Genomic DNA, 57,671 nt, shown 5'->3' with positions numbered 1-57,671 from the left:
TGCTCTTGTTCATCAAAAAAATGTTTAAAGGCCACATCTCCGCTATGTATTTCTTCATCAAAATAGTTATCTTTAACTTGATACTGGCCGTCTGTTTTCTTCGTGATACATTTTATAATAGGATGGAAATCGCTTAAAACCAACAAACCATCAGCTTTTAGCATCGAAAAAAGCAAGGACATTAAGCGGTTAAGATCGTGGAAGTAATGTAAAATGCCCCCTTCAAGATAAAGCATATCAAAGAAGCCATCATATTTGATTTGATCAATATCGTATAGGTCTGTGACAATATACTCGATAGATGTCTTTGAGTACGCTGCCAGTTCTAATGCATACTGTTTATTTTCCTCTGATATATCAAATACAGTTACTTCCGCACCTAATAAAGCTAAAGGTACTGCTTTTCTGCCATTTGAACCACAAAGGTTGGCAATCTTTTTTCCAGAAATGTCATCAAAATATGACTTGTGTTTCTTTAACTGTTCTATTGGATTTTCTCTGATCCGAACAGCCAAATCCTCTGGTTTTCCATAACGCCTATTCCAAAATTCATACGCCCGATGTTCCCAGGCTTTCTTGTTTTGATCACTTGCACTACTGATGCTCATCTTTCATCACCTTAAAATATTCTTTTTTATTTTGATAGAATCCTAACTTCCTTTAGCAGATTTTAATCGGAAGAGCGGTTGTTAACCCATTCTTGTATTTTGTGAAAAAGTTTGGGTTGGGAATCAGCAGTTATTTTCTTTGGCTTGAAACCACCGAGTTCTACCACTTCTATGTGTACCTCTCCCTCTATCTGTATTACGCAATAATCTTCAAAAGGTGTGGCTAAGATTTTTACATTTTGACCAGGGTATAGTTCTTGAATAGCATCAAGGTCTTGTGGTGACAGTTCCCAATCTTTTTGGACTTGTGGCTGTTCAACCTCGTCTTTGTCGTTTGACATAGCATGAGCACTGGAGCTGTTCTGAGAAAGTTGTAGGTAAATTTTTTGCAGCAAGGCAATGACTTCAGAGAAACCTATGAAAAGCATACCTGTGACAAAGCTGGAAAACAGGGCGGTTAAACTCATCCTCCCATTAGATTCTCCGGGACCCTCAATCGTTGCAAGGATAAAGCCGCCTATCATAACTGCGAACCCTATGATGCGGAGCACTTTGGCAACTGAATTTTGTATTTCCACTTTTTCTCCTCCATTTCTAGCACTGAAATCCCTATACATTTAGTGATGTTTTTCCAAATCATATAATTTATTAATTATTTAAGTTATTTCCCTTTTATTCTTTTAACTAATATTTTCAAAAAAGTGAGTCCGGTCGCCAATATCCCCAGGGTGTAAAAATTAATGAAAATCGTATTCGTAAACTGATTTAACCAGGGATAACGATATATTTTTGAAGAAGGTTCTTTAGGAGAACCACCTAAATGGTCTACTAGATCAGCAGCGAATTTATACTCTAAAATACAAAAAACGATAGAAAGAGCAAGTGCCCCGAAACCAAACAATAACGTTGAGCTGGATTTTAATTTAAGAATGCCTAAACCTTTCCACAAACTTATTGCAAAAAAGATAAAGATTATAAGTGCTGGCCCGACAAATAAAAGCCCTAAATTGCCATTCCCAGATATCACATGAGGTTTAAATGTAAATAAATCCACCAGGTAAATAAACACAACACTTGGGCCGAACCACCATACCATTGATTTAACCCTTGATTTCATACGAATCTCCTTAGCTTCCCTTGTATTGGTCTCTTTACACCCCATCACTTTACTGTAAAAAATCGTTTAATCTCACTAAATTTTCTTCCAGGAACAGAGCGTTTTTCTCGATTCCTCGACGCTTGCACCAACCGATGCTATTAAAGGCATCTGTGAATTGATAAAAAGGCAGGATAATGTCTAAGTCAATCAATGGCCTGATGCTGTTATATCCTTCTTTATACGAATGATAGAAGGCAGGATTAAAACTTAAAAAATCACGATACAGCTTTGTGAAATCACCTTCTGTAGAACCAAATCGGACACTCTCAAAATCAATCACTCCTGACACTTTATTACCGTCAACGATGATATTGGCAGGTCGGAAATCCATATGCACAAAGCTTGGTCCATCCGGAGACGGCAGCAGATGCTTCATATTCTCAAATTTTTCAATCGATTGTCGGTATAATTGTGGATCCAAGACACCTTTTACATCCTCAGCAAAACTGTAAAATTGCTTTTCAACAAAATCAGACCAGTTCATAAATTCATTTTTTATCCCAGTTAACACCTTATCAGCAGGCGGTTGAATGGTATGCATCTCAGCTTGAAGGACTCCCACTTGAAACGCTACTGTTGGCGATGACTCCAATGTCAAAGAGCTTCCTTTCAGTTCAGATAATAAAAAAGCACCAGGGCACTCTTCATCACCTGACCAATAATCCAAAAGTTCAGGAATGGCCACTTTTCCTTTTAATATTTCATACGCTTCTAGCTCCCGCTTAAATTTCAGTTTTGTATAAGGAATTTTAACGAAAACATTTTCACCTTTTGACAAAGTACATCTATAGACTGTTGAACTATGAGAATCTTCAACCTCATTCATCGATTGTTTCCGAATTCCAAATTGCTGAATGACTCGATCTAACATTAAGCATCCCTCCTGATTTATTACCTTTTTAAAATCCACCGATTATCGAAGAAAAAGCCACCTTGATGGCAGCTGAAAATTTGCAGATTATTGATTAACGGCACTAGGAGATTTATGAGAAATATCTCCTTCCAAAACGATCTTATATTCATCTTCATTCATTTCAACAATTGATAGGCTCGTATCATGAATAAAAGGCGGATCCCATAATTTTTCAATAGGTGAATCTTTAAAAATAGTAAATAAAGTTTTGATCATGACAGAATGAGTAACGATCAGAATGTTACCTGTTAAGTGGTCGTTTTTAATTCTTTCTAAGATCTTTAACGCTCTTTCTCTAACATCACTGTAGGTTTCACCGCCAACTGGAAACAAAAAGTTCTGGCGCATTCCAAAAATGTTCGATCTCTGCAGGGTTTGTTTCTTTAATTGAATCCATCGTTTGACCTTCCCAAATTCCCAGGTTCATTTCCCTCAGGTTATCATCGAAAATAACAGGTATGTTTCGATCGCCTTTTACCAGTTCAGTAGTAGTTTTTGTTCTCCCGCTAGGACTCGAGTATACCGCTTCAAATTCAATAACCTTTAAGCTTTCTCCTAAAGACTCTGCATTTTTCTTGCCATTGTCCGTCAGGCTTGAAGCCATCCCTGCATTCTTTTTTCCGTATTCCAGCTTGTTTCTCCGTGCCTCGTAATGTATAGTTTTATCATAAAAAGACTCCTAGTATATTCTCTCTTCTTTAATTCTTTTATTTTTCCAAAAAATCCCTCTTTTAAGATAGATAACTATAAATGATCAAAAAAATGACGTGTAAACTGAACAGTTTTGCCACGCCTTCTGATATATTGATTTTCTCTTTTCACCTAAAGTATTTTTATGCTTTTTGTATCCCAATAGTGTCATGTCCATCGATTTCCGGAACTTATCAATGAAATAGCTTGTGCTGTTAAAACTACTTGACAGGCAACATCTGAGACGGTGGAATTTGGTTCCCACCTCAATATTCTTGTATTTTTGATTCGATTTAAGTATTAATTCAGAGCTTTTCTGCTTATCATATAAACTATCATATACTATCCTTATAATTAAAGGTGGAGAACCAACTATGAATAGACGAAAGGGAATATTTCTTGTCATAACCGGAGCGGTGTTTTGGGGGATTGGTGGTACAGTTGCTAAAAAGCTTTTTCAGGATTTTCTGATCGATGTAAACTGGCTGGTAACGACCCGGTTGCTTATAGCTGGTTTTTTACTTTTAACAGTTCAATTTTTCAGAGGTGATCGTTCCCAAATACTTGGTGTTTGGAAAAATCGAAGCACAGCTGTCCCTTTGATGATCTTCGGCTTACTCGGTATGCTGGCGGTTCAATACACATATATGGCCTCAATAAAACATGGAAACGCTGCTGTAGCAACGCTCTTGCAGTATCTAGCACCGATAATGATCATCGTATACTTAATTTTTCGCAAACAGGCAGCCCTAACCCGCAGAGATTTGATGACTGTTTCCCTGGCTTTAATAGGTAGTTTCTTCTTATTGACTAACGGCTCAGTTTCTCAATTATCAGTGCCGACACCTGCCATTGTTTGGGGTGTGTTATCTGGCGCAGCTTTAGCGTTTTATACTCTATATGCCATTCCATTACTAAAGCAGTTTGATTCACTTGTCATTGTGGGTTGGGCGATGATCATTGGTGGGTTTGCATTAAGCTTGATCCATCCACCGTGGCAAATGAACTTTGAGACATTGAATTTAGAAGCTTATTTATATTTAGTCTTTGTCATCATCTTCGGTACGATGATTGCATTTTGGTTCTATATTGAAAGCCTGCAAAGTCTTCAGGCAAAGGAATCAAGTCTCTTAGGCAGCATTGAGCCACTAGCCGCTGTACTAACCACGGTCTTTTGGCTAAAAGAACCCTTTGGTTTTTTCCAATGGGTTGGTACAGCTTGCATCATCGGAATGATTCTTTTGTTGGCTTTGAAAAAAGAGTCTAGTCCCGAAGCCAGCCAGCACCCTATAAAGGAAGAACCGCTCAGAGTCAGCTAAAGGCATTGCAAATATTGCAATGCCTTTTACCCTATAATCATGAATATATTCCTTAAGGAATTTTTAAAAATGTGTTGCATAAAAAATAAACGGAAGAATTCCGCTTAAATTAGAAACAAGCCTTTTTTCCGTCAAAATAAGGGGAATTTTTCCGCTTATTGACTCAAAATAGTTGGATTTTTTCAGTTTTATATCAGTTAAACGGAAATTCTCCGCTTATTTCTGCTTCATAAGCGTCATTTTTTACAATAGCCGGAAATTCTCCGCTTATGCATTCTTATACCCACTCGAATATCTGATCATCCGTTCGCCTCTCAAACTGAACAGTTTATAGACTAATCCTGAACCGGTCTTTCAAAGATGATCTCATAAGAAGTAGGTTTTCCGTGGCCATTGTACTGTAAAGGCAACACCTGTACCAATCTCCAGCCCTCAGCTGCATACTCACTAATGGTTTCCCGGTGTGTTGGGGAAGAGAAAAATCCTCCGAGTGAAGTTTCTACAAATTGATATTCGTACATTCATGACACCTCCAAGTCTAGTAAGTATAATTACGATTCATTTCTAAAAACGTTTCACGCTTCTTATCTTAAATATCCACTTTGCTGTAAAATTCATTTTTAAGAATGCTCATTCTTAACCGGTCGACAAATTCACCGTTTCTTAATCGGTCTTCTCTCAGGATTCCTTCTTCTATGTAACCCATTTTCTTATAAGACTTAATGGCTTTCTCATTATCGATCTCCACTCTTAGCCATATCTTATTTAACTTTAATTCTTTAAATCCCCAATGTAGCATTTCATTCATCGCAGATAAGCCATACCCCTTGCCCCAGTAACTTTTATCGCCTACCGCAATACCTAACTCTGCATGCTTGTTTAACCTATCGATATTCTTTAAATCAATCCAGCCTATGTGTTTACCGTCTTCGGTCAAGATTGCTTTTTGCTCATATCCATTTGTTTTGGCAATACACATTTTTATCCACGTTTGTGTCTCTTCCTTGCTGAAGGGAGGGTATTTCTCTGGCATATTCAAATGTTTCGTCACATCTTTATCCAGGCACCAGTTATACCGATCCTCTGCATCCTGTAAAATTAACTCCCTCAAAACTACCTGTGGCAATAAAGCTGTTTCCATTCTACTTCCCCCTATACAACTAGCCATAAAATAAACTCTATGACTCTATTATAAATGTATGCTGGAACTTTAAGCTAAAAATACCAATTATTCCATTAATTTTATCTTCCTAAAAAATCCGCGAAAAAAGAGAGTGCCTTTTACGACACTCTATCAAAAAGATATTAATACCTGTTGTCTGCTCCTGCAGGGACGACCCCATTATAATCCGTAAAGTATCCAGCGAGAGGATAATACGGTATGTTATACCAGTCATCTGGGTTCACTTTCTCAACTTCAGCGGTTACATATCCATGGACCAATGACTTCAATGCCAGGTAATTCTGCTTTGTCAGGTACCCATTTGACTTTTGGCCAAGGCTGCCATCAGAAGAATTCCCTTTTGTTTCGAAAAATACTGCAGGATGGCTATGGCCTTCAGGATTCAAGTTATTGTAGTTTAGCCCCATCATCATCGCTGAAACAACACCGCCCCTGATATCGATATCATAGCCGATTCCTGCTTCTCGATTCACAGCAACCTGGTAACGGTCAATATGGGTGTATCCGTAATCTTTCAACTCATCATAAACATACGCCATCATTTGCTTGGTGATCTCGTTATAGCCGGTACCAGGCAATGTTGGCCCGTCTGGAGCAAGTGAGATTCCAAGGGAGAATGACGTGGATTCGTTCGTGCCATAAACTTGTTTAAACCCCTGATGGTGAAGGTCTATCGCAAAATCAGGGTTCACGTCTGCCCAGTAGGCATAAACCACTCTGGATTCCACTGCTTCAAAACCAGCTGCCGTCCAATCACGGTTAAGATCAATCAATTTACCGCTATTCGCAAGTTGGGTTTGACGCAGGTTCATTTCTGCTCCATCCGGATTGTACATGGGGATGAAATAAAGTGTAGACTCTTCCAGAACCCTCTCAACATCCTTCTCTCCGCTCTGTGCGTAAGTCTTTAAAAGCTGGAGTGCTGCTTCGGTAACCAGTTTCTCATTACCGTGGATTTGGGCTTGGATCCAAATTTTCTGGGGGCCTGTCCCAACTTTTGCGACATAAATGCTTCGACCTTGTTCTGACTTCCCATACTGGTCGAGTGTAAATACATCAACCTTTCCTTTGCTTGTTCTCTCGAGGTCTTCAAGGATTTTGACAACTTCCTGGTAAGACAGGGTGCTGTTAATGTTCGTATTGCCGTTCGTGGATGGTCCCCCAGGCTGAAGTGCTGCATATGATGCAGAGCTGAATGCAACCATAAGGATCATAATAGCCGATGTAATTTTTATTAACCTCTTAAACGATTTCATTTATGTACCCCTTCCGAAAAGTCGTCGCCCCCTTCATATCTCCCCTCCTTTTTACACCTTTCGGGACGCTAAATAAATGATAGTTTAAGTTAGAACTATATTAATAGTGTAAAAAGAATGAATATTTAGACAACAAAAGACAAACTTCTATTTGGACTTTAGACCTACTAATCACTTAAAGATCAGGGTTAACCGGGTGGCATGACATTCTTCGCTTACATACATAACAGTATTAATTTTTGCAGGACGCACAGAGGATCCAAAAGAACATCGTGCGGATAAACCGCTCGGGTAGGAATTTATCGTCACATTAAATAGAATATTGGGCGGATAAAACGTCTGGGATGGAAATTATCGTCACGGTAAATTGAATATTGTGCGGTTAATACGCCTGAGAAGGAATTTATCGTCACATTAAATTGAATATTGTTCGGATCATGTGCCTCAGATGGAAATTATCGTCACATTAAATTGAATATTGTACGGTTAAAACTTCTGAGATAGAAATTATCGTCACATTAAATAGAATATTGTGCGGATAAAAAGCCTGAGAAGGAATTTATCGTCACATTAAATTGAATATTGTGCGGATAAAAAGCCTGAGAAGGAATTTATCGTCACATTAAATTGAATATTGTGCGGTTAATATGCCTGAGAAGGAATTTATCGTCACATTAAATTGAATATTGTGCGGATAAAAAGCCTGAGAAGAAGTTTATCGTCACATTAAATAGAATATTGTGCGGATAAAAAGCCTGAGAAGGAATTTATCGTCACATTAAATTGAATATTGTGCGGATCATACGTCTGGGATGGAATTTATCGTCACATTAAATTGAATATTGTGCGGATAAAAAGCCTGAGAAGAAGTTTATCGTCACATTAAATAGAATATTGGGCGGATCATACGCCTGAGATGGAATTTATCGTCACATTAAATAGAATATTGGGCGGATAAAAAGCCTGAGATGGAATTTATCGTCACATTAAAAACATAATGTGAGAAAAAAGCCGATCATATGCAGGTTTTTATCCACCACTGGCATATAGTCGGCTTTTTTTAAGTATAGGTTATTTACATAAGTTAAGAAAGCTGATCATCCATTGGTTTTAATCAAGTCACATTACAGTGTCTTAGTCATGATGAAGTCTAATTGTTCTTCATCCCCCATGTAAAAAGAGTGCTCTCCAGTTTGGATAAACCCCAACTTTTTGTAAAAAGCGATGGCATTTTCATTCTTTTCCCATACACCGAGCCAGATTCTCTTTTTACCGCTGTCCATAGCAATTTCGATAGCCATATTAAAAAGATACTGGCCAATCCCAAGCTTCTGAAATTTATTTTTCACGTAAATTCTTTCAATTTCAATAGAGTTATTACCCATTTCTTCAGTTTGAGCATCATTGGTATTAACCTTCAAATATCCAGCCACTTCATCATGGTAATATACGAAAAAGAATTGTGATGAAGGATTGGATAGCTCGCCTTCCAGTTGTTCTAAGTTAAACGCGGTCTCCAAATAGGCACTCATATTCTCAGGAGAATTATGTGCCTTAAAGGTTTCGTTAAATGTTTCGATACTTATTTCTTGAAGCGTTTCTAAATCTGCAAGAGTACAGTTTTGTAGTGTTATTGTCATTTTTTTCCCCTCTATACAATGCTATAACCCAATTAATAAAAATTATTTTCCGGAATTTTACCAACCAGAAGAATATCTCTCCATATGCTGTCTATATAACTTCCAGCCTTCCTGTTCTTTTTTAAATATTTCAATTGCCAATGCTCTTGCTACTTTCTCACCAGATAAATAGAAATCGATTATGGTTGAATAAATAATTTCATTTTCCGACCGAAAATTGCGAGTTAAATCTGTATATTGCCATTGAGGATTTTGCCCTTTATATGACTCAAAGGTTTCAATATTTGATCTTTTATAAGAGTCCCCATTATAAACCTCGTAATCCCGGTCATTGTAATATCCAAAATACCCAATAAACTCACTTGAAATCCATTTGTTCACTTCATTCCATCACTGGTGTTTAAAACAGAACGATACTCCTCAACTGCTTTGATCGCTTCGTTTAGCATGAATTCACCTCCATATAAAGAAACCTCTTGTTTATTTATTCCATTTGAAACCTACGGATTCCTTTTTACCAGACAATCGAAAATTTAGAACACACAATTAAATTGAGGCTCAAAACTTAATCATTCTTTTGCCCTAACTTGTAGAGGTGCCTTTTTTACTAAACTTTTCAGTACAGCTAGTTATAAAGATTTAAAATTGAGAAAATTCGGCAAATTATTTGCTATCAATCTCTCTTTTCCCCTACCATGAGGATGATTCCAAAATTAAACAGGAGGGATTCACATGCAAAGTTTCTTACGTACTGGGCTATTTGCTCTGCTAAGTGTTCTGTTGCTCGCCGGTACCATGCCTGCAGCGGGACTGGCTAAAAAACCGCAATTCAGCTACGACCAGTACAGCCAGGTTGATATTGGCAAAGATGGTATGGTTGCAACAGCCCATCCACTTGCATCTGAGATTGGTGCTGAAGTTCTTCGCAAGGGAGGAAATGCGGTTGATGCTGCTGTTGCCATCCAGTTTGCACTGACAGTAGTAGAGCCCATGATGTCCGGAATCGGCGGCGGCGGTTTCATGATGGTTTATGACGGAAAAACAAAGGAAACCAAGATTGTGAACAGTCGCGAGCGTGCTCCTGAAGGCGCGACACCAGATATGTTCCTGGATCAGAACGGAAATCCAATTCCATTCTCCACTCGATCAACTGGCGGTACAGCAGTGGGAGTGCCGGGTACGCTGAAGGGGCTCGAAACAGCGCTTGAAATGTGGGGAACTCGCCCGCTGCAACAGCTGATTGGACCGGCCGTTAAGCTCGCTGACAAGGGATTCCCGATTGATTCGGTCCTGGCAGATGCGATTGCGGATAATCAGGACAAGTTATCAAGATCTGCAGCAAGTGAGGTCTTCCTCCCTGGCGGAGAGCCACTTCAAGAGGGAGATGTTCTTGTTCAGGACGATTTGGCTAAAACCTTTAAGCTGATTCGCTCGCAAGGTTCGGACGCATTTTATAAAGGAGAAATCGCCGATGCGGTTGCAGACGTTGTCCAGGAATTTGGAGGTTCAATGACTTCAGAGGACCTGGAAAAATATGATGTAACAGTGGATGAGCCAGTGTGGGGAGACTATCAAGGCTACGAAATTGCCAGCATGCCACCACCAAGCTCAGGCGGTGTCTTCCTGCTGCAAATGCTGAAAATCCTTGATGATTTCAATCTGTCACAATATGATGTTAGATCAGCAGAAAAATATCATCTTCTGGCCGAAGCCATGCACCTTGCCTACGCGGACCGAGCAGCATACGCTGGTGACCCTGAATTTGTCAATGTGCCTGTGAATGGACTTCTACACCCGGATTATATCAAGGAGCGCCAGGAACTGATCAGTCTGGATTCAGTCAATCAAAATTCAACAGCCGGCGACCCTTGGAAGTACGAAGATTCCGAAGCCAACTATGCAAAAGCAAGCCAGCCAAATGATCGGAAATATGGAGAAACAACACATTTTTCGGTTACAGACAGATGGGGAAATGTCGTCTCCTACACAACAACCATTGAACAGGTTTTTGGAACAGGCATCATGGTGCCTGGTTATGGATTCATGCTGAACAATGAATTGACCGACTTCGACGCAGTCCCAGGCGGCGCGAATGAAGTCCAGCCAAACAAACGCCCACTGAGCAGCATGACACCGACTATCGTTTTTGATAACGAAGGTGAACCAGTCTTAACCGTAGGCTCCCCTGGAGGCCCGACCATCATAACATCAGTACTGCAAACCATTATCCATGCAATTGAGTACGATATGGAACTCAAAGATGCAGTCGAAGAGCCAAGAATCTATACCAACAATCTTAATTCCTATCGTTATGAAGAAGGCATTAGCGCTGATACGATTAGCCAACTGAACACGATGGGCCATAAATTTGGTCCTAGTCCAACAACGATTGGGAATGTACAAAGCATTCTCATCGATCGTGAAAATGGTATTTTTAAAGGAGTTGCTGACTCAAGCAGAAACGGAGCAGCAATCGGAGTCAACCTGAAAGGCAAACGAAAATAAACCAAAAGAAGGTGGGAGAGTTCCCTTACAGATTCTCTAACCTGTCAAAAGCTTAATCTATGCAAGGGAAATAGACCATTGAATATAGTAGTATTTGATGGTCTATTTTAATTCATCTTTTATAATATAATAAAATCATCCCCTATAAATTTTTCCGTTCAATTTTAAAAATGGATTACATTGAAACTACAATGTAATCCATTTTTTAAGTTGTTTATATTGGTTACCAAACCTAATCTACTCTTACTATTAATTATAATTATAGGCTTTAATCTTTTAATTTCTCATCTTGTGAACAATCACACCCGATTGGGTTCTTTTCGCAGGTTTACCGCCTTCTGCTTCGCTTCCGCAAGAACGCTGGAATATCATGCGAGTCATCTGGCTGCTGAGTACCACGGTCGTAATTTGCTGGCTCCTCGTAGGCAGGCTGCTTGCTATAATGGCCGGACTGTCCGTAGTTGCCGGATTGGCTGTAGGTTTGGGGTTGACCGTAATCCCTCGATTCTGCATAAGCAACAGGCTCTCGCTGTCTCGACTGAGCATGGTATTGTTCACGGGAATTGGCAATCATGTCTCCAGGACGGCGCGATGTGTTCGATGGTGGTGCTACCTCCTCATCATGATCGAATCCGGTAGCAATCACAGTCACCATGATTTCATTAGTCAGGTTTTCATTGATAACCGACCCGAAAATCATGTTTAACTGGTCATCTGTTGCAGCCGCCACAATATCGGCCGCTTCCTGGACTTCATACAAACTGAGGTTCACTCCGCCGGTGATGTTCATTAGCACTCCTTTAGCTCCATTGATGCTTGTTTCAAGCAGTGGTGAGGAGATGGCCTTTTTGGCAGCCTCAGCAGCACGGTCATCGCCTGAAGCCACTCCAATGCCCATGAGCGCCGTTCCATTATGGGACATAATCGTTTTCACGTCAGCAAAGTCCAGGTTAATCAAGCCTGGTACCGCAATCAAGTCGGAAATGCCCTGGACACCCTGTCTGAGGACATTGTCCGCCTCACGGAAGGCTTCAAGCATCGGCGTTTTCTTATCGACGATTTCCAACAATCGCTCGTTTGGTATGATGATTAAGGTATTGACAGCTTTCTTCATCTCTTCAATTCCGGATGCCGCATTTTGCGCCCGCTTGCGGCCTTCAAAAGTGAACGGACGAGTCACTACTCCAATAGTTAGTGCGCCAAGTTCGCGCGCAATATGGGCTATCTCCGGTGCAGCTCCAGTCCCGGTTCCGCCGCCCATTCCGGCCGTTACGAACACCATGTCAGCACCCTGCAAGACATCCCTGATCTGCTGCCTGCTTTCCTCAACAGCCTTTTTACCGATTTCAGGATTTGCTCCGGCCCCCAGGCCTCTGGTCAGCGAACCGCCGATTTGCATCGTGACTTCCGCTTTTGACATGTTGAGAGCCTGCGCATCTGTATTCACGGCAATGAACTCCACTCCCTGCACGCCGTCCTCAATCATCCGGTTCACGGCATTATTTCCGCCGCCGCCAACCCCAATTACTTTTATAGTGGCAAATTGATCGATATTAGCTTCAAATTCTAGCATATGTAGTCCCCCTAATTAGCTTCTGATATTGCCCCCTATTTTTCTCTGTACCTATATACTTCGCGACCGGATTGGCAATTCCGTCTTTTTCTGCGAATTGTTAAAGAACTGTAATTCTACAGTAATAATTAAGTGGTTCAAGAATCTTATGTACCACACATTACTCTTCCCTTCTTTAATCTTACAACTAAAAAATACTTTATTTGGAATTACGGTTCTTATGATCCTGCATCTTTACCTGAATATGGAATAAAACAAAAATAGCGTTAATCCTTTTCCAAGCAAAAAGGGATAATTAAAAAATGTCCAAACCCATATTTGCCAAGGGTTTGGACATTTAAGAATTACTGGAGAATTTAGAAATTACTTAGAATTAATGTCTTGTTCAAGTTTTTCTATCACTTTATAATCCAGAGGAGGATTCAATACCTTATGAATTCCTCCCCCTGCAACAATATCCCGTTCAAAGATATACCAACCTAAATCTCCATCTTTATATCCGAGGTATAGTTCAAACTTTTCACTCGGATGATCTGAACTATAACCTCCATTAGTCGTAAGCCTTACCCGATATTGACTAAGAAAGTCTGCGAGTTTCTTCATTGTTTCATCGTCTGCTTTTGAAAGTTCAAACTGGCCCTCGGGCCTTGTATTCCCAAGCACAATATATATTTTCTCAACACGGTTTATATCTACTAAATCAGCTAAATTTTGCACGCGATATTTATAAAGATTAAAAGAAATGACGGCAATGAGTATTAATAACAAAGAACCATACAAATATCTCCTCAAAATTTTCACCCCCATCTTTTTAACGGACAACCTTTCTTGTTATGCCCCCTTATGAACAATAACAAGCTCCACGAAGCAGTAATCTCTACGGGATTTACGCACTTAGCCAGTTTTTATACTATTAGCTCATGGACTACGCCTCTTAAATACAAAAATAAGCCTATTAAAGCCAAACAAAAACCTATAATGAAAGTCCATGGATTATCTTCTTTTTCTCGATCAAATGTTCCACAAGTTAAGAAACAAAAGATGATGATTATAATGGGAAAAGCAACATAAATCGGTCCAAAGGCAAAAGAAACCCCACCTATAAACATCGATATGATACCAAAAGGGTTTTGACCTTTAATACGATTTATATATTCCCTATCTGCTTCTGAAAGGCCACCATGATCACTACTGGAAAATCTCTCTTTTAGTTTTGTAAATCCAAAAAAATCACTAACTTCGTTAAAGAATTTCATAAGCCCCCCTATACTTGAAGCTCAATTTTCAATTACAACCGGGTTTAAGTAAAATTTTTCATAAATTAAAAAGTACAGCAAACCTAGCAGGAATAAAAAACAAAAAAGATTACAAAAAAACTTTTGTCCATATATAAGAAGTAAGAATAGTTATGTTAATAAGATTGTTATTTCTTTGTTTCTTGTGCTCAATCGAAAAAAGAATAAGAAATATTAAAATACGAACCACTATAAAAGTTCACTAATAATCTCAGGAATTAATTCAACTTATGGCCCACTTGATATTTAATCCAAGAACCTTAAGTTTTCGATGCTCTCTCCAAGAATATAGTGCGAAAACCATATCAAATTTTGCTTCATAATAGCTACATTCATTCCTGGCTGGTCAGAACTATATGCCATTCCTTTAAATATAATTAATTCTGTATCAACTTCCATATCCCTTAGCGCTTGATATAGCTCAAATACATTTGTGGTTGGAACTCTTGCATCCTTTTCGCCATGCTGGATTAAAGTGGGGGTACAGGCTGACTTAATATAAGTAATAGGTGATGTTCTACTATATATCTCTGGATCATTCCATGGGTTTTTTCCTAAATACATCTTAATGAAATATGGTGTGTCTGTATTTACATAATGGTTACTCCAATTTGTAATTCCTCCGCCGACTGAAACCGCCTTAAACCTATCACAATATGTAGAACAGAAGGCTGATATATATCCACCTTGGCTCCACCCCATAATCCCCACTCGATCCTTATCTGCAAAACCCATGTCTACAAGGTGATCCACTCCAGATGTGATATCCTGGTAGTCACCAATTCCCATATTTCTATAGTTTGCTTTTAAAAATTCATTCCCATATCCTGAACTTCCTCTGTAGTTTGGTTCTAAAACGATGAAGCCCTTTTCAATATACTGTTCTACAGGATATTTCTCATTGAAGCAGCCTGAATGGATCGGGAAAGACGCCCAATTGGGGCCACCATGGATGAGTATTAATAAAGGATATTTTTTATTAGGATCGAAGTCTACCGGTGTTGATAAAACCCCTTCTATTTCAAGATCAGAAGTACTTTTCCAAGAGATGACTTCCCTGTTACTTTTAAGCTTTCCTTTGAAAAAGCTATTTTCATTTGTTATCTTTTTTTCGTCTAAATAGATTTCAAAGGTTTCGTTTGCTGCAGCCTTACTATAGGATAGATGATTGCCCTCTTGTGTTATAGATGCATCCAATATAAAACCATCTGCTTTTTCGCTTAACATTTCCACAGGGCCATTCTCAGATAATAACCCAATAAGATAGTTAGTTTTATTCTGCCATTTTATTAAAATTCCTTTAGCTGTCCACCGTATTGGAATAATTGTACTATCAAAGTCTGTGAGAGGTTGATTGAGCTCTCCGCTATAAAGATCATATATGTATAGTGTAGTGTCTCTTATATGTGTCTTATAATAATTTTTCTCCCTTATGCTTGCGGAGTAACATATTTTGCTGCCTTCAGGAGAAATGCAAACACTCGTACCCAATAACTTATCAACATACTTCTTTTGCAGCTCGGCAGTTTTTATATCTAGTATATATAGGTCTAGATTCTGCTCATCTTCACCAGACGGGCTTGGTGCAGCCATAAACACAACCTTTTCCCCATTGTTTGAAATATTAAATTCATAGATATGAAAATCCTTACCGTCAGTTAGTTGATGCGGAACGGTTTTAACATTAAACTTACCAGCATAACTAGAATCTTCTGGGCACTCATTTATATTTTTTATTTCAATGTAATATAAACAATGGTTCTGGTAATCCTTGCCTACATGCTCGAAGTCTCCGTATAACTCTTTGCGTTTCTTGATCTGCTTAGACTCATTTGACTGCGCAACGTAATAAAAACCCTTGCCAGCAGGATCCCATTTGAATTTACTTACTCCTTCTTTCTCATCAGTTATTTGAACCCTTCCTAAGCCATCGAATGACTCAACAAAGATCTGATATTTCTTCCCTTCCCCATCACCAACTGAACTAAGGTAGGCAATATGTCTAGAGTCTGGAGACCATAATGGTGATGTGCCCTCTATGTCGTTGGTTGTTAATGCGTAACATCCTTGACTTTTTTCATATATCCATATGTGATTCCTATATTTATTGCCTGCCCAGTCAGCTGTATTTTTGACAAATGCCACGTTTTTACCATCTTCACTTATGTTAATCCCTGATAAGGTTGGTAAAGAAATAAGCTCTTCTATAGTTAGATATGTTTTTTCGTGAATACTCAAAATAAATCTCCTAATCTTTATTGGTATTATCAAAGATTTAAGCATAATCTTGATAATTCCTGTTTATTTTAAATTTGTATCTTTAATCCTTCTCGGATCACTTTACTCTATATATAAAGTGCAGCTTTCAACATAAATCAAAACAGTCCACGTCTTTATCTAAAATATCTAAAACTTCTTCGTATAAATTAGGAAGTAAATGTTGATGTTCTTGTACCTTTATCTCATAGGTTTGTTTATCCTTTAGTTCTAAAGGTCTGAAGTATTGTTGGACAAATATAAATTCATCAACGTAATATGTCGGAGCGAGTAACGGATCTAAACCTTTATCCACCATTGAAGTATAAATTTCTAATTCGTTTTGCGATTGTTTATATCCAAGAGGGTGCAAATGTACTTTTATTACATAATCTGCAACTCTATATACTTTCCGTGTCGAACCTATCCCTGCAAAGTTTTCGTATTTCCCAGTTTTGAATTATTTGATTTAGCATAGTAGCAGCACCTCAGAAAGGGTTTCCATTATATTTTTGAACCAACACTGACTTATTCTAATTCCAATATTCTAAATAGATTTTATTCCTCTTAAATGCAATAGTTCACCTCTTCTTTATCTATAACTTTACCAGTATCCTTCTCAACAACAATCTGATATCCTTTACAATTGGCTGTATTCCTTTCATCGATTATATTCACAACATAAGTTTCAGCTGTATCTTTCACACTCTTCATCTCATAAGGTGTTAAATGCAGCTTAACCGGGTGTGTCCAATAACCAGCAAGGTAACGCTGAGCTATTGTAATCGCCAGTTGATCATTGACAGGTAAATCAGACCGATCAAGATCCAAAGTTCGAGCATCGTGATAAAGTAATATACCTATTATTAAGCTAGTCAAAAGTATCGTAAGCAATTTCCATTTCTTCAAAGAAAAATCCCTTTCAAATATTTTTTCAAGTAATACACCCATTGATTTAATATAACGAGGGAGGACTATCATCCATCGTATTAACAAGAATTAAATAGATTAGTATATTAGCGCCAGGTAACAAAACAAATATGAGTCTTACCGCCAAAGAAGATATACCAAAATACTCAGCTAGACCTCCACAAACACCACTTATAGACTTATCTGTTGAAGACTTTTTTATCTTATTTTTCACTCTAATTCCCTCCTAATATCGGAGCCTATCTAAATTTAATAATACCATAAATAACCAATACACATAGTTAACATTACGGCAGTATTTGTGAAAAATTTCCTTACTTACTGGAATGCTGCGCGATATAAACAAAAAAACTGCCATCTGGCAGCCAGTTAAAGAATCAAAATATTAAGTTAGTCCCTACCTTAATTAAAATACCAATAAGCCCAATTAATAATGCTTTCATTTTTTCCATTCTTCCAAGGAACAACAAAATGGCAGATCCAAAAACAAAAAGACCAATTGCATATAGAGCAAGCATTAAAAAATACACTAGATAGCCTCCTTAAAAAGAGTCTCCATATATATGCAATAAAGTCTTTAAAATGACTATTCTTTGTAAGTCATCTGTTTGCATTTTTATTGAGAAATCCGCTACTTCTCTTCCGTTCGTTAGATGTAAAAGGAAAAACTTCTTCCGACTCTTTAATTCAAAAAATTTCAGATTGAATCAACAACTATGCCCCATGCTGAAGAAGTTGGATCAATGACTTTAAAATGTTCAATATCTGGCAGAACAACTAACTTCACCTTATCTCCTTTTTCTAGAGCGCTTTGGTAATAATTCTTACTTAATTCAACTGGTACATGACGATCCAACTCACCATGTATTAACACTTGCTCTACTTCAAATGGTAATAACTCTATTGGAGAAGACATTTTATAGCGATTAGGAACTTCATGCGGCGCCCCGCCTAATAGTGCGGCTACGGGACTGCTGATCCCCTTTTGTTCGTGGATTTCCCACATGTTTTGTAAGTCAGTGACTCCTGCCAAACTTATTACTTTTTCAATAGGTATAGCGAGTTTATTAAATACACTATCGGATTTCGACGTGTTAATTCTCGAAGGTAACCAAAGGGCTAAATGGCCTCCAGCTGAATGACCTATAACAGTTACATTTGATAGGTCAATAGGATACGACTCCTTAATAATAGACAGATGGTTAATAGCATCGATTACATCATTAAAAATACTATTCCATCCTTCTAGTTCTTCACCAACTCTTCGATATTCGATATTCCAAGTTGCATAACCACGTCGAGTTAAATCCTCAGCAATTGGGGTATTCTCTTCTAAGTTATATTTTGATTGCCAAAATCCCCCGTGAATTAGGACTATTACTAGGCATGGATCTGAACTTTCAGGCAAACGTAATACACCAAATTGTGAGTGATGTTCCCCATAATTAATATTAAATTTATTGGACATTTAAGACTCCCCCTTCAAAAACATGATAATTGTATATTTCTATAGAAATGCCATGCATCCTTCATGAAGAGTGGCATTCTAAATGTTTTAACTATTTAAGTTAGCCTGCATCAATGTTCATTAACAAAGCAATTTGTTCTTGAATTAACTAAGACACTTGAAATTAGACTTTTTAATAAGTTAATTTCTTGTTTAAGTAATACTGCTGATTTCCTATGTTTGGATGGTCTTCAATTACACCGACTGTCTCATAACCATTTTTTTGATAGAAATTGGGGGCTTGAAAGCTAAACGTATCTAGTTGAATTAGTTTGCACCTATTTTCTCTAGCTATTTCTTCTATACGATTCTGTGGGCTCAATACCAAGTGTGTCGGTAACTACCTCTAATGGGAATTCATCACTTACTGCACTAAAGTAAACCATAACCTTTGTTTTATCCAGAACTTTTCCCCCTTACTGTTAGCAAATCAAGAAAAATACTTAGTTTATCTCACCTATAAACCAGAGTTCTCCTTCATAGTAATAATCCTCGTCCGAAATTATTTCCTTAAACCCCTTCACTTCTAAACCAGGGGGCAGATTAAGTTTCCATTCTTTAATAATGTCTCTTTGCAAGTTCAAAGGCAGCCACTTTTGTTCTGAAGTATTCCTTTCAAAAAATCCATTAAACCAGCTTCTGTCTGGTATCATTGCGATCTGGGAATCAAATAAGTTCGGCAGACTTATTACAGTATAAATTCTATATTGCTCCTGCAATGGTGTCTTTAAATTTTTCAAATGGCTAACTCTATCTATCAAAATTTGCATTACTTCTTTTCTGAATTTAATGGGAACTTTATCAGACTCTAAATATTCTTGTGCAAATGGTAAATGCAAATGCCAATAGCCTAATCCATAATCATTGGGGTTAGGCAATTGTTCTGTCATTTCATGTAAGGTATTCATTAAATCCCTTTTCCTTCTTCTTAGACCTCTAACCTTTCTCTTAGATTTATTATCGAATTTCCATCGATCCATATAGTTCAACACCTTTTGCCTATTTAATGCTTATTCAATTATCCACCAATAACCTTCTTCTTCACTAATTAATTCAAACGGCTTTTAAAACGGTTCTAGGGTTTTACAGTTAAAATAAAAGCAATATACAAAACTCCAATTGCGATTAAAGCTAACAAAAACGTTTTAAGTTGTTCCACTTGAGCTCCTCCTTTACAACCTCATCTTCATTAAAAAACCTAGTTCTTTTTATAAGGGATTCAATAAAAAGGGCGTTTAGCCTTCCTGGATCAACGGCCCGATATTAGTCTAAAATTCATTAATATCAGAAATGACACTTTTTAATATATCAATAGACTTTATTGGTTCTTCATCAAGCTCTAAACTGTGATTTCCACCCTCAACCACTTTTAAGGTAAGATTTCGATTACTTTTCAACTTTTCATAGCGTTCCAGAATAAAGCAATGACTATCTTTTTCTCCAAAAATACACAGTCCCTTATGATTACTGTTAAGCATTGCATTAAATACGTCATCATTTTGCAGCAATGGAGTCAACCATATTAATTTGGTCTCTTTAAACATTGTCTGTTCGAGCAAGCACCTTAAAACTTTTGTTGCGATCGATTTAGCCACTATATAATAGTTGCTGTATTTTTTGTCCTTTGTTGCGTTATCAATCCCAAGTTGTACATCTCTTGCCAGTTGCCTTTCATTTAGAGAAGAAATCTCTTGCCTGTTAAATGAATAATTGATATGTAATACATCGAAGCCTTTATTGTAAAATAACCCTGTTGTGTAGTATAACAACGGAGCATGTGTAGAGTAACCCGCTCCGGGTAAAACAATAACTAAGTTATCTGTTCCTTCTTTTTGTTCAATCAATCTAAAAGGGATGCTTTTAGTCATTTTCTCACTACTCTCTAATTTTTTCAGCAAAAAGAACCAACCTTAGTCCAAAAGTAATTCAACAGAAAGAGCGTTAACCCTTCCAGTCAACGCAACGTTAGTCCAATAATTTTTTTAACTCAATCTCATCCCTTATCGGAATACCATCATTACCTATTAAAGGAATCTCTGGTTTTAACTTTCTAGCTTTCTCTACTGCATTATTGATCACTTTGGAAATGACAAATCCTCGTTTTTGATAAAACTTTAATGCTAATAAATTATCATTTGTTGTTATAAGTCTTATGAATTTACAATTTTTCTCGAAAGCTAGGTTTTCTACTTCTTTAACAAGCGATGTTCCTATACCCTTACCCTCTTCAATACTGTCTAATGATATAATTTCGCAATCGTAATCTTTAATGACATAGGTAATCAGGCCAATGATGTTGTTTTCTTTTACGATGGCAAAACCATCTAATGTACTGCAATCATAAACGCCGCTTGAGATAACCATTTCTGGAGATCCCCAATGCAACTTAAAAAACTCTATTATTTTATCTTTTGGTAAATCTTCAGTTTTGTAAGTATTCATAACTCCCCCGTACCGTCACTATCTTAGTGTCCATCTTTTGATTCCTTATAAAACCATAAAGAGCCAATCCAATTAGGAAAAAACTATTCTATTTCTTGATTAGTAAAATATAGATAGGCATATAGTGTCATTGTAAATGAGCTAGGGATTAACGAAAAAGTAATGAATGGGTGCGTTCTCACTTTTTCCAAAGCACTTAACTCCTTCCTGCATCTTCTCTTTTTTTCAAAGATTGAAGCAATACTGCATTAGCTAAAAGGAATCCCGCCGACAGTAAAGCGAGTTTAGTGCCAAGAATAAAAGAAAGAATCGCTGATAACAAGGCACCAAACAAAAGTAATTTACTTAATGGACTCTTGATCTTAACCTACCCCTTATTGTTGTCAGTTGTTTTTACAAGTAATCGAAAAATCTATTCTGAAACAGCTTCTATTTTAAAAAACCAAATACCCAAACAATCAAGTACATTGGAATTGCTACGATCATCATACCTGCCAGAAAATAGCTAAGCGACTTTATAATGAATTTAAAAATATCATAAATAGAGCCTGCTAAGTCATCAATAAATTTCAATATTAATCACCCCTAAAAAATTTCCATGTTACCACCGCATGCAAACTACTTCTCTAGACTCCTTAAAGTAATAGCAAGTGCAACCCATGTTAATCCTGAAAAAATGGCTAAAGGAATTGCTTCAGCTGTCATAAACTCTGGAACTAGATTTGAAAAAATGGTCTTGAAAAATAAAAAAGTTGAAAATAAGGCAGCGAAGGCTAATACCCCCAATAAAATTAAAGAAAGTTTTTTGTCAATTCGGTCATCTTCCTTTCTTTTTCAGCCCTTCAGCTATAACCATTATGAATTAACACACCTGTTGGTTTAAAGGCAATTGAGTGATGATTTTCTCTACTAATTCATCCAGTGTCCCATAACATTTTTCTACTTCGGATAAATGATAAAATGTGCTAGTTGTTTCAAAATGATTTATTGCTCCATCTGGTGAGTAAAGAAAGATTTTCTTTCCCAGGCCCAACGCGATTCCTAATTCTATATGAGTTCCTTTTCCGCCTGGGAGTAACACTACGATGAAATCAGATTCTATGACGGCATCTTTCTCGTTTTGCCCGATTTCTTTTAAATCTTGGAATGTAAACGTCTTTTCTTCCCTTGCTTTGGCATTTTTCGTCCAATCATATGTATGCATATAGCCTTTATTTACTAATTGTTTCGTCACTAAGTTCACAGCATCAATATTTCGAAAACTCGAGGCAATATAAAATTTCTCCATACTCTTCTCCCTATAAATAAACTAATCGTCTCATTCCTACATACATAGTATTCAAGAAAAAGAGCATTAATCCTCCTCTGGAATGTTCAAAAATGGAAATCCAATTAACATTAGCTGAGTATCGAATGCTTATTTATGGTAAAAAAATCCGATTAGCCTTGCTTAATAAGGCCTATTCAAACCTTAATCAAGGTTTCCGAACCTTTCATGTTTCCTTTATTAGATGATTGCCTTATAATAAACATGTATGAAATGAGGTGTTGTTATGTCATTAGAGTGGGACAGCCGCTCAAAAGCTGATGAAGTCGTAGTGGAGCATTTTCACTCAACTGTTGTGGAATATATTGCTTTTACTTCATCTTTACTTGATGCAAGAAAAGAACAGGACCGCTTATATGGTCAACTACTCAAGGAACTGGATAAAAACTCTGCAGGATTCCTGGATTTTTGGGAAACAAAAACCGATTGGAGTTTCACCTTCCTTTTTAATTTCCTTCTGCCTTGTCCTTATTTTCATGATGTTGAACTGTTTCTTGAAAAGATCTCTACTCTTAGTGATCCTGATTTTTTGTATCACTTTTTTGGCGAGTCTCTACCTGAAAAGCAAATCAAAGAATTGATCAAGGATCCAGAGAAGCTTATGTCTTACGAGGATACGATCTGGTGGGAAACAGACGAAAAAAAATCAACTATTCAAGATATACTTAAAAACCTGCCTGATTTCCGAAATAGCTTTATAACTCTCTTGTTAGATGTTTCTCAATCCCGGATAATCAAAGATGAACTTGCAAAAGTAAGCAATGCTGCCCAGGATTCCATCGATAAAGTAAAATCGATTGACATGGAACCATTGGCATTAGCTCAATACATAATGGGAAAAACGTTCAGGCGAACAAGCTTATATCAAGTGTATTACTTTATTCCTTCATACTTCTTTGCCGCTAATCGAATCAGGATTTTCGATTCCAAGACATGTATCATCATCTATGGAGTTGATGCACCACTGGTCGATTATCGAAAAAAAAGTGCCGAATTGGAGGTGCAATTGAAAGCACTTTCCGACCGGAATCGAATCCTTATTTTAAGAATGCTTGCCCGTAATAAAGAATACGGTGCCAAAATCGCTGAGTACCTCGGTATTACAACGGCAACCGTTTCACACCATCTGGAACTTTTAAAGAAAGCTGGTTTTGTTAAAGAAGAAAAAGTCGGGACGATTAAGTATTTTTCCTACAACCAGGAACATGCAGAAGCAACTTTAAAACAATTGCAAGAATTTATAAACCCGAAGTTATAGTCTAATCCAAATAGAGGATTAGACTTTTTTTATGCAAAAAATGGTTGACTTCACCAAACGTAGTAATATAATCATCTTATAAGATAACTATCTTACATTGGAGGCGAAGACATGAACCAAAATGTAATTGAAGTAAAAAATGTTACTCGAGCCTACACAACGGAAGTAGGTGTTTTCAAGAAAGAAAAGAAGAAGGTAGAAGCACTGAAAGGAGTTTCTTTTGCAGTGAAGAAAGGGGAAATCTTCGGCTTGTTGGGTCCTAATGGCGCTGGTAAAACAACGATGATTAAAATATTGTCTACGATGCTGATCCCCCATTCTGGTAATGTGTCCATCTTAGGGCTTGATCCGGCAGCAGATCACCGACTTTTGAGGCCAAAAATCAATTTTATACTTGGAGGAGAACGGAACTTATACTGGCGGCTATCGGCTTATGACAACCTATCGTATTTTGCTGACCTTTATAAAATTCCTCATTCTATCAAGAAAAGTAGAATAGAAGATTTACTGAAGCTCGTTGGCCTTCATGATGTTGCCCATCAAAAGGTCGAGACCTTCTCAAAAGGAATGAAGCAGCGATTACAGATTGCTAGAGGGCTTGTGAACAATCCGGAGATTCTGTTTCTTGACGAGCCTTCTATCGGCCTTGATCCTGTTAGTGCCAGGCAGCTTCGCGAGACTTTGCGAAAACTAAATAACCAAGGTACAACGATTCTGCTGACAACTCATTACATGTATGAAGCAGACGAATTATGTGATCGCATTGCCTTCATTAATAAAGGGGAAATAATCGACATCGATACGCCCTCCAATCTGAAGAAAAAGGTGGATAACCTGTCCATCATCGACTGCTCGCTCCTGGGAGCTTTATCATCACAAATTGATTTAATAAAGAATCTTAAAAGTATTCACCATATACAAGTTGACCATGATGATTTTGCTTGGTCATTGCGGATCCAGACAACAGAACCTCAGCTTGTCGTGCCATTTATTTATGATTCAATGAAAGATTCTGTGATTACCAATTTAACGATTTCGAATCCAACACTTGAGGATGTATATGTAAGAACGATTGGAGAGAATGCATCATGAATCTAGCTGCGTCCCTTCTTCACACCATCCTTGTCCATATGAAGCTATCGATTGCACGTCCAATGTTTAAGTTCATCATCTGGATTTCACCGCTTTTCTATTCGACTTTGGCAATCTTTATTTACGGAAAAGACTCAACGGAAACTTTATTTCAGTATGTCGTATTGGGCTCTGGATTCATGGCCCTCTGGTCTTCGATCGTTTTTTCATCTGCCAGTGACGTGAACAGAGAACGATTTTACGGAACACTCGAGATTATTTTCATTTCACCGGTTCCGTTCGCAGTCACTCTGACCGGAAAAATTATTGCTAATACATTATGGGGACTTATTTCAATGATTTTGTCATTCGTCTATTTAAAATTCGTCTTCCAATTAGACCTCGTTTTTCATCATCCATGGGTCTTTTTAACAGCACTACTATCCGTCCTGCTGTCACTGGCTGTTTTCTCTTTCTTTCTGGCGCTCGCCTTTACCCTTTCGAGGCAAGCGGAAGCGTTGATGAATTTCATCGAGTACCCGATTTATCTAATATGCGGCTTTTTATTTCCAATTTCGTATTTGCCAGCGTGGGTTCAAGGAATTTCTTACGTTTTGCCTCCTACCTGGGCAATCCAACTTTTACGGGATGTGACGACTGAAACGCTCTCATCACAAACAGTGCTGATTTCTTTTACAGCCCTTGTTTCTCTTACATTGTTGTATATTCTCTTTGGAATGTATTTCTATCGGTTAATGGATAAAAAAGCTAGATTTCACGGGAAATTGGGGGTGTATTAAAAATGGAAGCTGTTCAACGATTTATTCGTCACGGTTTTCTATCGTATAAGGCATTATTTGGCTGGCTGGATCCGAAGGTATATCTATTCGTAATGCTGCTGAGTCCACTCAGCCAGCTAATTTTCTTTTCCACTTTAGTAAACTATGTGTACGAGGGGGAAAACCTATTAGGCTATGTAGCAGCCAATGCTCTCCTGCTTTGTGTGTTAAATGCAGTGTTTGGTATTATGTCTGTCATCACTTCAGACCGATGGATGGGAACTCTTCCCCTTGTTATGACGACACCTTACAATAAAGTAAGTTTATTTCTATCACGGTCCATCGCGCATGTCTTAAATGGACTGGTAACCGCAGTAATCGGCCTGCTGTTTGGAATCCTTCTCTTTCAGTTAACGATTTCTTTAAAAGAAGGTCTCGTACTGCTGATTATTTGGCTTTGTTCGATCTTCTCAGCGGCTGGGCTTGGCCTCATACTCGGAACCTTTTGTCTCTGGTCCCCTTCTATGCACCTATGGTCAAACATACTGGCAAGCCTGTTACTTTTATTGAGTGGTGCTAACTATCCTTATTCCCGGATGCCAGAATGGCTGCAGCTCCTCGGGCAGTTCACACCTTTGACAAGAGGCGTCCAACTTACAAAGGACATATTGAACGATGGAAACTATTCAAATGTGGCAGTCCTTTTAGGTGAAGAAATCCTGTTAGGCATTGCTTTCTTTGCCATAAGCTTCTTACTGTTAAAATACGCCGAATACCAGTCGAGATCAAAAGGAACTATGGAATTTGATTGATTAATTGAACACAACAAAAGGCATTGCAAGTGCAATGCCTTTTGTTGTGTTCATAACTGGATTGTAATTTCATGTTCCAATAACCTTCATTGGAACACTTTTTTTATCTAGACAGTCGATTTCATGTTCCAATAGCCTTCATTGGAACACTTTTTTCATCTAGACAGTTGATTTCCTGTTCCAATTGCCTTCAATGGAACACTTCTTTTATCTAGACATTCGGGCTATATACTTCTATAAAACTCGTGGGCAAATGGGCCTTTTTCACTCTGGTCCGCCATAACATTCACGTAATCTATTTCAAAAAAGTAGAGCCCTATGCTTAAAAGGTCATAAAAGAACGGTGCAAACTCAAACTCTTTAAATACAAAGACTTCTATCAGCGGATCATTTTTACGATAGGCTTCGTATATCCTGTGATTCCCATTAATACAATAAGCCTTATAATCCGTTAGATACTGACTTTGAAGGACCATGACAGGATTTTTATGGTTGGTTTTTATTTGATTTGGATCTTGATTTATATTTCCAGGATCAACTGAATTAATAATATTGATTGGTGAAAACTTTACTGGTCTAATCCCTTTATCTTTTATTAGAGCCGTGGCCCCATCAATGTCTAAAGCATATTCAAACACTCCTGTTGGGAACTCTGCATACAAGGAAAATGTCTCCTGTCCGATTGGATGAATGACTGGGTAAGTTTCACTGGTCAGAGTTTCATTCACAATCTCAGTCCACTTCCTGGCAACTTCATTCCCATAACCGGACTTGTTCTTCATCTCCTGAATCCGCGAATGAAAATGTGTAAAGGGATTAAAATCCCGAGATTTCTTTTCAAAAGTCTCGATTTTACCCTGCTGCATGTCAAACCTCCTATTTCAAACTTTATTTAACTAGCTTTTTTAAAAAGCTGTGTTAGCGTTTAATGTTGATTATACTATTAAATAAGGCTGCCATATAATGACAGCCTAATCGTTTGTTTTGTTTAACGTCCCCGTTACTACAATAGCTACCACTCTATAAGTTTTTTAGATTCGAAATAACCAGGTTGTCAAACATTTGAATATCTTTTATATAATCAAACCCTAATTTCTCGTATGCATTTAAACTATTATACATTCTAACGGCCACTGCATTATATTCGGGAATGACAGTACAGGAACATCCAGATGCCCCAAGTATTTGGTAGGAACCTGCTGGTAATTCTGAACCTAATTCATTGTAATCAACAGATACTTCACCATCTTTAACCCACCATAGAAACCCGAATTTCGGAAGTTGACGGGGTAAGGAATTAGGGCTTTGCACCGTAGTAGTTAGTTCAAATATTTCTTGTGGAAGTATTGACCTATTTTCAAATATCCCTTTGTTTAAATGTAAATTTCCCCAAAATGCTAATTCTTTGGCACTTACATAAAGATTTCTTTCATCACCTATATTTGAGCCAATTCTTAATGTAGGATAATTCTTTAACGTATCTATATCACAGACTAAATTTTTATTCCCTTCAGTAACCCATCCAGTGTTTGTCCAATTCAAGGGCTTAAACACTCTGTTTGATAGGACTTCATTTACTGTCCTGCCAGTAGCTTTGTATAAGATCTTCGCTAATATTTCTGGTCTCTTTCCCTCAATATTAGTTCCCAGATCAAAGACACGGTAAACTGTTCTATTTTCAAATTTTAGACCAGTACATCTTGTTAATAAATGTCTAATTGTTGCCTCTCCAAGGGTGTCTTTATTATATTCATCATCTAAATAGTCACTTAATTTATCATCCAGGTTTAATAAGCCTTCATATATAGCTAATGCAATGGCAAATCCAATATAAATAACTCTAACCGAATATACATTGAATCTTGAATTGCTATTTATCTGTATTGCACCTTGCTCATAATGGTGCCTTCCAGAATACCACTCATGTACTATTTTATTATCTTTCATAATAACCAATGCAGAACCTGATGCATTCATATCTCTTCTTACTTTTTCTGTATATAAGGTGAGATCTTTAAATGCATCTTTGTTTAAGGTTACATTCATCTCCAAATCCACTATCCCCTTTATATTTCACTCTTAATGCTTCGTTGAAATATCAACAATGAATACTAACAGAGCTTTTTAAAAAAGAAGGATCTTGCAATAATAGCAAAACCCTCCCTTTTCCTTATGGTTCCATTAAATTTCTAACAAACAACTGGTTGTTCTTATTAACAATGACGCTTACCACCATAAGCAATAAACCTGAAATAATGAATACGAATCTAACCCCCAGCAAATCTGCAAGGAAGCCCATAACAAGTGACCCTATCCCGAACACTCCTGTTCCGATAGCCCCTAAAGAGGTATAGACTGTTGCCAACCGTTCTTTCGGCACACTTGTTTGGATGACCGTTTGTTGAGGAATGCTTTTTAGCTGTACAGAAATTCCTACTATAAAGGATAGAACCAAGGCAATAGATGGCACACTGTTTAGACTGAACAAGATCGTTGCCAGGAAACCTGCAAATGAACCTACGAAAATAAAAGCACTTAATTTCCGCTCAATAAATGAGAAGTATTTAATACAATAGATGCTTCCCAGGATCAAGCCTGCAAAGAATGCACCGTTGATAAAACCCCACCATTTCTCGGCAGTATGCAGAGCATCACTGACAAATACCAATAATATGGCCGCAATCCATACCGTGCCAGCGAGTGTTTCGTATAAATAGATCCAGCCAATTTTCCGCAGAACTTTCGTGTCTGCTAAGGTTCGCCATCCTTCTTTGATTTGCTCAAGTTTCCCCTTCGACTCTTTCGTCGTAAGGTTGACAGATTCCAAAAAGCAAAGGAGGCTGCTTGAGATAGCAAATAAGAATCCAACTAACCAGACTAGCTGCGGTGGATTCAACACAAGTAAAAACAAACTGCCTATAAACCACATCAATGCCTGAAGTATTTGCGCAACCGTTTCTGTAATTCCGTTTGCCTGCACTAAGTCCTCAGGTTTTACATAGTGAGGAATCAATGTCTGGCTGATTGGGTTTGCACAGCCATCCAGGAAGGCTATCAATCCAATTAATACGTAAATCCAGTAAAAATCAGATGCTGATAATCCAATTAGAATTAACCCAAGTAAGACAAGCAAAAAAGTTTTTCCGATTTGAGTTCCAGCCATTAACCATTTCAAATTAACTTTTCCGATCAAAAGCGGTGTCAAGAGGCTTGATACGAACATGGCTGATGTGATCGTAAATGGAACAAAAGACGCTGCCGTTGCTGATTCCGTTAAGACAAAAATCGTGCTGATCACGCTTACCATATATAGTACATCGCCCATATTGGCGAGAGACTGACCCGTCAACAATAATGTGAAATTCTTATTCCAATTCATTTCTTATCCCCCGTTTAAAATTGAACGTTTATTTTAACAGCGGGAAAATTTAAATTGGACTATTCATCTACATCAATACTCCTTTCAATGGCGGTAAATCTGGGGGATGATTTATCACAAGAATTTAAGAGAGAAACAGATAAAAAACAAAAATCGAAACATAGATCGTATCCAGGCCTGCAAGATAAAACTTAAGGTTTGATTTTTTCAACCTTGCCAGACTGTAATTAAATAAGACATCATATAAACTTATTGCAAATAATATGACGGACATGACTATTACGAATATTTCTCCAGTGATTAACACCGCCAGGATATACAATAACCATCTTCTGAAAAAATTAAATACTAAATCAATGAGAATCATAGACAAGCCTTCTGGATTCACTTCCAGCTCTTCGTCAGAAGATATTTCGCCAAGACCGGTCTTTATCTTTCTATAATCCTTTATGTAGTCGAGATTGATCCACAATAAAATAAAGCAATAAACAATGATATAAATTTCCTCGTTGCCGTATAGTAATTCACCCAAAAGAACACCTCAATATTTACAATCAATAACCATTTTGCAATCACCTTGATTGGCACTTGCTTAATTTTGCTGCCCAGATCACTATCTTGCCTCTACTACGAAACTGCTATATTCCTCATCATCAATAAATATATCAATCTTCCAAAGACCTTTTTCGTCAAACCCAAACTTTGCTTCGCTTTGCATACTCATGATCTCCTGCTGGTAAAGTTCCCTACTTTTACCCGAATCTTTATGTGTTCCGATCATCTTATACTTTTTACCAGTTAAATCTTTGCTATTGTCCAGAAAATATAGCTTGTAATGTCTCCCTTTTCCTGCTGGAAACTCAGGCTCATCGGTTTCTCCGTTCATTTTAGTCATGCCAAACTGATCCTCTGTTCCGGACAGGTGCTTACCATCCTTGGTAAAAGTAGCACTTAATCCCCAGTATGGTTCATCACTATTAGAACACGCGTTAAGGATCAACAAAACTAAAATCAATAAACCTATGTATTTTTTCACTCGCTTTCACCTCAACTCTTAAGGACAGTTGTGCCATACTATATATACCCGATCTCACATGCCGGCGGCTCGGCTTTTTATGCTCAATTCCTAATATTGGCGAAGAACTCTCCCATATTGACTCCCAGATGATAGGAAGCATACCAAATCCAAAGTGTTAAGAATATAGTAGTAAGAGCCGGATACTTTTTGGTAATTCTCTTTAGTTCTTTTGTTAAATCATCCATTCCCACTTACTCCTCGTTAGTAAAATATTTCCATTTCATTATTACACAGATTGCTTTTTTGCTCAATATATTGTTTAATCTTTCTTCGCAAAGCTTTAAAATGATGGGGCCATTTCGTTCCTTGATGGAAAACCATTTTCCAAATACCCTCATTTAGTTTCCAAATAGAACTCCGTAACGCATGCTGTTTCGTCTGTTCATTAAAAGTTCGGTATGTTGCCAGAACAATATTTTCTGATAAAGTATGAATATCGAAATTACTTATTGTAGCTTTGATCATACCAATTCCGCCGTCCTTAAAATTTTCATCTTTATGCAATACTCTCCCAGAACTGCCAAACTCAAAGAACTCATCGGCCAATAACCTTTTCAGCTCCGTTTTTGATGAACGGACTTCTGACGTTAATAATTTTTCCTCTAAATGTTTAATATGTTCTTTTAGATCCATAGATGAAATCTCCTTTACAATCAATAGAAGACTAATTCAACAAAGACAGCGAATATCCTTCTTAAATGTAAAAGAATGCCATTTCTCGTTAAAAAGTGAAACCTCTGCACATCTGAATCGTATAGGAAATATATAGAAAGGGGATGCATTTAATGAGTAATAAGGAAATGAAATGTAGTAGCTGCAGCGGAAACTCTTTCGTCCAGGCAATGGATTATATCAATCTCCGGCCAGTCGATAGAAAAATGAGTATTGGATCCGAAAGGGTTTATACAGTTTGTTTAGCTTGTGGAGAAGTGGTTTCAATTAAGGTGAAAAATCCTGAGAAGTTACTTAAATGATCTTAAAGCTCTTGATGTGAGGGCGGCTCTGAACAACTTTGATGAAATTCTTTATGTTATTGGCCGAACCTGGGGCTACTTCGGACAACTTCGGTAGAAATCTTCCTGGTTTTGTCCGAAGCCAGGGCTACTTCGGACAACTTTAAAGGAAATCTTCCTGATTTTGTCCGAAGCCAGGGCTACTTCGGACAACTTTGATAGAAATCTTCCTAGTTATGTCCGAACATGGGGCTACTTCGGACAACTTCGGTAGAAATCTTCCTGGTTTTGTCCGAACCTGAGGCTACTTCGGACAACTTTAAAGGAAATCTTCCTGATTTTGTCCGAAGCCAGGGCTACTTCGGACAACTTTGATAGAAATCTTCCTGATTTTGTCCGAACATGGGGCTACTTCGGACAACTTCGGTAGAAATCTTTCTGGTTTTGTCCAAAACTGAGGCTACTTCGGACAACTTTAAAGGAAATCTTCCTGATTTTGTCCGAAGCCAGGGCTACTTCGGACAACTTTGATAGAAACCTTCCTAGTTTTGTCCGAAGCCAGGGCTACTTCGGACAACTTTGATAGAAACCTTCCTAGTTTTGTCCGAACATAGGGCTACTTCGGACAACTTCGTTAGAAATCTTACTGGTTTTGTCCGAACCTGAGGCTACTTCGGACAACTTTAAAGGAAATCTTCCTGATTTTGTCCGAAGCCAGGGCTACTTCGGACAACTTTGTTTAAAATTATTAAGATTTTGTCCGGACCTGGGCTTAGCATAGCTTCATTTATAGTCACCATAATAAGACGTTCTATAAAAAGAAAAAAGTAAGGAATCGAATCCCTTACTGTCTGCTCAACCGTTCGATCTCTGTCTCTACTTTGTAAACTCTTTTGTTTAACGCTTCTGTCTTATCATCAATATGCTCAACGATTTTATCTGTGTATAAAGATTCTTTTGTAATTTTTCTTGTCCAATTTCCAGTCTGTTCTGGCCTTGTTTCAGGTCTTTAATATCCACTTCAAGTCTGTACAGACCTTGTTTCAAATCCTTGATATCGACCTCCAGCCCGTCTGGCCTTGTTTCAAATCTTTGATATTGACTTCCAGTACGTTCTGGCCTTGTTTTAGGTCATTCATACCTCGACGCATTTCTTGAATTTCATTTAAAATTCGCTTTAAAATTTCTTCCACAAATTTTCCCCCGTCAATTTCTAATAAAATAATTATAATCTAGACCTACAAACTAGAACAATGAAAGATCGAGGAAAATAAACTGCTTAAGTTTTCGATTAGTTCCGATGCTCCCCCAATTTTTCCTGGTAATTAACGTTTATAAGGATCAATTTCCCCTCTCACTTACTTTCAATAAGGAACTTAATAATATTTGGTTTTAATACGATGTCATAAGGCTTAAGCCGACAAGAGAATTAAAAATTGAACCAATAAAAAAAGATTAATGCTAAGAGAGTTTAATAAACATACCGATGGTTGGGTTTGCAGGAGTTTTCTGGGTGGACATGCTTTTGAAGAAATCTGAAGTGAATGTTTATACAACGAATCAACCTTTAGCAGCCTATCGTCTATAAATGGATTGCTTTTCCAAGAAAAATATACGCTTGTCCATCTGTAATATTCTGTGATTCAAACATTCAAGTTCCGATTCCGTCCTATTATTGGTACCTTCTAATAGGTCCCCGGTTTGCGCTCTTTCGAATGTGTTGAGCATATATTTGATTTCCTTAATTACTTTTTTTAACTCTGTTAAAAGTTCCATTATTTGTTTATCCACGATTCTTCACCACCCTTTTGGTCTATTATAATTATTTAAAAAATTTCTGTCTTTTAATGAGTCTTAAAACTAGACTAATCTTATGTAAAATAATCTAATTCTGTAACAATACTGCCACAATGTCACCCTCCCTAACCTGTCCTTTCTGCCTGCCCATCTATATATAGACAATGAAAGGGCGGTGCAAAGTCATGACAATTAAATCAGGGTGAGTGTTTGAAGGATGATCGCAATTCAGTTCGGTAGGTGAGTTCAACAATCATTTGGAGATGTGGCTGGCTGTCCACAAGCTTGATTTTTCAGAGGGTGAATTGGTGGATTAAAGAGGCTCGCTCGTTTTTCTGCTAAAATTAACGAGACAAATACCATTCTGTCTGTCTCCCTCGATTCTTTTAAAGAGCTGATCCGAAAAATGAAAACACCTCTGCTGGTAAAAAACCCTCTAGCCTACTATACCGGTATCCTGAATAAGAGTTTCAGGAGCTATTCGAATGGGATTTTTCCCGGGAGAGTAATGGTATATGATGTACTTTCACCATTGGCCATTTAGCTGTCCAGTTCTTCTTGATCAGCCGCTCCTCGTAAATAGCAGCACGCTCTCTCGTTTCTGTAAAAAAAGGAGCAGGCTTTATTTCCATATGAAAGACATCTTCCAATCCACATGGTGCAGTCAGGACCAGCCTCTTCTCTTTGTCCAGCTTCACGCCAAGAGCAGTGGCTGTTTCTGGAAATTTCGAGATGGCATCTTCTGAGGAAGTATAGGGAGGAATCTGATTGACGACATGCATCCTTGCCTGATTTTTAACAGACCAGGGAACGTCAGGTATAAGACTTTTCAACTGGTTTTCCAGTGTTTTTTCATAGTCTTCATTAATAATCGCTGGATCGAAATAAATCACATCTACATCCGGTGTCAATGTAGGCTCCTCGAAACCATGCAGCGTGTCCCAGATTTTCGAACGGACAAACCCGGCACAGATCCACCAGTCTGGCAAATCAAGAGTGCTTGCTGCATGAATTATTTCCATCATTCTTTGGTCTGTTTGAATTAGCTTTATAACATCTTCTTTACTCATCAGCAAAATAAACACCTCTATAAAACGAACGTATATTTCCATTCTAGCACAATGCAATATTAAAGAGATCTTTTCCTTTTCTTTTGCATGACTAAATAAAGCACAGGGTGCGTCCCCGTGCTCAGAATAATATTAATTTTTAACACTTCTAATCTCCTTATACACCGGTTTCCACATTGCATCTGCCACTGCCTTTTCGACATCAGTGATATCTGCACTGGCAACTCCCTCCTTGATAGCAGCATCGATAACTGTCATTGCAACTTTTTCGGATACTTCCTGTAATTTATTGATGTTAGGCAGGAGTGACGCGCCCGGCTGATCATTGCAGCACATGTCGGCAACAGCGTCTGCAGCTGCGGTGAACATGCCTTTTGAGATGAAATCTGCTTTTGCCACAATGGCTCCGAGCCCTAGACCTGGAAAAATAAAGGCATTGTTAGCCTGGCCGATTTCATAGGAAACTCCGCTGTAATCTACATTCTCAAACGGGCTCCCCGTTGCAACCAGTGCTCTTCCTTCCGTCCATTGAATCAGATCAGCAGGGACTGCTTCTGCCAGAGATGTCGGATTGGACATCGGCATGATGATTGGACGGTCCGTATACCTAGCCATCTCTTTGATAATATCCTCCGAGAAAGCACCAGCTTGTCCAGATGTACCGATCAGAATCGTCGGTTTCACCCTTTTGACTGCTTCCATCAATGGGATAATGCCCTCGTCATTCCGTGCCCAGCTTTCCACTTCGTTAACTCCCCGGACATATGGTTTTTGGAAATCCAGGACATCTCCATGTTCCTCCGTCAAAAGGCCCCTGTAATCAATCGCCCAGAACTGTTTATAAGCTTCTTCTTTTGATAATCCTTCAGAAACCATGGCATCCACCATCTGGTCTGCATTGCCAATTCCTGCAGCACCAGGCCCAAATACAACAATACGCTGATTCTTCAATGAACCGCCTGTCATTTTCAAGGCAGACTTTATGGCCGCAAGGGTGACAGCTCCTGTACCCTGAATATCATCATTAAAGGTGAGAATCTTATCTCCATACTTCTCCATGATCTTTCGGGCGTTCACATTGCCTAGGTCTTCCCAATGAAGCAGCACATCAGGGTGAAATTTTCTTGCAGTTGAGACAAAAGCATCAACGAACTCATCATAACGCTCGCCGCGGACCCGCGGGAACTCGTTACCGATGTAAAATGGATCGTCTGCCAGAGCCTTGTTGTTCGTTCCCACATCCAGCACCACTGGCAAAACCCGGCTAGGATTGATCCCAGCAGCTGCTGTGTAAACGGCTAACTTACCAATCGAGATATTGATGCCGCCAATCCCCTGGTCTCCGATGCCGAGAATGCTTTCGGAATCGGTAACGACAATCAAATCAATTTCATTCTTGGCATGTCCGAGGTTCTTAAACGCCGTTTCAATTCCATCCTGGTCATCAATCGATAAATACAATCCACCTGGACGGCGATAAACCTGTGAATATTGCTCAATTGCCTCCCCGACAGTAGGAGTATAAACAATAGGAAGCATTTCACTTAAATGATCCTTGAGCAATCGGTAAAACAGGACAACGTTCCGGTTATACAAATCATAAAGGAGACCATTCTTAAATAAATTGGTGGTCCTGATTGAATACTGCTCATAAACCCTTTTCACCTGTTCCTCGAGCGTTAGCACCTGGGGCGGCAATAACCCTTCCAGACCCAACTCCTCCCGTTCCTTCCTGGTAAATGCAGTACCTTTATTTAAAAAAGGATTCGATAAAAGTTCCTTTCCTCTTAAAGTAGTCTGGATCACATTAGAATTTGACATCAATCTCCCCTCTTTCTTTTGTAAGCTGTTCTAAGTATGTATACCCTTTTCAGAATTTGGTGAAAACAGAGATTGTGCAACAGTCCAAACACAAAAATATCCCTCAGACTGGACCATTAACTTCATGTTTGAGAAGGACACCTAATAAAGAAGACTCGGAGCATCTAACAGCGAGTCTTATTCTCAACAGCAATACAAAATATGCTCCAAGCCTCCGGTAAAGAGAGGAAAACCGGGAAAATAAAACCCGGAAATGTACTCGGCTCTGGCCATGGGCAGGTGACCGGGAAAATAAAACACCGATAAGTTCCTCGAGACAAGACAAGAATTGAAAACCAGGAAAATAAAAGGGGCCCCAGCCTGGAATAGACCCAGACACAGGACCCTCAAAATATCATTCTGATTTTTTCATTTTCCTCCAAGCCAGACTGGCAATAAATAAAGCAAATCCAATGATTGTACCAATCAGTTGATCCACTAGAACTTTACCAGTTGGGAAAACACAATAATCAATGTTCCGCCAAAGATTAAAACGATTAGCGCGGCTAACTGAATGAGATATGTTGCATTAACTTTCAAGATTGTCCCACCCTCTAATCTTTTTAACAACTTCTCAAAATCCTTTTTTTATACGCTATAAATATGTTCTTAGCAAACTACACAACCTACTTGTTTTCTTTAAGAACTTCTCTCAATTCCAATGGTGTTATAGTGCCTTGATGAAAATATAATTGCCATCTCCCATCAATTAGTTTCCAAATAGAGCTTCGTAATGTGTTGCGATTCCTGGTTTTATCAACGATAAAATAAGTAGATAAAACTATATTTGAGGCTAACGGATAAATTTCATAATTATGCAGAGACATTTCAGTTAACACAACCCCAGTTTCGAGGCATTCTTTTTTATCAAAAATATAACCTGAGCTGCCGATTTCAAAGAATTGGTCTGATAGAATTTCATCTAGTTTTTCACGACTGGTACGTACTTCTAATCCTGTGTGGCTTTCCTCCAATGCTTTTAAATGTTCCTTTAAATTTGCCTCCATACTATCTACACCCTTTATATTGAATATTGTAACAATTATACTATATTAAGGGGTTTCTAAGTGTTTTAAACATAACAATCAATACAAAAAGAGCCACATAAAAAGAGCATGTTTTAATCCAATGATCGAAACATGCTCTTAACCTATTTAAGTAATATTACATATCTAAATCCGTAAACGCATATGGCAGTAATTCTTTCAATGCCAGCTCGCGGATTTCTTTTTTATCATTTGTAAGATACACCGGCATATCTGGTGAAAAGAATTCAGCCATCACTTGTCTGCAAATGCTGCAAGGCGGCAGGAAGTCGGCCGTATCTCCAGAGACGGCGATCGCCTCGAAGTCACCCTTTTTGTAACCATTCGCCACAGCTGTAAAGATTGCCGTTCTCTCAGCGCAATTCGTCGCACCGAATGATACATTTTCTACATTCACTCCGTTGAAAACGGTGCCATCTTTTAGCAGCAAAGCTGCTCCAACAGGAAATTTGGAATAAGGCGCATATGCATTCTTTTTCGTCTGACGCGCGCTCTCCACTAATTGCTCTTTGTTCATTTCATCATTCCCTTTCCCATAAGAATGAACTTTTCACAGTCCCCTTTACGCCAACGAAAAGTTGGCAGGACTTCTAATATAATACCTTTGCTAATTTATTGTCAATGTAAAAATGGTGAATTTGTTGGACTTTAAGCAGAAAAAGCACTATCCTAAATTTTCCTAACAGAACTAATATGGAGAATGAATTATCGTTTAGCAATTGTGTTGAGTGTCATATAGTTGTCCATCGAGTTTATCTTTAACTAAAGCTCCCTTATGTTTAAGTACATTTGTTCACAAAGGAAACAAACCAAATTTGTTTAACTAAAAATATCTGTACTGCTTACATAACCATATATCAGGATTGTACTGTCTTCTTTTACAAAAGGAATCTTGAGGCTTTTGAGCAATTGAATGAATTCGTCTGCGTAATCTGTTACTTTAGATTCCAGCAGCAGTCCTTCGGAGCCCTTAACTTTCAGATTTACTCTAATCCATTCTAAGGAAAAAAAAGGATCAAGATCTACTTCCCAATCCCCCGAATACCAATTTTCTTCTCCAAACTCTTCAGGATTAACGTAATCATCAAGTAAAAACTTAACCTGAAAAGAAGGGGTTATTGGGAATTCCTCCTTAATAGCCGATTGTAATCTCCTCCATTTTGTATTATTCATTACGGAACTTAACTGCCGTTCATTTATCACTTTTTGAACCTTAATCTTGTAGTCCTCCACTTAAACAACTCCCTCATTATTTAGTGAACCTGCATCGTTTGTTTAATTAAGATTTCAATAAAAAGGTGCCTCAATCCTTCTTGGATCAATGCACCGTTAGTTAAATTGCGTTTTTTGTATGTCTTTTGAACCCAAGTAACTTAAATCTTTTATGAAGTTTATACATTCTTCCTCATTCATATTTTCACTTCCCAATTATTTACCTCAATAGTGACTACCATAATTATTAAATGTTCTTAACTTCCCTGTTGCATTAACCAGCCTAATTTAAGTCAAAGAAAATTCATTATCCTTGTTGAACTAACCTCCGTCCGTCCAATAAGGAATATAACAAAAAAAGCGGTTAATCCTCCACTGGAACAACGCACCCGATAGTTTAATAAAAAACCTCTCAAGATTATTTAAAATTACCTGGGATTTTAACAAGAACATAATTTCCAGTCCACATTTGAGTGGTGGCAATTAATCTCCTTCCGTCTTTTTCAAAGAACAGACCAGCACCATCTTTTTCTTTAAATTCCCATCCATTTGAACCAATCATTTGTTTGATATTTTCATCAGCAATCGATATACCTTTGTTCTCACTATTTGTGATATACCAAATAGAATCGCCTTCTACTGCAATTTCTGCTATTTTACTTTCTGATTCTTTTAGTTTATCAATTGCTTCTTTTGCTGATAAATTCTCTATTGGAAGAGAGGGATAGTATAATTTATTTACAAATATGAATACAGTTATAATAACTATTGCTATACCTAGCATAAATCCAGCCTTTTTCATCTAATTACCCCCTTATTGGGTTCAAACAAAGGTATTTTTAAGGTCCGTTCTTTTACTAAACTGCATCTTTAGTTGAGTAAGAATGATATTAACAATTGAATACCAAAAGCTAAAATAGTCGTTATAATATTATCTTAAAAGATATAATTCTTTTTCTTATCTTTAAATTTTGTGTCAAGGAAGAACCTAATCAAATAAAAAGTAGTAAAGATAGCAAGTAATTCGAGGAAATTCAAATACATTACTTCAACTCCTTACCAATGTACTTCTTTATTATTAATTGAACTATCCTGCATCGTTTGTTCAACAAGAAAATTTACCAATTATTACTCGAAAGAATGTTCGCAAATTAAACTCTCAAAAAAAATTATATTCTTTGCAAAACAAAATTATTATACAGATTAGATATGATTGTGGTTTAGGTAGATAATTTTGTCTCCATTTTCGTTTTGTTCCTCGTGAGTAATTGCAATTATCCAAGAGTAGGAATCATCAAATATATAAAAATCATCAGCAAAAAAGTTACCAATGTCTTTTATGAATTTATTTATATCTGAAACAATAAATACGCCTGTGTCCTCCCTCTTTCCCACAGTGTATGCTTGAGAATCAGGTAACCAGCTTAAAACTTCTTCTGAAATCTCTTCGGGTGGATCCATAACAACTGTAATTTCAGGAAAGACAAAGAGGGGACCTTGCAATGACATTAATAAATTTTTTAATTCCTCAACATAAATATACTTTAGTTTCTTTTCATGGCTATATAGGTGTTCCCACAAAAACGGAAGGTGATTATCTAAGTTTAGTGAGGCAGTAAGCTGACTAATGACATCTTGAGAATTCGGGACTTTTTTATACCCCAATCCAGCTATATGTGAAATCTCATTTGCACTCATTTTTTTGTTGGCCCCTTTACTATAGAATATAAACACATGATGTATTGTTAATTTTCCAAGTCTTTCTTCAACTAATCTGTCGTTAGTTAAATAAGGAATTTAACTAAAAAGATGCCTCAATCCTTTCTGGATCAATGCGCCGATACATCACTTGGGCATAAATTATTTCTCATTTCTAAAATCATATTTTTCATGTGGTACATCTAATGTATGTCCGTTTATGACTACCGTATCATTGTCTCTCCAATTAATATTTGCACTATCTTCTCTATAATTCCAATATATATTTTTAGTTTTATTATTTCTATCATTAAAAACTAATTCACCACGAATTGAATATGATGTGGTTGCACCTCCATTGGTCACATATGCTTTTAAAGTATATTTTCCGTCAGGTGAAGTCTCTTCAGTAAGATATTCTCCTGTTGGTAACCTATTCATATCAAAAAATGCCCAATAAACTCCATAACCGACCAATGTAATAAATAGTAGTGAGACAATAACAAGCGCTTTCAGTATTTTTTTCATTAACTTCTCTCCTATTGGTTATGAAACTAACTGCATTGTTTGTTCAACAACAAATTCGATGGAAAAAGGCGTTAATCCCCCTGGATCAACGCACACGTTTGTTTAAATACATATTTCCACAATCTAAAATATATTGATTAATATATTACTTCTCATTAGTTATTTTTTTCACTTGATACATCATAAAGCCCGTTAATATAGAGGTTAGTAATCTAAACAAGGCAAAATGAATACAGCCAAGAGATTTTACCACCCTTGCCATCTTTTTTCCACTTTACGCCAAGGACTTTACCAGCCTACGCCAACCTATTTACCAATAGAAGTATGTCAACGGTTTTGTAGTAAAAAAGCCTAATCCTCCTTATCTTTACCGAGGAATTAGGCATGGGTTTTCCACAATAGTGCTAATTATGGATTATTATTTTCTATTGAATAGTTTCTTTGTACGGTGCAACAAAAGATCCTGTATTGACTGCAGGCTATTGTTAAACTAAAGCACCCTATAGTTTAAGTACATTTATTCACAAACTTATCTTTATTACAGGAATGCTGCCTCGTTTGTTTAATAAGCAGTCTGGCTTAATGAAACCCATTCAGTCCAACTATTTAACCAATCTCGGCTTAATCTTGCAATTTTGCTATGCTAAAGCCTAAAAAAATCTCAATTATTGCCTAATACTAAAAAGAGTGGTTGCAAAAAACTTATCCAGTTAATCCAGTATACTTGTGCTATAATCCATATCACCATTAGACATCCAAGTATCATTGTTATTTTTCCCGCTAAAGGATGACGCCTGAAAGAAAAGAAGCTTCCAACAATGCTACCAAGTCCATTAATGGTTAATAAAGTGATTCCAGGTATTAAATAGTCTTCAAACGGGGATTCTTTCAAAAACTCCCCTGACATACTTAAATTACTACCGTTCGGTTCTAATATAAAACCTATTCCTGAACCTACAGCCCCTAGTCCTATGAACAGTTGCAATACACCGACTCCATAGAAAAGCACTATTTTATTACTCATATTCCTCATCTTCTTCCTATAAAGTTGGTTGTTCAACTCCTGCCCCTTTAGCTTGCTGCCTGGGTTGGAAGACGTCCTTCAGTATAGCATTCATGTTCATATGTTCCTTTAGATTAAAGGAACTATTTTTTCAAAAAAAGAGTTGTTTATTTATATTTATTTACCTGGTTGGCTCTTTGACCTGGGAATTATCTCTTAATATGCAAAAGCCCTTCTTCTCTTGGGGAGAGGGGGTTAGTGTTAAAATTAATACAAAGTATGTTTGTTGTATTCTACATCTTTTATCTCGCATTCAAACCATTTAAAGTCTTCGTGATCTTCAAACCAAGTAACATCTGACTTACTGGGAATACGTATGCCTTTAAACTCTTTAAATTCTTTATTTACCCCACCCCAATCGCTCAGGATGTACTTTCCATTAATATCTCTATATCTTTTTCCCGAAAAACGGAGAATATCACCATTTTCATTAAAAAAGAATACACCAGAAACTGATAGCCCTTTGTATTCAATTGTAGCCTTTGCAGCGTTTTTATTAACTTCCTCCCATTTAATATAAGGGCTTAGCGCAGCGGATGGAAACCACATCATTTCAGCTAGGTATCTCATCATAGTGCTAGAATCCATCTCCGGCCCTTTTGCATCTACTACTGGGAATAAAGAAAGCAGTTTAATATTCATCTTCCCTTTACCATCTAAATAGGTATCCCTTCCTGATAATTGTATAAAAGGTGCCATCTTGACGTCTGCAATCCATACAAACCCTGGTTTGTCAGTGGTAAAGTATTGCTCTGCTTTTACTGGCATCCAAGTGCCGTCTTTCCTTGTACGCATTCTTCCACCTTGTTTTAAGCGAACCGTTCTAATTTGTTCTTTTCCTATTACCTTAGAATGTATTAACCAATTTTGCACGGGATATGGTAAGTTTTTTATATCCGCTTTTTCAATTTTTTTTGTATTTTCACTATTTGATTCTTTAAGCAATAACGATGCCTTTTCTTGTGCATTTTTTATAAACAGGACTTTTGCGATTTTTGGAATAACAAGCAATAAAACAAGGATTAGAATAAATACAATTAATGTAACCGATATCCATTTGGGCATCAACAATCCTTCTCTCTTTGGAATTCAATTTCATCATATCAAATATCAGAATTTTCCAAAGCGACAAAAGTCATAAGGTGAGAATATCAATGAAAGTCCTTACAGGTCTGGGGATGGGCTGTTTTTCTGCTGTTCTTCTTGAACTGCATCGTTAGTTTAAGTGAAGAACTTCACAATATTGCTAAACTCCATAATAAAATCATACCAGATGATAACGAATTATTATTCATATATTCCACAATGATGACAATCGTTGTTGGGCAGTAAGAGTCTACTACGTAATAAAATGGTTAATCTAAGTAGTGGTAAACAGTCTGTCATTCTGTGGTACACTTTTTGTCATTAGGTGGTAAATACTATGTCAGAGGTGGTACATTTCAATGGCTGTAATCACAAAAGCTAAAATTATGAAAATACCTATTAATATGGATGATAAAAAAATATTATCTAAATCAATAAATAGTCCTAAAATACCTTTTCCATTAAGGGTGCAAGAAGAAAAGTAAGAACCAAAGCTATTAAATCATCAAAGGTTTGTAGCTTTTTTTTATCAAAATAATATTCCTCCTTAAAAAAGTATCATCACCATATTTTACCACAAAGACAAAGACCTTGTTTAACTATCCTGCTTCTTATGTTAAATAAGAAAAATTCTTATTCCATCAAGGCCATTAATTCATCATAGTAAATATAGAAATCAATAAGCTAATTGCAAAGAAAATATATGCTATCTGAATAGTTATTTATATACAGGCTGAAAATTCCCTTTGTTTTTTGGTTTTTGCTAATTGCCGAAAATAGAAAGAAGAAGGGGTATCGTCAGGAAAATGCGGATTTACAACGTTAAGGAATTTTCTATACTAAAAAGCCCTACTTCACCTTTAATTAATAGAGAAATTGGGCTTTTTCATTAAAAACCACGCTTTGACATTGTCTAAAGCATGGTTTTTTTAAAACTAATATAAATCTGCTAAGTTGTTTTTTTAGCTCATCTATTTATTGAATTCATTAACTGGAAGAAGTATTCAGGTTTATGAGTCTTATTTAGGTTATACCATGAATTTAAAGTATCTGGTGCAAATACTTCTAATTTTTTAAATACTTCCATCGTAAATTCCAGAGGCGCAACCCCTGATGCAGTAACCAAATTCTCACCAGATACCGCAGGTCTCATCTCATAATATTTTTCTCCTTTATAATTAGGGCAGACCATTTTAAAATACTCTAAATCATTGCTTGTATGTTTTCGAGAATCTAAGTATCCCATATTCGCAAGAGCCTCAGTTGCACCACAAATTGCAGCAACAATGGTGCCGAGCTTTAAGGCTTCGCCAATTTTTTTCATGATTGGTTGATGAATCACTTCTCCCCAAGTAGTCCCTCCAGGCAAAACTAAAAGATCTTTACTCTCAAGAGTACACTCATCAATGGAAATATCTGGTTTTATGCTCAGTCCCCCCATCGTAGTAATCAATTCTTTATTAGCTCCTACTGTAACTACTTTTAAAGGTACTATACCGTTTTTGAAATATCTTCCTGTGTTTAGTTCGGCAATTAAATATCCATATTCCCAGTCTGACATTGTGTTAAATACATATAGATAAACTTTTTTTGTTTGCATCCAATAACACTCCCAATCACAATTTATATAGCAATTATAATAAAACTTCCCTGACAGCTAACGTCAGGGAAGTTATCATACTTGATGAAATTTTATTAATTCCGACAGAACTTCAATAAGTCTTTTCTTTAGACTTATTGGCTCGATAATTTGAATAGATTTACCGTACGGGAAAAGTAAATAAGGTATATATGTATGTATTATATCTTTTTCAAGAAGGAATACTGCTTGATTTGAATTTCGTTCATGTAAATAATGTCCTAAAAACCAATGTTGGCAAACATCATTCAGCGTACTTTCATTTCCATTAATAACTAAAGAAGTAATCCCTTCCTTATCTTCTATAGTTGGAAGGAGGTTTTTCATAAAAAAGTCCCGTGCTGAAAAATTTTCTGGCCGGTTAAACTTATTTTCGGTTAGCATTAGACTTTCAATTCGATCTACTCTAAAACTACGGATATCATTCCTAAGATGACAAAATCCAGTCACATACCACTTATTATTCCAATAGATAATTCTGTACGGATCGACCAATCTATAATTTTTTTCGCCACTTTTATGGTAAAGAATTTTTACTGAGTACCCGTCAGCTACAGCCTGCTCCAATTCTTTCAAAAAAGGTTCCATAGAGAGTGAACTTAATCGACTTATTACTTCAAGACTAGTTAAATGTTGGTTTATCTTTGTTACCTGCTCTTGATTTGAGTATTTACTTAGTTTTGAAATGGCCCTATTTAGTGCTTCACCTCCATAATATCCGGCTTCTTCTGCAAAAACAGCAGCGTGAAAAAGTGAAGTTTGCTCTTCAAAATCAAAAAAAAGAGGAGCCTCAATAAAATTGTTCAATAAAGTGTATCCACCGTTATGTCCTGGTTCTGAAATTATAGGTACGCCACTTGTTGAAATTGTATCAATATAACGATACACAGTCCTTATATTCATCTCTAACTTTTCTGAAATTTGTTTTGCAGTAATTTTTTCACCTGAACGAAGCATCCATAGAATTGCTAACATATTGTCAATTTTAGGCATATAATTCCACCTCTATATGAAATTTATTTTCTAACAACTTATACAATTCATTCATAAGGTCCTCCTACACAGTTTGCACCTATCCATAAAAGAAAAACTTTTTTTAACTATCCTGCCCCGTTAGTCGAACAAGAAAATGCTGCCTTCTCTAGCAGCACGGTTGAGAACTCTTGACCCTTTAACATATAATAAGTGATTCTGTATAAAATCTCTCTTAACCTTCATAAACTTTTATGAATATCGTCCCAAATAACTTATCTCCTATATATGCATCCAACTTCCAAATACCTTCTTTAGGAAGAGACATATTGGATGGAACGTGCCGATCCGCTCCGTTATAAGGACCTGCCAAAGAGTGGCCTTCTAATATTGCAATCTGTTCCCCACTCTCTTTATGGGAGGCCATAACCTTAAATTCACCCTCTAACTCGTCCTCTTTTCCCCAAAAGTGCCACATATACTTTTGTTTTTTATTTGGATAAAATTTTGTTACTTCTGTGTTATCCTTCGTTTGTTTAAAAAGGGATTAGACAAAAGTGCATGAATCCTTCCAGGACAGTGTTCCCTTTACTTTACTCAAAAGTAACTGTTATTTTAATTCCCAATCATCTATATAAAAAGGGAGTAACACCACATCTTTTCGTCCATGGAGTTGATTATAATCAATCACCTTGTAGCTTATACCTGAATAAACTTTTGTTCCCCCGTCTTTAAAAACTTCTGTCAAAGGAGAAAAGTTCGGTGGATGATCTTCTTTTGCTAAATAGAAATCTCTTCCACCCTTTATGAACGTTGCAATTACCAAAAGAGCTCCGATTTAAAAATTTCTTTTTTTCATATCTTCCTACCTATTGTTTTATTTAATTTTATTATTGAAGAATAGGACCTAATATCTTAAATTCCTTGTTCAACTCCTGTATCTTTATTTTTATAAGAAGTTCACAAAAAACGCGTTAATCCTGGATCAACGCTCCCTTTAACACAATAGTATTTAGACAAGCTTGTACATTAAGATATCATCTACATATTCATTGGTATCCATCTTGAATTCTTTAATCTTTCTCCCTTCCTCGATAAACCCCATACTATTATATAAAGCTATTGCTCTTTCATTTGTTGAGAATACGCCTAAAGAAACTTTTTCAATAAATGGATTTTGTTCTGCCCAATCCAACATACCTTTCATCAATAACTTACCAATCCCCATACTTCGATAATCTTTCTTTATCATCATTCCAATCGAACCATTATGAGAAAGCCTTATTCTGTTTGGTGATATAAGCACTATCCAGCCTACTATCTCATTTGGAATTTCGGGAACCAAAATTGTTTCTTTATCGTTCTGCAAAATCTTCCCTATCCATTCTCTTTGTTGTTCTAATGTCTTATTAAATTCCTCTGAAAGAGTTATTAAATAATCTCCTTCCGATACTACTTCTTTTTGTATATGTAAGATCGCTAAAGCATCTCCTAAATTCGCTCTTCGGATAACAATATCTTCTTTCTTAGCCAACTTCTCCACTCCTTAACTGTCGCTTAATAAAGAAAAGTTATACTATTTATTAACATTACTGCATGTTTGTTAAAGTACCTTTTTTTGTATATTATATTTAGGCTAAATACAAATGGTTTCTAATCAGGCTTCTTCCCAACAACAGTCTTTTTTCCAGGCCAATATAAACTTCTAGATTTCCAGAAGAATCAGCTCCTGAATGACGAAAAGTAACGGCATATACTTCTTTCTCATCATAATTTTTATCGATTTCCGATTTTATTTCCGCGTTCACAGTAACTTTCTTTACATACGAATCTTTAGGACTTACAGGAATTCGCTCCTTTTCTTTATTCGTTAGACTTTCAAATGCCACCAGTTCAATCGGCACTTCTTGTTTCGAATTAAACACATCAAGACCAATTACCATTATTGCTAATATAATAAGTATTGGTATAAAAAAGAACTTGTTCAAGATTCTCCTCCTCCTCCTCATTTATTAAAATGCGCTCCCTATTTACAAGGTTCAATAACTTGCGCTAACTTACAAAGGCTCCCGCTGTTCCTTATTCAACCTAACCCGCCCTTTAGTTAAAGAAGAAAGAAAAGCTGCCTCTTTGGGCAGCATTATTTTATGCAGTTTTCCTACCCAATTTCGATTCAAGCATTAGAACAATTGGATAGGATGCAATTAAAATTATAGATATGTGAATTGACAGTTCAAAGACATATTTAAACATTTCCTAGGACCAACCATCTTCACCGATGATCCAATAAGCCATTTTATTTGAAATACCAATCCCATCATTGGCTTCAGGAATTAGACTTTGTGTATAGTTTTGTGAAAGACTAACGGCTGCTAAAATAGATAATGCAATAGCAAGGCCAATCCCTTTAGAAAAAGGATTTTCAATTCCTCTACTTTGAATAACTAAAATAGAAACAATTACAACAACCAAAGAAACAAAAATAAAAAGCATAATATCCCCCCGTTTTTCAGTTATTATTCTCCAGTTAATTATACTGAATAATTTTATAACAGGGAATAAAAACCATTTTTATAAACTTACTTGCCTCGTTTAAAAAAAAGAAAAACAGCGATATTCCTTTAAAGAACAATTGCCATCCAATGCAGAACTAAATAATTTAAATAATTCCATACCTTTTTAATGCGTAGTCAATTCCATCTTCACTTGATGGTTTAGTAACAAAATCCGCAATATTTTTCAATTTTTCTTTTCCATTTCCCATTGCTATACCTAGCCCTACTAATTCCAACATATCAATATCATTTTCACCGTCACCAAAAGCTATAGCTTCCGATTTATCAATACCAAAGAATTCTAAAGTTTTCATTATAGCTAAAGACTTTGAAACGTCCTCCTGCAAAACATTTAACACATAGGGATGCCACCGTCTAAATCTTAGATACGGAAACTTTTGTATATACTTCTCAACTGTTTTATCATTTGCAAACAAACACAATAAGAATACGTCTTCATTATGAATTAAGGGTTGAGTTCCAGGATATTTATTTAGAGACAAAGTTTCCTTTAAGGCAGATAAGATTTTTAGTTCTGTTACACCATTCATACTTAATTCTTCTGTATAAAATGACAAACCGTTATTCTCTATTTTCGCAAATTCCATAACTTCTTTAATTATGCCTTTATCCATTGGTACTTTATGAATAACTTCTTGATTGTGTTTCACATACCCGCCATTTGCTGTTATAAATGTTTCGATACCTAATTCTTGTAGTTCCTTACACATTGAAAGTGGTCTACCTGTTGCAGCCACAACCTTTAACCCTTTGCTTTTCAAAGATCTTATAGCTTCAATTGTAGAAATAGGAATGCTGCCATCTTCGTAATTTGTAATAGTTCCATCAACATCTAAAAACACAATTTTATAACTCATAATAATCCCCCAGATATGACTACCCAAAAGGGCTATCTTCTTCAACTCCCTGCTTCTTTGGCTTATTAAGGAATTCAAAAAAAAAGCCAGTTAATCCTTCCTGGATCAACCGCAGCCATTAGTTGAAGATTTGCTTTCTAAGAATTCGTTTTATATTCTGTATCCCAAGATCAACTGAAGTTCTGTATAACCAATTATTTGCTTTATATTAAAAACATCAAGTTTTTCATTTAGAACTTTTCTATCGTGCTTATCTCCTAAAACATAAGGAACAAATTTTCTCAACATCTCTGGAAGTTTCCTCGTCCAAATCTAAGATTGTAGGAGATTTACCTATAATCGAGTTCATTACTCTTTAACACTGATTACTCTCCCCTTTTTTGTTAATCAACTATATTAGTTCGAGTATCAGATTTAAAAACCCTTCATTTTCCAACTGTTTCTTTAACAAATCTGCAACTATTGTGAGATAAGGCTCTTGGAGAGGCCCGTACTCTTAGCTTCATAACCCATTTTGCTATAAAATGTATGAGCTGCTACTCTTTCAAGGCGAAACTTTTTAGGTTATGAATTGATGAATTCAACGGCTTCTTTTAGCAAATCTGTAAAATCAGCAGGGAAAAAGTGCCCTAAACCCTCTTTGACCATAAATTTGCATTGAAAGTTATTTTCCTCAAAAAGTTTTACTAACTCAACGGTTTTATTATAAAAAGGGTCTTTATCTCCAGTAATAATGCAGCCCTTAATTTTATTTCTATTTCCAATTAGTAAACTTTCTAAAGAAGCCACATCCTGAATGGCTGGGATAACTGCTATAAATCCTTTTGTCCCAAGAATATTTCCATTTAAACTTAGTTCAATCGCTAATTTCCCGCCTTGTGATGCACCAGCAATAATATCCTGTTTTGTATTATATTTTTCTTTAAAATCGCTGAATGATACCGATATCTCTTCAACGGCAATATTTTGGTTGTCCCAGCAATAAGCATTGTATCCGAAAACCTGAGATGATTGCGGAAATGCAAAAAGATAATCGTCTAACAAACCATCGTCGAACCAATAAGGAGCGAAATCTTTTACATTAGACCCCCGCCAATGCAAAGAAAATATTCCTGTATTTGATTGATCATTTCCATAAGTAAACAGTTGAGGTTTAGATATATATTTATGATTTCCTAAAATTTGCTGGCACTCATTTACTATCATTTTAAATTCTTCGATGTTTTGAAGGTTATTTAAATCCGGGTCACGAGTTAAAGTCAAAGGGTTCCACCATATTCCCTTTTTTAATCCTTCTTTCAGAACTGCGATGGCGTTTTCTTGGTTTCCTTGTAAAGAATAAACACAAGCCCTCCAAAAGATTGTTTTATGTAGTCTTTCAGGAAATTCCCCCTGTGCTCTATCAATTAGTGAATGTACTTCATTATATTTCCCCAGCTTAAATAGACTAAAAAGATCTTTTTGAAGTTCAGCGAACTTTGTTTCAGACACAGTATTTACGCTCCTCTATCTTTTTTTAATTTTATCATCATATTCACAATCCAGTTCGAAATATTAGGAATATTCCAGAAAAATAAAACCTCAATATTGGTTTTTTCTTGAAATAAATATATCTTTCTATCGTTCAATTAGAAGCCGTTTGTTCTAAGTAAGTCGAGATGACTTGTCTAAACAACAACTTTTCTTCAAGGAAAGGGTAATGATTGCTTTCATTAAAAACAAATAGTTGTGATTTTGGTATTAACTCTTTTATTTCTTCGGAGAAAGAAAGCGGGCATTGTACATCGTATCGGCCACTCACTATTAAAGTATTAGTTGAGATTTTTTCTAACTCACGGGTTACATCAAAGATCATTTCTTCCCTGATAAAAAAATTCATTCTTGGAGCAGACATCTTTTTATGTATGCCTAAAGGAAAGTATTCATCATACTGATCCGGATGAAACAAAGACAGCTTCGTTCTCTCTTTTGAGAAACGCTCCCTTTCACTAGGTGATAAATCAGTGCGTTTTAAAGTCTCAATAAGTTGCTGCATTCGATCGAACTGTGGGTGGTCAGGATGATAGATACACTCAGAGGATGAATTAGCATACTTCCTGGCAGCTGCCCCGACAATTATTAGTGAAGTGAGTGACTTTGAAAAATGAATACCGTAAATGACTCCTATCATTCCTCCTGTCGAGTGTCCGGCAAAGCTCCATTGCGAATAACCAAGGGCCTCTCTGATTGCTTCAAGGTCGTATACAGCATCAAACATACTCAACTCATGAGCCTCATTTGCCTTACTTGAATTTCCAGTATGTTTTAAATTCACAAGGTAGACCATATTATTCTCTGTAAAAGTATCTGCGAAGTAATCACCCGTATGGTTAAATTCTGAATAATGGTGAGTGACGCAAACCGGATTGCCCTCTCCTTTAACAAAAACCTCAAAGTGTCCGCGTGCGGTATGAATTATTTTCTTTTCCCAGTAGGACATTACTGAATCCCCTTACTTTCCTATTTATCTTTACATTAAAAGTCTTTTAATAATCTTTTCATTCCTATTGAATACCTTGAGTCTTAATTTCTATAAAACATGCAATAATTCCTCTTAGTATCCAATTAAATGGGAGGAATTTGTTTGTTATTATCAACTGCGTGGAAATCCTATGAAGCTGATAAACTTATAGAAGGCTTTTCACCTTATACTATAAAAGCATATTGACTCCAAGCGAAGTTGCTAATTGGTTATTTTAATGATCCGAATATTGATAGTTTCGATACAGAAAGGTTAAAGGAATATCTAGCTACTCAAGGCAAGGACTTAAAACCTTCTCCTATGGCTCACAGGACTGGATTAATGAAGTCATTGTTTGGCTGGTGTCACGAGGAAAGGCATATACCCCTTAATCCAGCAGCAAAGATCAAGGAACCTAAAGCCGGCAAGAGAATCCCAAAGTTTCTATCAGAAAGGGAGATTGAACTTAACTTGAAGCCTGTATTAGCCCCATGGAAAATGCACTATTCGAATTGATGTTTTCTACTGGCTGCAGAATTGGAGAATTCGCTGCACTGGATCGCAATTGCATTTATTTGGTCTATAGTCAGGAGAAAGCGCGATAAGGAACGGGAAGTCTACTTTAATTTTATATCAGAGCTGAATTATGGCTTAAACGATACTTTGATAGCCGACAAGATAAGGATCCAGCTATTTTCGTAACGGAGAGGCAGCCACACAGAATGAATATTGAATCAAATGAAGTATTACATAAAAAAAATCTCAGCTCGTGCCGGCATAGATAAGGAAGTTCACCCCCACCAACTAAGACACAGCAATGCCACCCATTTATTAAATAATGGAGCACCATTAGAAGTAATTCAAAGCCTTTTGGGCCACGAGAAAAGCGAAACCATTAGGATTTATGCTCAACTAAGCAGAAGGTTCAGAAAGGGTTTTACCAGAGATACTTTTAACAAAGCGAAGAAGCAACGCAAAAATGAGTTGCTTCTGTACTCTTGTACCCGTTAGCACAACAAAAAATGTACGACTACTCTACATCAACTAATAATGTATCGTAGGCAATTTCAATATTCAGACCCTCCAACTCTAGTCTATCTTCTAAAGCCTTTAAATCATCGAAACTAAAGCCATTTATGTGGGTAAGCAAAGTTTTTTTCGGATTGAGTTTTTTTATAATTTCAATTGTCTCAGAAAAAGTACATTCTTCTTTTAAAACTGGATGATTTACATCAACAACTCTCTCTCTAGTAGAAGGGTGATATTCTAATACACCAATCGGTAAAATTGCGAGGTCTAGCCCATCAAATCTATTATCAGGGTCCCAGTTACTCAGTTCGTCAGGAATGATCAAGATTTTGTTATCTGTATCCTGTACCAAAAAGCCATAAGCATAATCTTCAGCTAATCTAAAAGGTGTTACTTCTACATCATTAAAGTTCACAGAATTTCCATCTGCTATAATATGAATTTTTATGTACCCCTTGTCGTTTAAGAATTCAAGATGGTCTCCAGTTCCTAGAAAACGTTTGATATCAATTCCTACTTGTTCAGGGAGGAATACATCGGTTCTCGTATTCTTTGGTGGGTGATTAACATAATTTGTGTTTAACTGTTCCAATACTCTTCTCCCCATTACGTGGTCTGGATGCCAATGTGAGTAAAATAGTCCGTTTATTTCTGTAATTTGTGAACGATTTATTTGCATATTTATATCTTCTGAGGTGTCAAATAAAAGATTAGGTCCGTGTAAAAATAAGCTAGGGCAAGAACGACTGTATGGAACACCCTTTTCTCTTGCTTGGTGGCAAACCTCACATTTACACAAAGGTCGTGGGACAGCCATTGGACCAGCAGTTCCTAAAAATTCAATTTTCACTTTAATCTCCTCCATTGCTCTTTTTCTATCTTTTTGCTTCAACTAACTGCCCCGTTGTTGAATAGGGATTTCTAACAAAAAGCGTTAATCCTTTCTGAACAACGCATCCGTTAGTAGCATATGTAACAAATCAAAAAGCTAAATTAACTTCTAAAAATCACAATTAGCACCAATATCCAAGTAGGCCAATTTATTAATTGCATGAATTTTCTTTTACTTTTTCCCTCTAATAAACCTTTAAATAAATTTAGTTTTAAAATTATTTTATTTATAAATAGAACTATTAACAAACAGGTTAAAAGAATAAGCAAATTTTAAAACTCTTTTCTATGGCTCCTATGCATTTCAATAAAATTACAATTATCATTGCTAAATTAAAAGCTATACGAAAACTTTGTTCTTTAAGAAATTCCCTGTTATCATTGTTTGTTTCATTTATATCACCTAATGATTTCAACATAATTTTTATTAAATCAACTGAGTAAGTATTTGTAATTTGGGTAATCACTACATTTTTACATAGATTTAAAATAATGCTTATTCAACTATACTCCGTTTGTTTAATAAGGAATTCAACAAAAAAGGCGATGAATTCCTTTTACCCTTAAGTTGATTAGAATTTCCCCACAAAAAGGGTCCATAAAGGCCCTTGTTTTTACCGGCATCAGAATTTATTATCGAGACGAAATAATACGATATTAATACAAACGTAACCAATTTTTTAAAGTATCGTCTAAAATTATGGAGGGTGGTACTATGAAAAACAAATCTAAGTTAGTTGTTTTATTCTTTTTACTTATACTAACTGCATGCCAACAAAACAGTTCTGGGGAATCCTATAGAGGAGGAAAAGAAAATGCATAAGAAGATTAATATATTTATCATCATTATACTCCTTATTACATTAACTGGTTGCATCCCAACCAAAACAAAACTTGTTGGCCAGGTCAACATGAATGATGATCTCGTAAATTCTGCAAGTATTATCCAAGAAACAAGTGAAGGCAGAATTCTTGTTGGCAGTACCTACTATTCAATCGATAAGGCTGTAATTGGTACGACTTCTGGTGAAAAAATTACTGCCACAGACCTTCAATCCGGGAGCCTTATTAGTTTAAAAACGACAGGAGAAATAAAGACATCCTTTCCGGGACAAGGGGAAGCAACTAGGGTCATCCTCTATGATGACAAGAGAAGCCAGGATATAAGCAAAGCGGTTCGTTACATTCTCGAATATCAACCTATGGGAAAAATCATTTCGCCATCCATACAAAAAATAACGGATGATGAACTAATCATTCATTTTTTCGAAAGGACTCCAAACGGAAAAAAATACGAAGCTGCTCTTAATCTGAAAAATAAGGATTTAAAAGTAATAGAGATCAAAAATGAGTTTGCCGAGAAGTTAAAAGAAGACCAGGAGAAAGCGCTCAAAAATAAAAAAGATTTTATGTACACTGGATACATCACGAAAGTTTTACCAAACGGATTCCGTATAAACAGAGTCGATTTTACTTTTGACAAGTCGATCAATTTTAAAAACCAAAAAGGAGAAAGTCTACAACTAGAAAATTTTCAGGTCGGAGATTACGTGACAGCCTACCATTCCCACACATCAACAGAGACTTTTCCGTTTAAAGGAACACTATATCAACTAGAACAACTCATGAATAACTCGCCATCTACAAATTGGGTAAAGTCCTTAACTGAAAGTGGCCAGTTTATTGAACCTGTCATCATGGATAACTGGCAGGAGCAAGACGGCACTAAAACGGTGAAAATTATCGATATAAAGAAAAATAAGAAGATCCTATATATCGTGAATTACAATCATAAAACAGGAAAACAAACCGTCAAAGAGATTCCGAATAAATAAAAAAAAGTGACAGCATTTGTCTGTCACTTTCTTTTGATTCAATTTCGTTGATAGGACCTGCAGCAATACATTGTTTCAGATCCTCTTCTTTGTGTTCAACCCTTCCCCATATTCTAAGAAAGCACTATTTATTTTTAAAAACATCCATTAGTGTCCAATAAAAGGAAATTACTAAACTACTTCGTTAGGCATTATAAGGTATTTACCAAAAGAGGCGATGAATCCTTCCTGGATAACCTCACCCTGGTTACTTCTCTTCACCCACCGGACATTGAAAGAACAAAAAAAGAAAACATGCTCACAATGATACTGATAAAACTGAACAGTACATATAAGTAGGCGATGAATGGATTTTTGGGAAGTATCGTTCCTTTGCTTTTACAGTAAAACATAAGGAAAAAAGCTAGTATGTAGAAGAAATAACTACCTATAATGATTACTGTCAGATAGTTAAAGGGGGCAAAAATGCTTGTTATACCTTCAATGAAAATACCAATTCCTTCTTCAAATAACCTCCACCTTCAGTTGAAGAGAACCTAAAATAACATTTGTACCAAAAACCCAATAAAAAAGATTGATAAGATAAAAGTTGGTATGGATAAGAATATCTTATTCCTCAACCTTATATTCTCGAAGTTTTTATACAATTTATTAATTATGAAGTACACCATTATTATAATAGGGACACTGATACAGGCTGCTACTAGATCAACAATAGTAAATGGCTTGCTAATATAATGATCGAAAAGGAGGTTGATGGGAAAAAGGACAGAAAATAAAATGAACTGATAAAAACAGAATTTAAGATAATTCATAATAGGTTCCTCATACTCCATATAATTTTTCGTATCTTTACCTAGTAATCCCACGTTTGGAATGGTCTTCCTTCTTAATCTGCATCAGCTGTTTAAAAGGAATTCAATATTAAGGTGCCTTTTTCCTTCCTAGACTAACGTATCCCATTTGTTTATTTTTTGTTACCAAACTTGTTTTATAAATTGCTATTATACATTTACTAATACTATATAATCGTTACTTTTAAAAGTAAATTATATTATATTAAAAAGTAATTTATCATTGCTTTCTTACAATTTATTCATTACCATTTAAAGTAATAATATGGAAGTAGGGATGAAATGAACAAATTGGAACATTCGTTAGAATTGAATATGGATATATATGAAACTGAGTTTTTACAGTTACTTCATAAATTTGAGTCTTTGATGTCCTACAAGAAACAGCAAGAGTGTTTTATAAAATTAAACCGAAAGCGGTTTGTCTTTGAATCAACGGTGAATTATTTAAGATTGCAACATTATCGTGAGTTAAACAATGCCTCACTTAAAGAAAGATATATAAACTTTACTGCATTAGAGCCTCGCTATTTAAATCTTGTTAATCATTACTACCATGCAATTACTCATGCTCCCGAATGTATGGAGAGATTTTGTCTTCGTATTATTCGTTATTGAAGTCAGTTGTCGTTTATTTTTAGCTTATAGCTTGCTGAACTTTATCTTATGGTTTCCAATAAAAATGTCCTCCTTGTTTGGCGATCTTGGCCGCTAGCTCACTCAACAATCAGGAGTAAACACGACAGTATATGCCCAACCCAATTCCTCTTTCACTTTTTCAGTAAGATGTTTCCCCATTACAAACCTACCCTTTAGCACAAAAGATAAGGAGCTGTTGATACAACTACCCTACGCATAAAAAAAATAAAATCAAATTAACTATGAATTTGATTATTTTTAGAGTTTTATTCGTTCATTAAGAAATCAAATTTGGTTAGGATAATCACAATACTCAATAATTGTTCCTTCTGTATCAGCTGGGTTTAGATAAATTAATCTTCTCCCGTGTTTGTTTATTCTTAATGTACCTTCTAATGTACGAATACCTTGTTTGTTAAGTTCTTCTAATGCAATCTCCAGATTGTCAACCCGATAAGCAATATGATGCACACCTTTACCCTTTTGTTGAATGAACCGTGCAATAGGTGATGTGACATTATTTGTTGGAGACAATAATTCTATTCTATCTTCATTGATTTCTATAACAGCGATTTCACTTTCAACA

At 36.6% G+C, this 57,671-nt stretch carries 65 protein-coding genes and 3 pseudogenes (2 of these 68 running past the window's edge); 12 read left to right on the top strand and 56 right to left on the bottom strand.

What is annotated here, in order from left to right; all coding sequences use genetic code 11:
- The 7 genes and pseudogenes from J7E35_RS20315 to J7E35_RS23870 all read right to left on the bottom strand — a co-directional run.
- Nucleotides 1–608: the 5' portion of a class I SAM-dependent methyltransferase gene (locus J7E35_RS20315; RefSeq protein ID WP_214783223.1), read on the bottom strand. 157 nt of this gene lie to the left of the window's left edge; only the first 608 of its 765 coding nucleotides appear in the window; it begins with the start codon at nucleotides 606–608; its stop codon lies beyond the left edge, outside the window.
- A 62-nt stretch (nucleotides 609–670) separates the two neighbouring features.
- Complete coding sequence (locus J7E35_RS20310) at nucleotides 671–1,186, bottom strand: hypothetical protein (protein WP_214783220.1); 516 nt, start codon at nucleotides 1,184–1,186, stop codon at nucleotides 671–673.
- 83 nt (nucleotides 1,187–1,269) lie between these two features.
- Nucleotides 1,270–1,725: a hypothetical protein gene (locus J7E35_RS20305; protein ID WP_214783217.1), complete on the bottom strand. Its 456-nt coding sequence runs from the start codon at nucleotides 1,723–1,725 to the stop codon at nucleotides 1,270–1,272.
- 49 nt (nucleotides 1,726–1,774) lie between these two features.
- Nucleotides 1,775–2,677 (bottom strand): aminoglycoside phosphotransferase family protein, encoded by a 903-nt coding sequence (locus tag J7E35_RS20300; RefSeq protein WP_353050387.1) that lies wholly within the window; start codon nucleotides 2,675–2,677, stop codon nucleotides 1,775–1,777.
- A gap of 48 nt (nucleotides 2,678–2,725) precedes the next feature.
- Entirely contained in the window at nucleotides 2,726–3,028 is a 303-nt protein-coding gene (locus J7E35_RS23395; protein ID WP_251041121.1) for a histidine phosphatase family protein, read from the bottom strand.
- Entirely contained in the window at nucleotides 2,994–3,284 is a 291-nt protein-coding gene (locus J7E35_RS23390) for a histidine phosphatase family protein (RefSeq protein WP_251041120.1), read from the bottom strand. The genes J7E35_RS23395 and J7E35_RS23390 overlap by 35 nt, the downstream gene beginning before the upstream one ends.
- Nucleotides 3,285–3,434: 150 nt before the next feature.
- Nucleotides 3,435–3,616, bottom strand: a pseudogene (locus tag J7E35_RS23870) (hypothetical protein); the annotation flags it as partial.
- 128 nt (nucleotides 3,617–3,744) lie between these two features.
- Here J7E35_RS23870 and J7E35_RS20290 point away from each other — a divergent pair.
- On the top strand, nucleotides 3,745–4,689 hold the full coding sequence (locus J7E35_RS20290) for an EamA family transporter (RefSeq protein WP_214783214.1): 945 nt from the start codon (nucleotides 3,745–3,747) through the stop codon (nucleotides 4,687–4,689).
- Between the two features lie 335 nt (nucleotides 4,690–5,024).
- On the opposite strand, the gene J7E35_RS20285 is transcribed toward J7E35_RS20290, so the two are convergent.
- From J7E35_RS20285 to J7E35_RS20265, 5 genes are all read right to left on the bottom strand, one after another.
- Entirely contained in the window at nucleotides 5,025–5,210 is a 186-nt protein-coding gene (locus J7E35_RS20285) for a DUF4177 domain-containing protein (RefSeq protein WP_214783211.1), read from the bottom strand.
- 68 nt (nucleotides 5,211–5,278) lie between these two features.
- Nucleotides 5,279–5,830: a GNAT family N-acetyltransferase gene (locus J7E35_RS20280; RefSeq protein ID WP_214783208.1), complete on the bottom strand. Its 552-nt coding sequence runs from the start codon at nucleotides 5,828–5,830 to the stop codon at nucleotides 5,279–5,281.
- A 164-nt stretch (nucleotides 5,831–5,994) separates the two neighbouring features.
- Nucleotides 5,995–7,128, bottom strand: coding sequence for a M14 family zinc carboxypeptidase (locus J7E35_RS20275; protein WP_251041118.1), 1,134 nt, complete (start codon nucleotides 7,126–7,128; stop codon nucleotides 5,995–5,997).
- Between the two features lie 1,124 nt (nucleotides 7,129–8,252).
- A complete protein-coding gene (gene paiA, locus J7E35_RS20270; RefSeq protein ID WP_214783205.1) occupies nucleotides 8,253–8,768 on the bottom strand; it encodes a spermidine/spermine N(1)-acetyltransferase in 516 nt (171 codons plus the stop codon).
- Between the two features lie 57 nt (nucleotides 8,769–8,825).
- Nucleotides 8,826–9,149: a DUF4440 domain-containing protein gene (locus J7E35_RS20265; RefSeq protein ID WP_251041117.1), complete on the bottom strand. Its 324-nt coding sequence runs from the start codon at nucleotides 9,147–9,149 to the stop codon at nucleotides 8,826–8,828.
- A 351-nt stretch (nucleotides 9,150–9,500) separates the two neighbouring features.
- Here J7E35_RS20265 and ggt point away from each other — a divergent pair, with 351 nt between their 5' ends.
- On the top strand, nucleotides 9,501–11,273 hold the full coding sequence (gene ggt, locus J7E35_RS20260; protein WP_214783202.1) for a gamma-glutamyltransferase: 1,773 nt from the start codon (nucleotides 9,501–9,503) through the stop codon (nucleotides 11,271–11,273).
- Between the two features lie 328 nt (nucleotides 11,274–11,601).
- On the opposite strand, the gene ftsZ is transcribed toward ggt, so the two are convergent.
- From ftsZ to J7E35_RS20190, 15 genes and pseudogenes are all read right to left on the bottom strand, one after another.
- Nucleotides 11,602–12,846, bottom strand: coding sequence for a cell division protein FtsZ (gene ftsZ / locus J7E35_RS20255; protein ID WP_214783199.1), 1,245 nt, complete (start codon nucleotides 12,844–12,846; stop codon nucleotides 11,602–11,604).
- A gap of 363 nt (nucleotides 12,847–13,209) precedes the next feature.
- The gene (locus tag J7E35_RS20250; RefSeq protein WP_214783196.1) at nucleotides 13,210–13,638 is read right to left on the bottom strand and encodes a hypothetical protein; all 429 of its coding nucleotides are present in this window, start codon (nucleotides 13,636–13,638) and stop codon (nucleotides 13,210–13,212) included.
- Between the two features lie 113 nt (nucleotides 13,639–13,751).
- A complete protein-coding gene (locus tag J7E35_RS20245) occupies nucleotides 13,752–14,102 on the bottom strand; it encodes a cell division protein FtsK (protein ID WP_214783193.1) in 351 nt (116 codons plus the stop codon).
- 285 nt (nucleotides 14,103–14,387) lie between these two features.
- On the bottom strand, nucleotides 14,388–16,379 hold the full coding sequence (locus J7E35_RS20240; RefSeq protein ID WP_214783192.1) for a S9 family peptidase: 1,992 nt from the start codon (nucleotides 16,377–16,379) through the stop codon (nucleotides 14,388–14,390).
- 127 nt (nucleotides 16,380–16,506) lie between these two features.
- Entirely contained in the window at nucleotides 16,507–16,770 is a 264-nt protein-coding gene (locus J7E35_RS20235) for a hypothetical protein (protein WP_214783189.1), read from the bottom strand.
- A 194-nt stretch (nucleotides 16,771–16,964) separates the two neighbouring features.
- Nucleotides 16,965–17,348, bottom strand: coding sequence for a hypothetical protein (locus J7E35_RS20230; RefSeq protein WP_214783186.1), 384 nt, complete (start codon nucleotides 17,346–17,348; stop codon nucleotides 16,965–16,967).
- 4 nt (nucleotides 17,349–17,352) lie between these two features.
- On the bottom strand, nucleotides 17,353–17,541 hold the full coding sequence (locus tag J7E35_RS20225) for a PspC domain-containing protein (RefSeq protein WP_214783183.1): 189 nt from the start codon (nucleotides 17,539–17,541) through the stop codon (nucleotides 17,353–17,355).
- Between the two features lie 163 nt (nucleotides 17,542–17,704).
- A complete protein-coding gene (locus J7E35_RS20220; RefSeq protein ID WP_214783180.1) occupies nucleotides 17,705–17,857 on the bottom strand; it encodes a hypothetical protein in 153 nt (50 codons plus the stop codon).
- Nucleotides 17,858–18,024: 167 nt separating this feature from the next.
- Complete coding sequence (locus tag J7E35_RS20215; protein ID WP_214783177.1) at nucleotides 18,025–18,795, bottom strand: alpha/beta hydrolase family protein; 771 nt, start codon at nucleotides 18,793–18,795, stop codon at nucleotides 18,025–18,027.
- Between the two features lie 172 nt (nucleotides 18,796–18,967).
- Nucleotides 18,968–19,138 (bottom strand): annotated as a pseudogene (locus tag J7E35_RS23385) (N-acetyltransferase); the annotation flags it as partial.
- A gap of 139 nt (nucleotides 19,139–19,277) precedes the next feature.
- Nucleotides 19,278–19,814: a DUF3916 domain-containing protein gene (locus J7E35_RS20210; RefSeq protein ID WP_214783174.1), complete on the bottom strand. Its 537-nt coding sequence runs from the start codon at nucleotides 19,812–19,814 to the stop codon at nucleotides 19,278–19,280.
- 288 nt (nucleotides 19,815–20,102) lie between these two features.
- Complete coding sequence (locus J7E35_RS20205; RefSeq protein WP_251041116.1) at nucleotides 20,103–20,732, bottom strand: alpha/beta hydrolase; 630 nt, start codon at nucleotides 20,730–20,732, stop codon at nucleotides 20,103–20,105.
- A gap of 67 nt (nucleotides 20,733–20,799) precedes the next feature.
- Complete coding sequence (locus J7E35_RS20200; RefSeq protein WP_214783171.1) at nucleotides 20,800–21,276, bottom strand: GNAT family N-acetyltransferase; 477 nt, start codon at nucleotides 21,274–21,276, stop codon at nucleotides 20,800–20,802.
- A 429-nt stretch (nucleotides 21,277–21,705) separates the two neighbouring features.
- Nucleotides 21,706–21,849 (bottom strand): hypothetical protein, encoded by a 144-nt coding sequence (locus J7E35_RS20195; protein ID WP_214783168.1) that lies wholly within the window; start codon nucleotides 21,847–21,849, stop codon nucleotides 21,706–21,708.
- Nucleotides 21,850–22,138: 289 nt separating this feature from the next.
- Nucleotides 22,139–22,564, bottom strand: coding sequence for a nucleoside 2-deoxyribosyltransferase (locus J7E35_RS20190; RefSeq protein ID WP_214783165.1), 426 nt, complete (start codon nucleotides 22,562–22,564; stop codon nucleotides 22,139–22,141).
- A gap of 265 nt (nucleotides 22,565–22,829) precedes the next feature.
- On the opposite strand from J7E35_RS20190, the gene J7E35_RS20185 reads away from it, so the two are divergent.
- From J7E35_RS20185 to J7E35_RS20170, 4 genes are all read left to right on the top strand, one after another.
- A complete protein-coding gene (locus J7E35_RS20185) occupies nucleotides 22,830–23,861 on the top strand; it encodes an ArsR/SmtB family transcription factor (protein ID WP_214783162.1) in 1,032 nt (343 codons plus the stop codon).
- Nucleotides 23,862–23,972: 111 nt separating this feature from the next.
- Nucleotides 23,973–24,953 carry an ABC transporter ATP-binding protein gene (locus tag J7E35_RS20180; RefSeq protein ID WP_214783159.1) on the top strand — a complete coding sequence of 327 codons (981 nt, stop codon included), beginning with the start codon at nucleotides 23,973–23,975 and terminating at the stop codon, nucleotides 24,951–24,953.
- Complete coding sequence (locus tag J7E35_RS20175) at nucleotides 24,950–25,732, top strand: ABC transporter permease (RefSeq protein ID WP_214783156.1); 783 nt, start codon at nucleotides 24,950–24,952, stop codon at nucleotides 25,730–25,732. Before J7E35_RS20180 ends, J7E35_RS20175 begins: the two co-directional genes overlap by 4 nt.
- Before the next feature lie 2 nt (nucleotides 25,733–25,734).
- Nucleotides 25,735–26,523 carry an ABC transporter permease gene (locus J7E35_RS20170; protein ID WP_214783152.1) on the top strand — a complete coding sequence of 263 codons (789 nt, stop codon included), beginning with the start codon at nucleotides 25,735–25,737 and terminating at the stop codon, nucleotides 26,521–26,523.
- Nucleotides 26,524–26,747: 224 nt separating this feature from the next.
- On the opposite strand, the gene J7E35_RS20165 is transcribed toward J7E35_RS20170, so the two are convergent.
- The 6 genes and pseudogenes from J7E35_RS20165 to J7E35_RS20140 all read right to left on the bottom strand — a co-directional run.
- Entirely contained in the window at nucleotides 26,748–27,389 is a 642-nt protein-coding gene (locus J7E35_RS20165) for a hypothetical protein (RefSeq protein WP_214783149.1), read from the bottom strand.
- 154 nt (nucleotides 27,390–27,543) lie between these two features.
- The gene (locus J7E35_RS20160) at nucleotides 27,544–28,569 is read right to left on the bottom strand and encodes a serine hydrolase domain-containing protein (protein ID WP_214783651.1); all 1,026 of its coding nucleotides are present in this window, start codon (nucleotides 28,567–28,569) and stop codon (nucleotides 27,544–27,546) included.
- A gap of 124 nt (nucleotides 28,570–28,693) precedes the next feature.
- A complete protein-coding gene (locus J7E35_RS20155; RefSeq protein WP_214783146.1) occupies nucleotides 28,694–29,902 on the bottom strand; it encodes an MFS transporter in 1,209 nt (402 codons plus the stop codon).
- Between the two features lie 124 nt (nucleotides 29,903–30,026).
- Complete coding sequence (locus J7E35_RS20150) at nucleotides 30,027–30,434, bottom strand: hypothetical protein (RefSeq protein ID WP_214783143.1); 408 nt, start codon at nucleotides 30,432–30,434, stop codon at nucleotides 30,027–30,029.
- 81 nt (nucleotides 30,435–30,515) lie between these two features.
- Nucleotides 30,516–30,938, bottom strand: coding sequence for a hypothetical protein (locus J7E35_RS20145; protein WP_214783140.1), 423 nt, complete (start codon nucleotides 30,936–30,938; stop codon nucleotides 30,516–30,518).
- A 342-nt stretch (nucleotides 30,939–31,280) separates the two neighbouring features.
- A pseudogene (locus tag J7E35_RS20140) lies at nucleotides 31,281–31,613 on the bottom strand (nuclear transport factor 2 family protein); the annotation flags it as partial.
- Between the two features lie 152 nt (nucleotides 31,614–31,765).
- Here J7E35_RS20140 and J7E35_RS20135 point away from each other — a divergent pair.
- Nucleotides 31,766–31,954, top strand: a complete 189-nt coding sequence (locus J7E35_RS20135) for a hypothetical protein (RefSeq protein WP_214783134.1) — start codon at nucleotides 31,766–31,768, stop codon at nucleotides 31,952–31,954.
- Between the two features lie 1,022 nt (nucleotides 31,955–32,976).
- On the opposite strand, the gene J7E35_RS20130 is transcribed toward J7E35_RS20135, so the two are convergent.
- The 11 genes from J7E35_RS20130 to J7E35_RS20080 all read right to left on the bottom strand — a co-directional run bounded on the left by J7E35_RS20130 (nucleotide 32,977) and on the right by J7E35_RS20080 (nucleotide 43,272).
- The gene (locus J7E35_RS20130) at nucleotides 32,977–33,126 is read right to left on the bottom strand and encodes a hypothetical protein (protein WP_214783132.1); all 150 of its coding nucleotides are present in this window, start codon (nucleotides 33,124–33,126) and stop codon (nucleotides 32,977–32,979) included.
- Nucleotides 33,127–34,200: 1,074 nt separating this feature from the next.
- Nucleotides 34,201–34,800, bottom strand: a complete 600-nt coding sequence (locus J7E35_RS20125) for a nucleotidyltransferase family protein (protein ID WP_251041114.1) — start codon at nucleotides 34,798–34,800, stop codon at nucleotides 34,201–34,203.
- A gap of 132 nt (nucleotides 34,801–34,932) precedes the next feature.
- Complete coding sequence (locus J7E35_RS20120) at nucleotides 34,933–36,621, bottom strand: NAD-dependent malic enzyme (protein WP_214783130.1); 1,689 nt, start codon at nucleotides 36,619–36,621, stop codon at nucleotides 34,933–34,935.
- A 665-nt stretch (nucleotides 36,622–37,286) separates the two neighbouring features.
- Nucleotides 37,287–37,667 carry a nuclear transport factor 2 family protein gene (locus J7E35_RS20115; protein WP_214783127.1) on the bottom strand — a complete coding sequence of 127 codons (381 nt, stop codon included), beginning with the start codon at nucleotides 37,665–37,667 and terminating at the stop codon, nucleotides 37,287–37,289.
- A 157-nt stretch (nucleotides 37,668–37,824) separates the two neighbouring features.
- Nucleotides 37,825–38,223, bottom strand: coding sequence for a cytidine deaminase (locus J7E35_RS20110; RefSeq protein ID WP_214783124.1), 399 nt, complete (start codon nucleotides 38,221–38,223; stop codon nucleotides 37,825–37,827).
- Between the two features lie 302 nt (nucleotides 38,224–38,525).
- Entirely contained in the window at nucleotides 38,526–38,939 is a 414-nt protein-coding gene (locus J7E35_RS20105; protein WP_214783121.1) for a DUF6678 family protein, read from the bottom strand.
- Between the two features lie 397 nt (nucleotides 38,940–39,336).
- The gene (locus tag J7E35_RS20100) at nucleotides 39,337–39,720 is read right to left on the bottom strand and encodes a hypothetical protein (protein WP_214783118.1); all 384 of its coding nucleotides are present in this window, start codon (nucleotides 39,718–39,720) and stop codon (nucleotides 39,337–39,339) included.
- 401 nt (nucleotides 39,721–40,121) lie between these two features.
- Nucleotides 40,122–40,616 (bottom strand): P-loop NTPase family protein, encoded by a 495-nt coding sequence (locus J7E35_RS20095; RefSeq protein ID WP_214783115.1) that lies wholly within the window; start codon nucleotides 40,614–40,616, stop codon nucleotides 40,122–40,124.
- Between the two features lie 162 nt (nucleotides 40,617–40,778).
- Nucleotides 40,779–41,144, bottom strand: a complete 366-nt coding sequence (locus J7E35_RS20090) for a DUF5412 domain-containing protein (RefSeq protein WP_214783112.1) — start codon at nucleotides 41,142–41,144, stop codon at nucleotides 40,779–40,781.
- Between the two features lie 661 nt (nucleotides 41,145–41,805).
- Nucleotides 41,806–42,168, bottom strand: coding sequence for a hypothetical protein (locus tag J7E35_RS20085; RefSeq protein ID WP_214783109.1), 363 nt, complete (start codon nucleotides 42,166–42,168; stop codon nucleotides 41,806–41,808).
- A gap of 246 nt (nucleotides 42,169–42,414) precedes the next feature.
- Nucleotides 42,415–43,272 (bottom strand): DUF6544 family protein, encoded by an 858-nt coding sequence (locus tag J7E35_RS20080; RefSeq protein ID WP_214783106.1) that lies wholly within the window; start codon nucleotides 43,270–43,272, stop codon nucleotides 42,415–42,417.
- Nucleotides 43,273–43,410: 138 nt separating this feature from the next.
- Between J7E35_RS20080 and J7E35_RS23615 the strand changes: the two genes are divergently transcribed.
- Together J7E35_RS23615 and J7E35_RS23610 are read left to right on the top strand one after the other, a co-directional pair.
- On the top strand, nucleotides 43,411–43,539 hold the full coding sequence (locus J7E35_RS23615) for a hypothetical protein (RefSeq protein ID WP_285290823.1): 129 nt from the start codon (nucleotides 43,411–43,413) through the stop codon (nucleotides 43,537–43,539).
- Nucleotides 43,540–43,652: 113 nt separating this feature from the next.
- Nucleotides 43,653–43,778 carry a hypothetical protein gene (locus tag J7E35_RS23610; protein WP_285290822.1) on the top strand — a complete coding sequence of 42 codons (126 nt, stop codon included), beginning with the start codon at nucleotides 43,653–43,655 and terminating at the stop codon, nucleotides 43,776–43,778.
- A 482-nt stretch (nucleotides 43,779–44,260) separates the two neighbouring features.
- On the opposite strand, the gene J7E35_RS20075 is transcribed toward J7E35_RS23610, so the two are convergent.
- The 10 genes from J7E35_RS20075 to J7E35_RS20030 all read right to left on the bottom strand — a co-directional run bounded on the left by J7E35_RS20075 (nucleotide 44,261) and on the right by J7E35_RS20030 (nucleotide 51,816).
- On the bottom strand, nucleotides 44,261–44,893 hold the full coding sequence (locus J7E35_RS20075) for a type 1 glutamine amidotransferase family protein (RefSeq protein WP_214783103.1): 633 nt from the start codon (nucleotides 44,891–44,893) through the stop codon (nucleotides 44,261–44,263).
- Between the two features lie 75 nt (nucleotides 44,894–44,968).
- Nucleotides 44,969–45,925 (bottom strand): helix-turn-helix transcriptional regulator, encoded by a 957-nt coding sequence (locus J7E35_RS20070; protein ID WP_214783100.1) that lies wholly within the window; start codon nucleotides 45,923–45,925, stop codon nucleotides 44,969–44,971.
- A gap of 214 nt (nucleotides 45,926–46,139) precedes the next feature.
- Nucleotides 46,140–46,331: a hypothetical protein gene (locus tag J7E35_RS20065; RefSeq protein ID WP_214783096.1), complete on the bottom strand. Its 192-nt coding sequence runs from the start codon at nucleotides 46,329–46,331 to the stop codon at nucleotides 46,140–46,142.
- 183 nt (nucleotides 46,332–46,514) lie between these two features.
- A complete protein-coding gene (locus J7E35_RS20060) occupies nucleotides 46,515–46,730 on the bottom strand; it encodes a hypothetical protein (RefSeq protein ID WP_214783093.1) in 216 nt (71 codons plus the stop codon).
- A 186-nt stretch (nucleotides 46,731–46,916) separates the two neighbouring features.
- Nucleotides 46,917–47,438, bottom strand: a complete 522-nt coding sequence (locus tag J7E35_RS20055; RefSeq protein WP_214783090.1) for a GNAT family N-acetyltransferase — start codon at nucleotides 47,436–47,438, stop codon at nucleotides 46,917–46,919.
- Between the two features lie 97 nt (nucleotides 47,439–47,535).
- Entirely contained in the window at nucleotides 47,536–47,892 is a 357-nt protein-coding gene (locus J7E35_RS20050) for a hypothetical protein (RefSeq protein ID WP_251041112.1), read from the bottom strand.
- Between the two features lie 268 nt (nucleotides 47,893–48,160).
- Entirely contained in the window at nucleotides 48,161–48,397 is a 237-nt protein-coding gene (locus tag J7E35_RS20045) for a hypothetical protein (RefSeq protein ID WP_214783084.1), read from the bottom strand.
- 166 nt (nucleotides 48,398–48,563) lie between these two features.
- Nucleotides 48,564–49,337, bottom strand: a complete 774-nt coding sequence (locus J7E35_RS20040; protein WP_214783079.1) for a Cof-type HAD-IIB family hydrolase — start codon at nucleotides 49,335–49,337, stop codon at nucleotides 48,564–48,566.
- Between the two features lie 564 nt (nucleotides 49,338–49,901).
- On the bottom strand, nucleotides 49,902–50,828 hold the full coding sequence (locus J7E35_RS20035) for an alpha/beta hydrolase (RefSeq protein WP_214783077.1): 927 nt from the start codon (nucleotides 50,826–50,828) through the stop codon (nucleotides 49,902–49,904).
- Nucleotides 50,829–50,961: 133 nt separating this feature from the next.
- A complete protein-coding gene (locus J7E35_RS20030; RefSeq protein WP_214783074.1) occupies nucleotides 50,962–51,816 on the bottom strand; it encodes an alpha/beta fold hydrolase in 855 nt (284 codons plus the stop codon).
- Between the two features lie 558 nt (nucleotides 51,817–52,374).
- On the opposite strand from J7E35_RS20030, the gene J7E35_RS23805 reads away from it, so the two are divergent.
- Nucleotides 52,375–52,539, top strand: coding sequence for a hypothetical protein (locus J7E35_RS23805; RefSeq protein ID WP_353050386.1), 165 nt, complete (start codon nucleotides 52,375–52,377; stop codon nucleotides 52,537–52,539).
- 36 nt (nucleotides 52,540–52,575) lie between these two features.
- The gene (locus J7E35_RS23800; protein WP_353050385.1) at nucleotides 52,576–52,848 is read left to right on the top strand and encodes a tyrosine-type recombinase/integrase; all 273 of its coding nucleotides are present in this window, start codon (nucleotides 52,576–52,578) and stop codon (nucleotides 52,846–52,848) included.
- Nucleotides 52,849–52,867: 19 nt separating this feature from the next.
- Here J7E35_RS23800 and J7E35_RS20020 read toward each other — a convergent pair whose 3' ends face one another.
- Complete coding sequence (locus tag J7E35_RS20020) at nucleotides 52,868–53,758, bottom strand: MBL fold metallo-hydrolase (protein ID WP_214783071.1); 891 nt, start codon at nucleotides 53,756–53,758, stop codon at nucleotides 52,868–52,870.
- 814 nt (nucleotides 53,759–54,572) lie between these two features.
- On the opposite strand from J7E35_RS20020, the gene J7E35_RS20015 reads away from it, so the two are divergent.
- The gene (locus J7E35_RS20015; protein WP_214783068.1) at nucleotides 54,573–55,592 is read left to right on the top strand and encodes a hypothetical protein; all 1,020 of its coding nucleotides are present in this window, start codon (nucleotides 54,573–54,575) and stop codon (nucleotides 55,590–55,592) included.
- 1,778 nt (nucleotides 55,593–57,370) lie between these two features.
- Here J7E35_RS20015 and J7E35_RS20010 read toward each other — a convergent pair.
- Nucleotides 57,371–57,671 carry the 3' portion of a VOC family protein gene (locus J7E35_RS20010; protein WP_214783065.1) on the bottom strand. Its footprint extends 119 nt past the window's final position, so only the last 301 of its 420 coding nucleotides appear in the window; its start codon lies off the right edge, out of view; its stop codon occupies nucleotides 57,371–57,373.

The organism is Bacillus sp. ISL-45 (assembly GCF_018613195.1).
Classification (GTDB): domain Bacteria; phylum Bacillota; class Bacilli; order Bacillales; family Cytobacillaceae; genus Mesobacillus.
Note: the sequence above shows the minus strand (reverse complement) of the source record. Positions and strands in the feature narration are given on the sequence as shown.

Coding starts and splice junctions, on each gene's coding strand:
- J7E35_RS20110 (WP_214783124.1), bottom strand. CDS start 38,223: ATGAACAAAGAGCAATTAGTGGAGAGCGCGCGTCAGACGAAAAAGAAT.
- J7E35_RS20180 (WP_214783159.1), top strand. CDS start 23,973: ATGAACCAAAATGTAATTGAAGTAAAAAATGTTACTCGAGCCTACACA.
- ftsZ (WP_214783199.1), bottom strand. CDS start 12,846: ATGCTAGAATTTGAAGCTAATATCGATCAATTTGCCACTATAAAAGTA.
- J7E35_RS20040 (WP_214783079.1), bottom strand. CDS start 49,337: ATGAGTTATAAAATTGTGTTTTTAGATGTTGATGGAACTATTACAAAT.
- J7E35_RS20070 (WP_214783100.1), bottom strand. CDS start 45,925: ATGCCTAAAATTGACAATATGTTAGCAATTCTATGGATGCTTCGTTCA.
- J7E35_RS20170 (WP_214783152.1), top strand. CDS start 25,735: ATGGAAGCTGTTCAACGATTTATTCGTCACGGTTTTCTATCGTATAAG.
- J7E35_RS20215 (WP_214783177.1), bottom strand. CDS start 18,795: ATGTCCAATAAATTTAATATTAATTATGGGGAACATCACTCACAATTT.
- J7E35_RS20280 (WP_214783208.1), bottom strand. CDS start 5,830: ATGGAAACAGCTTTATTGCCACAGGTAGTTTTGAGGGAGTTAATTTTA.
- J7E35_RS23800 (WP_353050385.1), top strand. CDS start 52,576: ATGAAGTATTACATAAAAAAAATCTCAGCTCGTGCCGGCATAGATAAG.
- J7E35_RS20015 (WP_214783068.1), top strand. CDS start 54,573: ATGCATAAGAAGATTAATATATTTATCATCATTATACTCCTTATTACA.
- J7E35_RS20045 (WP_214783084.1), bottom strand. CDS start 48,397: ATGCTTTTTATTTTTGTTTCTTTGGTTGTTGTAATTGTTTCTATTTTA.
- J7E35_RS20085 (WP_214783109.1), bottom strand. CDS start 42,168: ATGAGTAATAAAATAGTGCTTTTCTATGGAGTCGGTGTATTGCAACTG.
- J7E35_RS20210 (WP_214783174.1), bottom strand. CDS start 19,814: ATGGATCGATGGAAATTCGATAATAAATCTAAGAGAAAGGTTAGAGGT.
- J7E35_RS20245 (WP_214783193.1), bottom strand. CDS start 14,102: ATGAAATTCTTTAACGAAGTTAGTGATTTTTTTGGATTTACAAAACTA.
- J7E35_RS20305 (WP_214783217.1), bottom strand. CDS start 1,725: ATGAAATCAAGGGTTAAATCAATGGTATGGTGGTTCGGCCCAAGTGTT.
- J7E35_RS20160 (WP_214783651.1), bottom strand. CDS start 28,569: ATGAATGTAACCTTAAACAAAGATGCATTTAAAGATCTCACCTTATAT.
- ggt (WP_214783202.1), top strand. CDS start 9,501: ATGCAAAGTTTCTTACGTACTGGGCTATTTGCTCTGCTAAGTGTTCTG.
- J7E35_RS20190 (WP_214783165.1), bottom strand. CDS start 22,564: ATGGAGAAATTTTATATTGCCTCGAGTTTTCGAAATATTGATGCTGTG.
- J7E35_RS23395 (WP_251041121.1), bottom strand. CDS start 3,028: ATGCGCCAGAACTTTTTGTTTCCAGTTGGCGGTGAAACCTACAGTGAT.
- J7E35_RS20090 (WP_214783112.1), bottom strand. CDS start 41,144: ATGAAAAAAATACTGAAAGCGCTTGTTATTGTCTCACTACTATTTATT.
- J7E35_RS23610 (WP_285290822.1), top strand. CDS start 43,653: ATGGCTGTAATCACAAAAGCTAAAATTATGAAAATACCTATTAATATG.
- J7E35_RS20080 (WP_214783106.1), bottom strand. CDS start 43,272: ATGCCCAAATGGATATCGGTTACATTAATTGTATTTATTCTAATCCTT.
- J7E35_RS20185 (WP_214783162.1), top strand. CDS start 22,830: ATGTCATTAGAGTGGGACAGCCGCTCAAAAGCTGATGAAGTCGTAGTG.
- J7E35_RS20230 (WP_214783186.1), bottom strand. CDS start 17,348: ATGGGTGTATTACTTGAAAAAATATTTGAAAGGGATTTTTCTTTGAAG.
- J7E35_RS20290 (WP_214783214.1), top strand. CDS start 3,745: ATGAATAGACGAAAGGGAATATTTCTTGTCATAACCGGAGCGGTGTTT.
- J7E35_RS20100 (WP_214783118.1), bottom strand. CDS start 39,720: ATGAAAAAGGCTGGATTTATGCTAGGTATAGCAATAGTTATTATAACT.
- paiA (WP_214783205.1), bottom strand. CDS start 8,768: ATGACAATAACACTACAAAACTGTACTCTTGCAGATTTAGAAACGCTT.
- J7E35_RS20120 (WP_214783130.1), bottom strand. CDS start 36,621: ATGTCAAATTCTAATGTGATCCAGACTACTTTAAGAGGAAAGGAACTT.
- J7E35_RS20115 (WP_214783127.1), bottom strand. CDS start 37,667: ATGGAGGCAAATTTAAAGGAACATTTAAAAGCATTGGAGGAAAGCCAC.
- J7E35_RS20175 (WP_214783156.1), top strand. CDS start 24,950: ATGAATCTAGCTGCGTCCCTTCTTCACACCATCCTTGTCCATATGAAG.
- J7E35_RS20275 (WP_251041118.1), bottom strand. CDS start 7,128: ATGAAATCGTTTAAGAGGTTAATAAAAATTACATCGGCTATTATGATC.
- J7E35_RS20065 (WP_214783096.1), bottom strand. CDS start 46,331: ATGGCCTCCCATAAAGAGAGTGGGGAACAGATTGCAATATTAGAAGGC.
- J7E35_RS20285 (WP_214783211.1), bottom strand. CDS start 5,210: ATGTACGAATATCAATTTGTAGAAACTTCACTCGGAGGATTTTTCTCT.
- J7E35_RS20135 (WP_214783134.1), top strand. CDS start 31,766: ATGAGTAATAAGGAAATGAAATGTAGTAGCTGCAGCGGAAACTCTTTC.
- J7E35_RS20165 (WP_214783149.1), bottom strand. CDS start 27,389: ATGCAGCAGGGTAAAATCGAGACTTTTGAAAAGAAATCTCGGGATTTT.
- J7E35_RS20200 (WP_214783171.1), bottom strand. CDS start 21,276: ATGAATACTTACAAAACTGAAGATTTACCAAAAGATAAAATAATAGAG.
- J7E35_RS20125 (WP_251041114.1), bottom strand. CDS start 34,800: ATGAGTAAAGAAGATGTTATAAAGCTAATTCAAACAGACCAAAGAATG.
- J7E35_RS20095 (WP_214783115.1), bottom strand. CDS start 40,616: ATGAGTGCAAATGAGATTTCACATATAGCTGGATTGGGGTATAAAAAA.
- J7E35_RS20030 (WP_214783074.1), bottom strand. CDS start 51,816: ATGTCCTACTGGGAAAAGAAAATAATTCATACCGCACGCGGACACTTT.
- J7E35_RS20075 (WP_214783103.1), bottom strand. CDS start 44,893: ATGCAAACAAAAAAAGTTTATCTATATGTATTTAACACAATGTCAGAC.
- J7E35_RS20155 (WP_214783146.1), bottom strand. CDS start 29,902: ATGAATTGGAATAAGAATTTCACATTATTGTTGACGGGTCAGTCTCTC.
- J7E35_RS23390 (WP_251041120.1), bottom strand. CDS start 3,284: ATGGCTTCAAGCCTGACGGACAATGGCAAGAAAAATGCAGAGTCTTTA.